Below are 57240 nucleotides of genomic sequence, written 5' to 3' on the forward strand. Positions count from 1 at the left end.
CACCATGGCCGGCCTTGAGGTCGATGCTATTGAGCCGATGGCGCCAGCGTTTACCGGTGTGGTGGTGGGGCGTGTGCTGAGCACCGAGCCGCACCCCGATGCCGATAAGTTACGCGTGGCCCGTGTCGATATTGGTCAAGCCGAGCCACTGCAAATTGTCTGTGGTGCTGCCAATGTGCGGGCTGATATTCGTGTGCCGGTGGCGACCATTGGTGCCATATTGCCCGGCGACTTTCGTATCAAAGCCGCGAAGCTGCGCGGTGTCGCCTCCAGCGGCATGTTGTGTGCTGAGCAAGAGCTGGGCATGGCAGAAAGTTCCGACGGCTTGTGGGAGCTTGCCCCCGATGCGCCCATAGGCGCCGATATTCGCGCGTATTTAGCGCTCGATGATCAGCTCATCACGCTCGGTCTAACGCCTAATCGCGGCGACTGTTTAAGCCTGCGCGGTTTGGCGCGCGAAGCCGCTGCCGTATTTGGCTTGTCCAGCACCTTGGCATTGCCGGCAACTATAGCGGCCACGGGTGATGCCAAACGCACCATGGCTATTGATGAGCCTGCTGCGTGCCCACGCTACGTTGGCCGCGTGATTCGTGGCTTGCAGCAAGTCGCCAGTCCCGCGTGGCTGGTCGATGGCCTACGCCGTTATGGCGTGCGCAGCGTCAGCCCATTGGTCGATATCACGCAATGGGTGATGCTCGAGTTGGGCCAACCCATGCATGCTTTCGATGATCAACGCCTGCAAGGTGCGGTGCGCGTTCGCCGCGCTCATGCCGACGAGTCGCTCACCTTACTCGATGGCCAAGCATTAAGTCTGCGTGACGCCACCCTCGTGATCGCCGACGATAGCGGGGCTATTGCGCTAGCCGGTGTGATGGGCGGGCAGCGCACCGCCGTGTCAGATGCCACCGTGGATGTGTTTTTGGAGGCCGCGCATTTTGATCCGCTCGCACTTGCCGGTGAAGCACGACGCTATGGCCTGCACACCGATGCATCGCACCGATTTGAGCGCGGCGTAGATGCTGAGTTGCCTCGCCATGCCATTGAGCTGGCCAGTGCCTTGATTGTTGAGATACTCGGTGGCGAGCTTGGCCCAGTAGTGGAGATGCTCAGTGATCGCCATTTGCCAACGCGCCAGGCAATTGTTTTGCGTCGCGCGCGTATCAGCCGTGTATTGGGCTTCGACATCCAAGATACGCACGTCGAGCAGTCACTTGAGCTACTCGGTATGCACGTTAGTGCGGCAGACGCTGGCTGGCTAGTGACACCACCAAGCCATCGCTTTGATATTGGCATTGAGGTCGATTTGATCGAAGAGCTTGCGCGATTGATTGGCTATAACAACCTGCCGGTTGCTCCTGCTCAAGCGGCTATTACGCTAACGCCGCGCAGTGAGTCGGCGCAAAGCCTGCGTCGTCTGAAGCGCGCATTGGTCGATCTAGGCTATCAAGAGGCCATCACTTTTAGTTTTACTGAGGCCTCGGTACAGCAGGCGTTCACGCCAGAACTAACGCCATTAACGCTCGCCAACCCGCTGTCACAAGAGTTAGCGAGCATGCGAACCAGTCTGCTGCCCGGTTTATTGATGGCGGTGCGTCATAACCTCAGTCGTCAGCAAGCGCGTGTGCGTTTATTTGAGGCCGGCATGCGCTTTTTGCCCGAAGCCGATGGCCTGCAGCAAGAGCCCATGTTATCGGGTGTGATGGCCGGTACGGCCTTGCCAATGCTCTGGAGTAACACGAAATCATCCGTCGACTTCTATGATCTGAAAGGAAATATTGAGCACTTGCTGAGTGTCGCTAGAGTCGCTACGCTGCAAATTGTGGCAGCTCAGCGTACCGGTTTTCACCCTGGCCAGTGTGCTGAGCTGCGTGACGGATCGCGATGCCTGGGGGTTTTTGGGGCGCTACATCCCAGCACGCTCGCGGCTTTTGATATCGACACGCCGGTGTTTGCCTTTGAGCTTTCACAAAGTCTCTTCGCTTTAGGCGATTTGCCGCGCTTTAGTCCGCTGTCGCGCTTTCCGCAAATGCAGCGAGATTTAGCGCTGGTGGTGCCGGAGTCGCTGCGTGCAGATGCTATTAAGCGCTGTATTGAGGCGAGTGCGGGCGATAGCTTGCAGCGTATTGATTTGTTTGATGTTTACCGAGGGGTAGGTGTTTCTGAAGACGCCTACAGCTTAGCGATTACGCTGACATGGCAGCATGCCGAGCGCACATTATTAGATGCTGAAGTGCAGGGTAGCGTAGATGCCATTTTGATGGCCTTGGCCGCACTGTCTGTGCATTTACGCTGAGCCGCTCAAATCACGCAGGAGAAGCAGCAATGGGTGCATTAACAAAAGCCGATATGGTGGATCGCTTGTTTGATGAACTGGGCTTGAATAAGCGCGAGGCAAAAGAGCTCGTGGAACAGTTTTTCGAAGAAGTAAGCCAGTCGTTGGCCGATGGTCAGTTCGTGAAGCTGTCAGGCTTTGGCAACTTTGAGTTGCGTGATAAGCGTCAACGACCGGGTCGAAATCCGAAAACGGGTGAGGAAATTCCGATCTCTGCACGCCGTGTGGTGACGTTTCGCCCGGGTCAGAAGCTTAAGCAGCGGGTAGATGAGCATGTCCATCACAGCGACTAATGCCACGCTGCCTGAGATTCCTAATAAGCGCTACCTGACTATTGGTGAGGTAAGCGAGCTATGCGATGTGAAATGTCACGTCCTGCGCTATTGGGAGCAAGAATTTCCGTCTCTGAAGCCAGTTAAGCGGCGCGGTAACCGACGTTATTATCAGCGCACAGATGTGCAACTGATTCGTCGAATCCGAGAACTTTTATACTTCCAGGGCTACACCATTCAAGGCGCGCGCAGTCAGTTGGCCGAGTCGAAAACCGGACCGCTCACATCCCCATCAACACAAGCCGTGCTTGCACCGGCAGCTAGCAAAAGCCCTGCTGAAAACGCACCATTGCAGCGCGTAATCGATGAAATGCTGAGCGATTTAGAGCAAATTGAGCAATTGTTGCGCCAAGATGCTTAAGGCAGGCTAGACATCGAAATCAAATTCAGTATGATGCGTGCTTCGTCGGGGCGTAGCGCAGCCTGGTAGCGCACTTCGCTGGGGGTGAAGTGGTCGCAGGTTCAAATCCTGCCGTCCCGACCAATACTTTTTTAAGCAGCCGCACGGCTGCTTTTTTTTGGCATTTTTTTGGCATTCCAGCTTCAGCGTGTCTATACCTTGGAGTGTACCCACACAGTCCAAGGAGGACGCCCATGTCACACACCATTACAGCCCCTCAGGCATTTATGTCGCGCTGCCAGGCTCTCTTACTAGCAGTGGCTATGTGCGCGCTGCCAGGCTTAGCTCAAGCGGCTCCGCCGGCTAAGGCAGCACCCGTAGCCACTAAACCGCAGATAGATCGTCTCAACCTAAACCGTGCTAGCCCACAAGAGCTTACCGAGAGACTGGTGGGTGTGGGGCCGAAAAAAGCGGAAGCGATTGTTGCGTGGCGCAAAGCAAACAAGGGTTTTAAAACCCCGGCTCAGCTGATGGAAGTTAAAGGAATTGGGCCGGCGCTATATGAGCGCAATAAAGCAATTTTGAGTACCCGTTAGGCGTTATTGTCTGACAATTTTGAGGCGTAGTGCATTTTATCGACCGATGAAGTGCACTTGTCAAAAGCGCGGTTATTTTCTTGGCCCACTCTGCGTGTGGTTTCGATAAATACTCGGTTGACAAATTTATCTTATTGTTTTTAAACATATTTAGCATGCTGTATATTTTTTGACCAATCTGTGTAAGTTTACGTAACTGCTGCATGAAATGCCTCTCGGTGAGTGATATCAACAGAGTTATCCACAGTTTTTGTGGACAACTCGTGAAGCCTAGTCATAGTGCGGCGATTGATCGACTGACTGTTCTGGCAGCTGAATTTTCTGTTCAGGCGAGCTATGCTGAAGCGTGATTTTTTCGTGCTTTAACTAAACGCGTGTTAAGAAGAGGGTTCAGTTTGCTCAATCGCCTATGGCTAAGTTTTTTCTTTATTACGGTGCTTTGTGTTGCTTACCAAAGCGTTATGCTTGGCGACATCGATAGCAGCAGTCGTGTGGTGGCTGCGTGGTTCGCTGCAGCGCAAGTAAGCGTTGAGATAAGCATTGGCTTGATCGGTTTAATGACGCTCTGGTTAGGCCTGTTTAAGGTCGCCGAGCACGCCGGCTTAATCCGTGTACTCGGCCGTGGCCTAACCCCGCTGTTCTCCAAGCTAATGCCTGAGGTGCCGAAAGGTCATCCGGCATTAGGCGCGATGACGATGAACTTATCTGCCAATGTATTGGGGCTTGATAACGCCGCCACGCCCTTAGGCCTGAAGGCCATGCATGAGCTACAAACGCTGAACCCTGAGCCTGAGCGCGCAACCAAAGCGCAAGCCTTATTTTTAGTGATCAATGCCTCATCGGTAACGCTTATTCCAGTCAGTGTGTTTTTGTATCGCGCACAGCAGGGCGCCGCTGACCCGGCTAGCGTGTTTCTGCCAATTTTAATGGCGACCTCGATGTCGACGGTCGTCGGCGTCACGGCATATTGTCTCAGCCAGAGAATCGCCTTGTTTAATCGCGTGGTTTTCGCTTACGCGGCGGGCTTTGCTTTATTGTTAGCGGGGCTTATTACCTGGGTGTCGCAATGGCCCGCCAGTGACATGGGCGCTAACTCTGGCGCGCTTGGTAACGGTCTACTGATCGCCGTTGTGGTGCTCTTTCTTGCCTGTGGTTTTTGGCGAAAGCAGCCCGTATATGATCAATTTATTGATGGTGCGAAAGAGGGTTTTAAAACCGCCATTGGCTTAATTCCTTACCTATTGGCGATGTTAGTCGCGATTGCAGGTTTGCGCGCCAGTGGTGCCTTAGACGCTGCATTAGCCGGTGCGGCATGGCTTGCCATGCAGCTTGGCCTGGCTACAGACTTCATTCCAGCGCTGACGACTGCCTTGATGAAGCCACTATCTGGCAGTGGTGCGCGCGCCATGATGCTCGAGACGATGCAGGCGTATGGCGTTGATAGTTTTCCTGCGCTGGTGGCTGCAACGGTACAAGGCTCGAGTGAAACCACGTTTTATGTGGTGGCGGTGTATTACGGCGTTATTGGGGTGAAGCGGGATCGAGGCGCGCTAGCGTGTGGTTTGTTGGCGGACCTGGCCGGTGTATCGACGGCGATTTATGCCTGCTACGTATTTTTCCCGCCCAGTTAAGTGCTGATATCTCGCCTCTACACAGCTGCACTGCTACCATCGCAGCTGTTTATTTGCACAACTAGGATTATTTATGCGTCGTGTGGTGTTTAACCAAAAAGGTGGTGTCGGTAAATCGAGCATTACCGTAAATCTCGCCGCTATCAGCGCGCAGCGTGGTTTAAAAACGCTGATTATTGACCTTGACCCACAATGCAACGCGACGCAGTACTTATTGGGTGAGGCCGCGGAATTTAGCCGTGATAAACCCGAGTTGTCGCCAAATATTGGTCAGTTTTTCGCACAATCATTGGCCTTTCGCGCCAAAGAGCGGCCACTCTCTGAGTTTGTGCATGCCACGGCGTTCAAGCAGCTGTATTTAATTCCATCTAATCCTGAGTTGCGAGAAATTGAGCATTTGCTCGAGAGTAAACACAAGATTTATAAGCTCTCGGCGGCACTGAAGGCACTTAGCGACACGTATGATGCGATTTATATTGATACGCCGCCGGCCTTTAACTTCTATACCTTATCGGCATTGATTGCAGCGGAGCGTTGCTTGATTCCGTTTGATTGTGATGCGTTCTCGCGTCGGGCGTTATACACCTTGCTGGAAAACGTCGATGAGACCTGCAAGGACCATAATGCGGAGCTGCAAGTAGAGGGCATTGTTATTAATCAGTTTCAGCCGCGCGCGGCGTTGCCAAAGAAGTTGGTCGCTGAGCTCAAAGCCGAGGGCCTGCCCATATTAGATCCGCCGCTATCCGCCTCTGTTATCATGCGCGAGTCTCACCAGCGCTGCCTGCCGCTGATTAGTTGCGCCCCAAAACACAAGCTAACGAGTGAGTTTGAGGCGTTATTTGATGCGCTTAACTCCGATCAAGGCGGCGTTAAGGCCTTAAAGTAAGCCAGTGTATCGAGTCGTGCTTTGCCATGATCGACAATGGGCAGCGGGTACGCCAAGCGTACATCGCGGCCTTTAGCATGGGGCTCATGGATACGTTTGGCATCGAGGTGTGCAAGCTCAGGCACAAATTGACGAATAAACGCACCGTCGGGGTCGCATTTTTTACTTTGTAAAAATGGGTTAAAAATCCGGAAATATGGTGCGGCATCATTTCCCGTTGATGCACTCCATTGCCAGCCGCCATTGTTGGCTGATAAATCGCCATCAATAAGTTGCTGCATGAAATAGCGTTCGCCAAGCCGCCAATCAATAAACAAGTCTTTGGTTAAAAACATCGCAACAATCATGCGTAAGCGATTATGCATCCAGCCGGTTTCATTAAGCTGACGCATGGCCGCATCGACAATAGGGAAGCCCGTTTGGCCGGCGCACCAGGCGGCAAAATGAGCCTCATGGGTTGACCACGGCAACCTGTCTGTATCGCGCTTAAATGCTTGGTGACGACACACGTGTGGAAAGCCGGTCAAGATATGCTTATAAAAGTCACGCCAACACAGCTCGCTAATCCATGTATCGAGGCCCTGCTGATCGGCATGATGGCGCTTGTGCTGCTCGGCGGCGACAAGGCATTGACGCGCAGACAGCACGCCGGCTGCCAAATACGGCGATAGCGTGCTTGTGCCATTGATGGCGGGGAAGTCGCGCTGATCTTTGTAACGTCGGCCATCATCCGCAATGAACTGAGCTAAGCGCTTATGCGCCTCGCGCTCGCCAACCGGCCACAGGGTGTCGAGTAATGGCTGCCTAGCGTCACGCGCCAAGCCCGGCGCACTGGCACTAAGCGCAGTACTTTGTATCGCTGGCGCCGGGCGTTTGCTTGGCGGTGGCAACAGTTGCACTTGATGCGCAGCGAGCTGTGCCAGCCAATTGCGTTTAAACGGCGTAAATACCGTATAAAAACGGCCATCACCCGTGAGCACCTGACCGGGCGTAATGATGCAACTGTCGTGAAGCCAGTGAGTGGCAATGCCTTGTGCATGCAGGCCTTGCTGCAGGTGCTTGTCGCGCGCTTGCTCATTGAGCTCATAGGCTTCGTGTGCGTACAGGGCGCTCACCTGATGTGACTGACACCACGCCACGATCTCGGGCACGAGAGTCGCGTAGTCATTGGCCTCAATCACCACAAGTGCGATGTTTAGCTCGGCGAGGCTAGTTGCCAAGGCGCGAAGCTGGCGCCATTCGAAGTCTTGGCGCACCAAGGACATATCATGCTGTCGCCATTGCCCTGGGGTGTAGGCATATAGCGCAGTGACCTGCGCCTGCGAATCATCACAGGCACGATGTAAGGCTGGATGATCAGCCAAGCGCAGATCATTTCTTAACCAAACAACACGATGCTCAGCCACTACGAGTCGACTCCATGCACGCGGCGCCATGCCAGCACCGCCTGACTCATGCTTTTCAGGTCATGCATAAAGCTGACTGCCTCGACGGTGCGACGGGTTGAGCGAAGCGCCGCGCCGCCACCCCAGATATCCACCGCCAGTGGCAGGCGAAAGCGCAACTCTTCCAGGTAGTTGACGGCATTGCTCGCCGGATACGACGCGCTAAACGAAACCGCGACAATATTCATTTTGTGACGTGATACCGCTTGGCCAACATCGCGCACTGGCATTTGTGCGCCGTAGCAGACAGCATCCACGTTATCCAAGCGCAGCATGGCCTCGACCATGAGGATGCCTAAGGTGTGCGTCTCCTCTGGCGGCGTTGTCAGCAAAATCCGTGGCGGCTTGGTGGGCTCTCGCAAGTTACCGATAGCTTGGCGGACTAAGTTTTGCACTTGTTCGGTAAACAAATGCTCTTCGTGGATCTCAAGCTGACCACGTACCCATGCGTCACCGACAATGACGTTGGCGTGTTGCAAGAAGTCGATGATGAAGCTTTGCAGGCCCATTTTAATGAGCTGGTGCGAGAGATAGTCCCGCAACTGCGCCGGATCGCGCGAACGTAAGGCCTCGAGCAGTTCAACCTCAAGGTTTTTGGGAATGTCTTTACCAATCTTACTTTGCGCGCGTAGCAAGCGCTCCAGCTCAGGTATTTCATGCGCCATGATTTTGCCGGGTCGAAAACCATGATCAATCAGGCGGCGCAACAATCGAAGCTTGGCGACTTGCTCCATCGGGTAAATTCGGTCGCCTTGGGCATCACGCTCCGGCGCTGGAAAGCCATAACGGCGCTCCCACATCCGTAGCAGTTCTTTGGATACGCCAGTTTCGCGTTCAACCGCATTAATCGGCAAGAGGACGGGTTCGTCGTCGTTGCTTGAAATCGTGCGAGTAGCTTCTGCGTTCATGTCGATCTCCTGATGCCCTGTAGGCAGTTAGTTACGATTTACTCAAAATGACTTGGCAAACATCGGTACGGCCTGAGTCGAAACCCGCTTCGCAATAGGCGTAATAAAACCGCCAAATGCGTTGAAAGGCTTGATCAAACCCTTGTTGCTCGATGGTATCTAAATGCACCTCAAACTCGTCACGCCAGCGTCGCAAGGTTTCCGCATAATCGCGGCCGAAAAAGCGCCGTGATTCAACGAGCAATGATGCTTTGGCAGCTTGCTCATCGATGGCATTGGGCGACAACAACATGCCGCCGGGGAAAATGTATTGCTGAATAAAGTCCGTGCCGGTGGCATAGCTTTCAAAGCGTTCATTAGCGATGGTGATGGCCTGAATGCCCGCCTTGCCACCGGGCTTCAGCAGTCGTTGAATTTGGCCAAAGTAAGAGGGCCAGAATTGCTGACCAACAGCCTCAATCATCTCAATGGAGGCAATGGCATCGAAGCGACCTTTGACATCGCGATAGTCTTGGAAGCGAAACTCACAGAGGCCTTCAATATCAGTGCCTTTAACACGCTCACGTGCCCATTTAAGCTGCTCTTGTGACAGCGAAATGCCCGTGATACGAACGCCACGCGTGCGGGCGGCATGCTCAGCAAAGCCCCCCCAACCACAGCCAATTTCTAGAATATGGTCGCCAGCTTGCACATTGAGCTGATCAAGCAAATGCTCATATTTAGCGGTTTGTGCTTGCTCTAGCGTCATGTCGGCACCATCAAAGAGCGCCGAGGAGTAAGTCATGCTGCGATCGAGCCAGAGCTTGTAAAAGTCATTCCCTAGGTCATAGTGCGCATGAATATTTTTCTTGCTGCCTTTACGGGTGTTGCGATTTCCTAGGAAGTGTTTGATTTTATAAAATAAAGTGCCCCAGAAATTACCGTAAAATGCTTGCGTGAGGGCATCTTCATTGGCCATGGCCAGCAGCAGCAGGGCGGCAATATCGGGAAGTTCGATTTTTTTATCGCGATAGGCCTCGGCTAGGCCGATGTCACCAGCGCGCAGAATTTGGCTGCAAGCAGACCAATCATTGATGATTAATGTGGCATTGATGCCTGGCGTTTTGCCGCCAAAATCACGACGGCTTCCGTCAGGAAATTGCACCGTCATGACGCCAACTTGCAGACGATCAAATAAAGAAATTAGCAGGCGGGCCATAGCCGGTGCGCGTGATAGGTCAATAGAATGTGAGGCAGAGGCGTTCATCGTGTGGTCTCCAGCGAAGGGGGGGATGGTTTGCGGTGAAAGGTCACGCCTTTCAACCAGAGTCGTAGCGCTTGCCAATGAATGCGCCACACCACCATCACGGTGGTCCATCCAAGCTGCATCAGCGTTGTCAGTATGTGTTGATCAGTGAGCTCGCAGGCTTTGCCACTCACGTAAGTTTTCAGGGCCAGTACATCAGCTTGCCAATAATCGATGGCGACGCGACGTGTTTGTGCACTGCCGGTGAAACGAAAACGGTACTCACCACTAACGGGATAAAACGGCGAGACGTGAAAAACTTTCTCGCTGTGCAGTGCCGTGGCATCGGTAATGACCGCCTGATCCGGTGCTTGAAGCAAATACCGATGTTGCTCGCCGAACGTGTTGCGCACCTCGCACAACACCGCGCGCAATTGACCCTGGCGATCGTGGCCATACCAGAAGCTCACAGGGTTGAAGACATAGCCAAAAATACGCGGCATGGCTTGCAAATAGATTTCGCCATCAACGGCGGTGGCACCATGTTTGGTAAACAATGTGCGAATCCATTGCTGGGCATCGACGCCGTCGCCATGATCTTTTTCATGCCAAGAAAAAAGATTCCAACGGTTGACGCTAAACAGACGTGAGGCCAGCTGCTGACGTTGCGAGAGCGGGAAGCAGATAAAGAAGCTGTTATAGACGAAGGCGTTTTGCTTCTCGCCAAGCCGTGCATGACCTACTCGACCTTTATATAGCCAAGGTTTATTCATGCCGCACGCTCTAAAGACTGATCTTCGGCATTTTGCCAGGGTGCATACACGCCGAGCAGATTGGCTACCGCTAGGCCCGATTTTAAGCCGTCTTCATGGAAGCCATAACTTGCCCACGCGCCGGCGAAGTACACGCGATCGAGGCCTTGAATGCTCGGCAGTGCTTGTTGTGCCTGATACGCCGCGCCATCAAGCAGTGGGTGCGCATAGTCAATAACCGCGAGTGTTTCTGATGCCTTGGGTGGTTCGGGCGGGTTCAGCGTGACCATCACCGCCTGATCGAAGGGCAGCGGTTGCAAGCGATTGAGCCAGTAGGTGACCGCCACTGGGAATTCGCCAGCCTGTGAAGCGCCGGCGTAATAATTCCACGCTGACCAAGCGCTTTTACGCATGGGCATCAAGTTTTCGTCGGTGTGTAAGTACGCGGTATTGGGCTGATAGCGCACCGCGGCGAGCACGGCCTTTTCTTGTGCATGGGCATCGGTGAGGAGCGCTAAGGACTGATCGGTATGACACGCCATGACGACTTGGTCGAATACGTCAACGCCATTGGCCGTAGCAATGTGCACGCCGTCGGCGTGGCGAGTGACCTGCTGCACGGGGGTGTTGAGTAGCACGTGGCCATCGTGGGCGCGGATATCGGCACATAAACGCTCGACATACACACGTGAACCACCACGAATGCTTTTCCACTGAGGCCGATCATTGATTTGCAGCAAACCATGGTTTAAACAAAATTGAATGAATGTTTTGGCAGGGAAGTCCGCCATATCATCCATCGGGCTCGACCATATCGCAGCACCCATGGGCAGCAAATACCATTCGCGGAACTCGCGGCTGTAGCCTTCGCGATCAAGCAACTGGCCAAGGCTCATGTCACCGTCTTGGACGCTGGCGAGTAAGTCGTGCGCACGCTTGTTGAAGTTAAGAATATCGCGAATCATGCGCCAAAAGCTGGGTCGAAACAGGTTTCGCTTTTGCGCAAACAACGTACCTAGGGTCGCGCCCGCCCACTCAACATTGACGTGCGGTAATTTCACGCTAAATGACATATCGCTGGCCGGCGTATCGATGCCAATATGCTTAAAGAGAGCAATCAGGTTAGGATACGTTCGGTCGTTATGGACTAAAAAGCCAGTATCTACCGGGTGGCTAATGCCATTGAGCGTCACGTCGACCGTATTGCTGTGGCCACCGGCGTAGTTGGCTGCTTCATAAACCGTCACATGATGATGCTTGGCCAACAGCCAAGCAGCGCTCAGACCCGAAATACCGGAACCAACAACCGCTATCTTGGATTTAGTCATGCGAGTGATTCCTATTTTTGTCTAGTACAAACCGTGTTGTGTCCATCATAATTACCTACGCTGTTTAATACAACTCGCAAATTAGACTCGCGAGTTCTGCCCGTGTTACAGAAAGTAAGTGAAGTTTTTTTCAATTTTTAAGGAGTGGTGTCGATGACCGCAGCATTGCAGTTGACCTCCGTAGTAAAAACATATAATTCAGGTACTTGCGCGCTTAAAGGTGTCGATTTGCGAGTTGAGCCAGGTGACTTTTTTGCCATGCTAGGGCCAAATGGTGCGGGAAAATCCACCTGTATTGGCATCATCAGCTCGTTAGTGAAGAAAACCAGTGGTCAAGTATCTGTGTTTGGCCATGACATCGATACCGACTTAAACGCCGCAAAACGCTTCCTTGGCGTTGTTCCGCAAGAGTTTAACTTTGGCCAGTTTGAGCAGGTGATTGATATTTTAGCCACACAGGCGGGTTATTATGGCTTGCCACGCAAGCGTGCCTATGAGCAAGCTGAAAAATACTTAGATCAGCTCGGTTTGTGGGACAAGCGCCATCAGCAAGCGCGCATGCTGTCGGGTGGCATGAAGCGTCGTCTTATGGTGGCTCGGGCATTAGTACATGAGCCTAAGCTGCTGATTTTAGACGAGCCAACCGCCGGTGTGGACATCGAGCTGCGACGCTCGATGTGGGAATATTTAACGCGCCTTAATCAACAAGGCACGACGATTATCCTGACCACGCACTATTTGGAAGAGGCGGAGTCGTTGTGTCGTAACATTGCCATTTTAGATAAAGGCACGGTGGTCGAAAATACGGATATGCGCTCACTGTTGGCAAAGTTGCAGCAGGAGACCTTTGTACTAGACATCAATGAGCGGGTAAGGCAATTGCCTGTCATTGAGGATTATCAGCTACGACAAACAGCAGAGCGCGCGCTAGAAGTGGATATTCGACAAGGGCAGTCACTTAATCACGTGTTTTCGGCCCTGACTGAACACGGCCTGCATGTGAGTAGCATGCGCAATAAAAGTAATCGCTTGGAGGAGTTGTTTGTGCGCTTGGTAGAAAAAAATCTCGACGCCGATGCCTCAGCGACAGGCGGTGCTGCATGAGCGTTATCTTGTCTTCAGAAAATTGGGTGGCACTGCAAACGATCGTCTTCAAAGAGGTACGTCGTTTCACACGTATTTGGGTGCAAACGCTTCTGCCACCGGCCATCACCATGACCTTGTATTTTGTCATTTTTGGCAATTTGGTTGGACGCAACATCAGTAGCATGCAGGGCTTTAGTTACATGCAGTTTATTGTGCCGGGCCTGATTATGATGGCGATTATTACCAACTCCTACGCCAATGTGGTGTCGAGCTTTTATGGTGCGAAGTTTCAGCGCAGCATCGAAGAATTATTAATTTCGCCGGTACCCCATGCGGTGATTTTGATCGGATTTGTCTTGGGTGGCGTTACTCGTGGCCTGATGGTCGGCGTCATTGTCACGCTGCTATCGTTGTTTTTTACCGACCTAACGCTGCATCACGGCTTTGTCATGCTCTACAGCGTGTTCATCACGGCGGTGTTGTTTTCGCTTGGTGGCTTTGTTAATGCGGTTTACGCGAAAAGCTTCGATGATGTCTCGATTGTGCCGACCTTTGTGCTGACGCCGCTGACCTACTTGGGTGGCGTGTTTTATTCCATGGATTTGTTGTCGCCCTTTTGGCAGCAAGTCTCCATGCTCAACCCGATTGTCTACGTGGTGAATGCCTTCCGCTATGGCGTGCTAGGTCACAGCGATGTGCCAATTTTTAGCTCATTGCTGCTGATTACTGTGATTACCATGGCGCTATTTGCTTTCGCGCTGCATCTGCTCAATCGCGGCACCGGCATGCGCGAGTAATGATCATGGATTTACACACACTCACGCAGCTGGGCCAAGCCACGGATTATCCGGACTCGCCATGTGCTGAACTATTGCAGCCCATTCCGCGGCAATTCTCGCGCCAAGCACTTGGGATTGATGACGACGCGCTACCATTTCATGGGGTAGATTTGTGGACGCATTATGAGCTGTCATGGCTCGACCCAAACGGTAAGCCATGCGTTGCCATCGGCGAGATACGCGTGCCAGCAAACTCGGCCAATATCATTGAGTCAAAATCGCTGAAGCTGTATTTCAATGGCTTGAATTTCACGCACTTTGCCAACCCGCAAGCGTTTGTGAAGCGTGTCGAAACGGATCTCTCTGTCGTTGCCGAAGCTCTCGTGACACTGACGCTGTTGCCAGCAGGGGTAGCCACTCAACTGCACGCTTTTCCGGGCGTTTGCTTGGATGACTTGCCGCTCATCACCGAAACTTATACGCCTGACCCGAGTCTGCTAAAAACCCGTGAGGGCGTGCGTGAGCAGGCGTTGTGGCACAGCCATTTATTGCGTACAAATTGCCCGGTGACAGACCAGCCGGACTGGGCCAGCGTGATCATTCATGCGGTTGGTCCTGCGCTCGACCCAGAAAGCTTATTGGCGTATTTGGTGTCATTTCGGCGCCATGCTGACTTTCACGAACAATGCGTTGAGCGAATTTTTCATGACTTGATGCAGTATGCGAAAATAGAGAAACTGACCGTGTATGCGCGCTATACCCGTCGTGGTGGGCTTGATATCAACCCGTTCCGATCAAACTTCGAAAGCCTAACCGACTCGCTGCGTATGGCGCGTCAATAAGGTATAACTATGACCACTTATCCCTTTTAATCAATAAGACCGAGAATATTTATGAGCCAATACATTTTTGGGTTTCCGTTAGAAGCCTCGCTGCAATCCACCATTGATGAGCTAATCGCTAATCAGGCCAATGGCCAGTACGCTGACTCGGCAACGTCGATTCGTTTATCTATCGGCACAACGGATGCGGTCGTGAAAGCGATGGCACTTGATGTCATTGATATTCTCAAGGCCGGCGGTGAGGGCGGCGGTGTGCTTAATGTGCTTGCGAACCTACTGAAAAGTACGATGCATGTGCTGATCAAACAAATCATGGGTAAGGTCAGCAACGCCGAACAAGATAAATTAGCGGCGTATTTGAAAAGTCGTCGTCAAGTCGTCGATGGCGTGACGAAGTTTGGCTTTGTGATGACACCGGCTTTGGGTAAGCGTTTTGAAGATATCTTGGCGCGTATTGCCAACGGTCAACTCGACGGAACCCGTCAGGACTTAACAGCGGCCATGAGTGACTTTGTTGAGTCTGCTACGTCGGCTTTTTACGATGACTTTACCAACTCATTAGAGCTTGGCTTTGTGAAAAAGAAAATGGTGTCGGTTGGTCGCTCAACGATTATTAAAGGTAGCAATTCAGCGACCTCTAAGCTTTTTATGTCAATGAGTGACACAGATTTGCAGGCCGTCTCCGCGCATTATGGCCGGATGTTTACCCAAGGTTAAACTATGCCATTTCTGTTTGCATTTCCCGCATCTAAAACACTTACCCGCGAGTTTAATGAGGTGCTAGCAGCCTTTGCCGATGGTGTGCCTAGCACGCCTCAAGCGGGTGCTGTTGTATCGTTAGCACAACGTTATGCAGATGAAATTGTCGATGCGCTGGTGCTGAACCTGATGAAAGGCTCGTCTGCATCAAGCAGTGCGCCGAAGGTGCTCGACACGGTGGCAAAGGTCATTAAAAGCACGGCGCACACGCTCGTGAAACAAGTGCTTGCGAAGATGTCGAATGCCGAGTTGCGGCCCATGACCAGCTATATTGCCAGCCGCCGTACGCAACATCCGGTGGCGGGTGTGCTGCGCGACTTCATCAGTTTTGAGCTTGAGCAGGCGGATTTTTTGCTGCTCAAACAGGCTTGGGCTGATGCGGCGGCACACGGCGATAATCACGCGGCAATGACAGATGCCATGTTGCGCTTTGCCGACCTCGCCGTGCAGGCCTTTTACCGAGAGTCTGCACAGGCAGTGACACTAGGTTTTATTGCGCGGAATGTTTTCGCGGTGGGCGATACAGCCATTTCGAAAGGCTCTAAAAGTGCCATCAAGCGTTTAATTCCGGCGTTGAAGCGCACGGAGCTGCAAGCCTTTGGCCGCTATTTTGGCGATATGCTGCTTGAGAGCGCTTAAGCCGTTTTTAGGATGAGCAGCTGATCGATAAGCAAGCCGCCCACGCCGGTGCAGGCGCATCAAACGTTTCAAAGCGCTGATCTCGTGTAAAGGGCGATTGCAGTGCTTCGGTGAGTTGCTCTAGCGGCAAGGCATCGCCTTGTTCGGCGGCATCAATGGCTTGCTGTGCTAGGTAATTGCGCAGCACATAGCAAGGATTCACGGCTTGCATGTCGTGTAAACGCTGCGCTTGATTGTGTGATGATAGCCGTTGAGCATACCGCGCTAGCCACTCGCTAGCCTGCGGCGAGTGCGCACCCCAGTCCGCGCTGCTAAGCGCTTGCAGTGGCTGCTCACTCAACCAGCGAAAGCGTTGCGCATAATCCTGCTGACTTTTTTGCAATAACGCCAGCCAGGCCGCCACCAAGTCCCGATCGCCTATCTGCACAGCTCCCAGGCCTAGCTTGGCATTCATGCATTGGTCATAGTGCTCAATAAGCTGTGGCTCGTATTGCGCTAATGCCAGTTCAATGTCCGGAATGCTGATCAACGTCGTAAACGCCTGTGCGAGTGCGTTTAGGTTCCACAGGCCCACTGACGGTTGCAGGTACCACGCATAGCGGCCGTTATGGTCGGAATGATTGCAAATTAAGTAAGGGTCGTAGGTTTCTAAAAATCCATAAGGCCCGAAGTCCAGTGTTTCACCAGCGATCGAGAAATTGTCGGTGTTCATCACGCCATGGGCGAAGCCTTGCGCTTGCCAATCGGCCATCAGCCGCGCGGTACGGGAAATAATACCTGCCAATAAGGCGAGATAGGGTTTAGCGTGGTTGGCGGCATCTGGGTAATAGCGCGCGATGCAATAGTCAGCAAGCGCGCGTATGTCGTCGTGTTGTTGGCTGTGAAAAAGCCACTCAAAATGACCAAAGCGAATATGGCAAGGTGACACACGCAACAGTGTGGCTGCCGTTTCCATACGCTCGCGGCGCACAGGATGAGCTGAGCTGACAATCGCCAATGCCCGCGTTGAGGGCACGCCCAATGCATGCAATGCTTCGCCAGCCAGGTATTCGCGAATACTGGAGCGTAAAACGGCGCGTCCATCACCTTGACGCGAGAAGGGTGTTGGGCCGCTGCCTTTTAAATGCAGATCAATTCGCGTGGCGCCAATGTGGTTACAGGCGCTGTTGGGCGCGTGTATTTCGCCAAGCAATACGCCGCGACCATCACCAAGATCTGGGTTCCAGCCCCCGAACTGATGGCCTGCATATTTCATCGCGATGGCTTCTGTGCCTGGCCATGGGGTTGCGCCAGAGAGTCCGGCAAGGGCTTCGGCGCTATGCCACCAATGGGCATCAAGTGCGAGCTCGCTGAGCAGTGAGTGGTTGAGTGTAAGCAGTTTGGGGCGTTGCAGCGGGGAGGGAACCTGCCGCCGCCAAAGTGATGGCGGCAGGGTTATGTACGTATTGTCGAAGACCATCATGCCTTAGGCAGTGACCTGAGCGGTTAACAGGCGCAGGCGCTTACGCTGCATTTTCAAGCGGTACTCGATTTCTTGGAAGCGGTTGCGGAAGTTTGCTTCTTCCCATTTTTGCAAAAGCTGGCGTTTTTTCTCGCCATACCAGGCTTCTTTCAGCTGGCTCCAGTCGGTCATTACTTGGCTGAAGTGCTCGGACTCTTGCGTCAATTTAGCGCGCCATGATTCGAGTTGTGCATGACCGACGGCAATCAACGAAAGCTTGGATTCGGCCTGCTTAAACTGCATGGTGAGCTTAGCTTTTTCGATGGCAAATTCCGGGCAGCGCTTCAGGTTGCGCGTAATGCCCACCCATGACAGAGCCAAAATGAGCCACTTGGTTGGATCAAATTGATACCAACGAATGCCGTTGCGGTAATCGTATTGAAAAATATGGTGATAGTTATGGTAGCCCTCACCGTAAGTAAACAGCGCTAAGAAACCATTATCGCGCGCGGTATTTTCGTCGGTGTAAGGTCGGCTGCCCCACATATGCGCCAAGGAATTGATGAAAAACGTGGTGTGATGGCTGTAGACCAGACGAAACAAACCGCCGAGCAGTAACACGCCCCAGACATCGCCGACCATGGCGCCAATGAGTAGCGGTAGGCCCACATTCATCGCCAGTACAATCGCCAAATAATGTTTGTGTTGGAACATCACGATGGGATCGCTCAGCAAATCCGGCGCGTTGCGGAAGTCTTCCTTGCCGGATTCGTATTTGCGCAACATCCAACCAATATGCGAAAACCAGAAGCCACGCTTCGATGAATAGGGGTCGTGGTCAACATCATCGACATGACGATGATGTGTCCGGTGCCCAGATGCCCAGACTAAAATACTGTTTTGAGTAGCCATGGCGCCAAACAGCATATAAAAAATGCGCAGCGACCAGTGTGCTTCATAAGCACGGTGCGCCCATAAACGGTGATAGCCACCAGTGATGGCCATGCCATTGAGAATACTGAGGACAATAAAGCTGACCCAAGCAGCTGTGGAGAAGTCGGCAAACCACGCATACGTTGGCAAAATAAGCAGCGCTAAAATGGGTGTCGACACCAATACGCTGGCACCAAGCCAATTAATCGGCGGCTTGGCATGGGTAGACGGTGTTGCAGATGTCATGTTGTCAGACATAGTGTTGCCTCAGTAATGACTCAGTGTATGACTGTTCACAAAGTGCGATTATAGCCCCATTGATGAGCATCAACAATTTCAAAACTATAACAGCATGTGTCCTGCCTAACGGCTGACTTTAGGCGCATTAAACGAGATGCTTGCCAAGAGTTTTGCCAGCGCGGGTAAGTGCGGCCCCATCACGGGTTTGCCAGAGGTCAGGAGTGACACGGAAATATCGCGTTCAGGGTCGGCCCAGCAAAAAATATTGGAGAAACCTAGGTGGCCAAATGCGCGGCCAGTCATGGGGCCATACAGACCGACTGGATTGCCTCCTAACATCATGCCGTGGCTGTAGCGCAGGGGAGCCAACAATGTGCCATCAAACTGTGGCTTGCCGGCCTCGAGTGTGGCACGACGAATAGTGAGCGGGTCAAAAATGCGTTGGCCATCGAGGCTGCCACCGCGTAGTAACAGCTCAAAGAATCGGCAGGCTTCATCGGCGTTGGCGTAGATATTGCCGGCAGGGCAGATGATATCCATAAAGCGCGGATCATTACTGACATTCACCACGGTTTCCAAGTCGCCGCCAAGGGCATTTTGCAAAAACCAATCGACCGCTAGTACTGGCTTGTAGCCAGTCGCATAGCCCATGGCCTCTTCACCGCGAAACTCAGGCGCTAGGCCGTAGTTGAAGTATTTCATGCCGAGTGGCTTTTGAATCGTGTCGCGCAAATACTCGCGCGCATCTTGGCCGGTTACGGCTCGAATTAGTTCGCCTAAAATATAGCCGCCAGTCACGGCGTGATAAGCGGCGCGATGACCACTGCGCGAACTCGGCTTGGCATTGAATAAAATATCAACAACTTGCTCAGTGTCGAACAGAATATCCGTATCAAAATCACCTTGAATAGTCGGTATACCCGCGCGGTGCGCCAAAATATGCGCGGTGGTCACATGGGCTTTGCCATTTGCGGCGAAGGCCGGCAGGTAGTGAGCAACGGGGGCTAATAGGTCGATTTTGTGATCTTCGGCTAGCTTATGAATAAGCATGGCCGTGACCACTTTTGATGCAGAAAACAAACACATGGGCGTGTCTGGTTGCGCTAATACTTTGCTTGCATCAGGGCTGTCATCTGGGCCATTGCCGCTAATATGGCCGAGCGAGCGATTAAACACGACATGACCCTGACGCCGAAGCGTAAAGGTAATCGCGGGCGAGATGCCGGTGCGATATAGCCCCTCGACAGCACGCCAAATAGTCTCTTTTTGTTTAGCAGACATGCCAATAGCGGCTAGATCAGCTTCCTTGCTGGGGTCAAATTGCGTGACTTCGGCTAAGCTTTTCGGGGTGCGACAGGTGTTACTGGATAATAATTTCACGGCGTTTTCTCAGGATGAATGGCGGGTGTGGCGCGCGGCGCTTTTGCTTGTTGGTTGGTTGTTTGCACCGCGCCAACTAAGCGACTGATCCAGCTCGGGCCATTGATAAATTTGTCGAGTTTGTCGACGGTGGGGCGAATGCCTGCCAAGCGATTAACATCTTCCGACATGCGAAATACGGCCAACAAAAACTCGGTGAGTGCACGACACGCAGAGACCCAGATCAAGACCGCCATGGGCGTGGCGATTAAAAAAACCGTACCGCGCAACAGTGTTTGCGCAAACGCGTCCCAGACGAATTGACCAATAACGCCCACTCCGCCAATCACCAAAAGCACATAAAAAATTGGCAGCATTTGCACGGTCAAGTAGCGCGAAAAACGCAAATCACACAGTAAGACAAGGTAGTCGCGAAACAAGCTCATTTTACTGGGCTTGGGCGTTGCTCGTGGTGATTTTGGCATGATCTTACTCACTGTCTTCAGCGCAAAGGGTTACCTGCGCCAGTAGGGCGGCTAATAGACTTTAGCGCGTTAGCAGATCGACAAAGGGCTGCGAATGCGCATGTTGCGTAATGATGTCACTGAGCGTATGGCCGGCCTGATTGCGTGCCTGCGTGTCGCGTCCGGCGGCTTTAAAATGAGACAGCAGGGTGGCAAAGTCACTGATACGCATGTGCTTATAGGCGGTGTACAGCACATAAAAGTCGGCACTTTCACCAATAGGTGGCTGCTGCGCTAAAAAGCTTGCAATGCGCTCATCTGACCAGGTTTCGTCAAATGTAGCCGGTTGTGAAACGCCCATAGTGCTCTCCCGAAGGCTGTTAAAAACAAAGTGGTAATAATAGAGTTTAGTCGTTGACACGCCGCCATGTCAGAAGTAATTCATCCTTCTGTGCCCACAGCTGCTGTGTCCATTGCGTAAATTCTGCGCGAAATGCGGGATTGTTTTCAAAGCTGCCCTGGCAAAAGTGCGCCGGAATCTCGCGCAAGGTCACATCAACCACAATTCGCCGTACACGGCCACAGCAAAAGTCCCAGAAGCTCGGCACACCGCCCGGATAGGCAATGGTCAAATCGAGCACGGTATCCATTTGTGAGCCCAGCGCATTGAGCACAAAAGCGGCACCGGCAGATTTCGGCGGCAATAGCTGTTGATAGGGCGTTTCGCAGGCGGCCATTTTGGCCGGCGTGGCGCGGGTGCCCTCCAAGTAGCTCATGACGCTGACCGGATAGCCTTTGTATTTTTCGCAGGCGCGTCGTGTCGTTTCCAAGTCTTTGCCGCGTAAATGTGGCTTCTTGGCAATCAATTCACGGCTAAAGCGCTTCATAAACGGGTAGTCAAGGGTGTAGACAGCAAGTCCAATCACCGGCACATATAGAAGATCTTGCTTGATAAAAATCTTAAGCGGCGGAATGCGACGGTTCAGCACATGAAAAGCGGTGAGAATATCCATCCAGCATTGATGATTTGAGACAACAAAGTACCAGCGGTCGCGGTGTAAGTTTTGCAGGCCACGTACATCCCAAGTTAAGTCAGGCAGTAACTTAAATATCAGTGAATTGGTGCTTGTCCACGCTTCTTGCACGGCGGCAATGGCGCGGCGCACGCGCGGGCTGATGACCGGAAAAATCAGCGACAGCAGCTTTAACGGACTCATCAGCAAAATCACAACAGAGGCCATCAAAATCGATAGCACTAACAAAGTGCCTACCAGTAGACCAAGTAGTGGGGCGGGTAACAAAGACAGCATAGCGTTGAGCTCTGACGGGCACTCGCGCAAGTATCTCGCGCCCTACGACCTTCGTGCAATGCCCAGAGATGTCATCCGATGAGCGTTCTGGTCATTGGCAGTGTCTGACGTGCGTACTAGCATGCTGACCGCTTAGTCACTCATCTTATTAGAGGTAATGTTATGTCCGGTCCACTCGCGGGTCTGAAAGTGCTCGATTTCTCGGCCTTGTTGCCAGGCCCGTTTGCCACCTTAATGCTCGCCGATATGGGCGCAGATGTGTTGCGTGTGGAGTCGCCATCGCGACCTGATATGGTGCGCATGCTGCCGCCGATTGCCAGCGATGGAAATTCTGCGGCGCACGGCTATTTGAATCGTTCCAAGCGCTCCATTGGCATCGATATGAAGTCGCCGGCCGGCCTCGATGTAGTGAAGCGCTTGGTGGCTGAATACGACATTGTCGTTGAGCAATTTCGCCCGGGTGTTATGGATCGTTTGGGCGTGGGCTATGACGCATTAAAAGCCATTAACCCGAAAATTATCTATGTCTCCATTACTGGCTATGGCCAAACCGGGCCGTATAAAGATCGCGCCGGTCATGACATGAATTATTTGGCGATTGCTGGCGTGCTCGGCTACAACGGCCGCAAAGCCTCAGGCCCAGCACCCATGGCCGTGCAGGTGGCCGATATCGCTGGTGGTTCATGCCATGCCGTGATTGGCCTATTGGCCGCGGTTATTCATCGCCAAGCCACGGGTGTGGGCCAGCATGTGGATATTTCCATGACCGATGCCGCCTTTAGTTTGCACGCACTCACCGCGCCGGGCGCACTCAACGGCGGCGAACAGCCTGGCCTAGAAAACACGCAGCTCAATGGCGGTAGTTTCTATGATTGCTACGAAACTGCCGATGCTCGCTACTTCTCAGTCGGTGGTTTGGAGCCGCAGTTCTTCATGCAGTTTTGCGCTGCAATAGGCCGTCCCGAGCTCGCGCCATTGGGCATGAATATGTTGCAGCCCGAGGTGGTCGCGCAGCTCAAAGCCGATATTCAAATCGAAATGAAGAAAAAAACTTACGCCGAATGGTCCGCGATCTTTGCCGCGCTAGACTCTTGCACGGAGCCGGTATTGAGCTTTGCCGAGTCCACTGAGCATCCGCATGTGGTGGCGCGTGAGCTCTTGATCGATGTGCCCATGCCCAATGGCCAAACACAGCGCCAATTAGCCTCGCCGATTAAGTTTTCCGAGACCAAGGCCAGCTATGCCTATACAGGCGCCACGCTTGGTGAACACACGGAGGCGGTGATGGCGGCTGTTGGTTTTAGCGCCGATGAGATCAAGCAGGCCAAGTCATCGGGTGCGGTGGCTTAACGCGCACACAAAAGATGCCAAGGATGGCGTCGTTTAGTGGTGAGATTGAGAAAGCAGATGGTGCCCCGAGCCGGCATTGCCAAAATCAAGCGTGGCGAGGCTTTCAGCTAATTTGGTGTAAAAAATGCGTAGTAAAATCGGTGTAACAGGGCCATTGCCAGATGTGATGGGTTTGTACCAGTATTTTCGTACACAGGGTGTCTGCATATCAGAGCAAGTCGCTGCTGAATGGATTTTGATGGTGCGGACAGGTTCACGAGCAGTAATGGTGTAACTAGAGGCGTTACCTTGGTGTAATCAGCTGGTGTAAAAGATGCATTGACCAGTAAGGTAATATTCACTAAGTCACTGATAATTCTTGAACTCTCAAAATATCAATAGAAATGGCGGGCTTTCTTTAAGTAATTGATATTAAAGAAAAAATTAATTGATGGTGCCCCGAGCCGGAATCGAACCGGCACGACCTTGCGGTCGAGAGATTTTAAGTCTCTTGTGTCTACCGATTTCACCATCGGGGCGGTCGAGAATTACGAAGATAATGGAGGCTGAGGTCGGAATCGAACCGGCGTACACGGAGTTGCAGTCCGCTGCATGACCACTCTGCCACCCAGCCTAATATCTTGCGCCCTCTCGGGAGGCCGCATAATAGCTAGGGCACCTAGTAGCGTCAACTGCTAGTGTGGCGATCAACAATTATCTGCGTGATATTCGAACAGATAGCCTTGCTAACCATCGTTTTAATAAAACACCTACAGAGACTGACTGTTGAGCAACGTTTGCATGCAGTAGACTGCAAGCCAATGTTCCAACAGGTGTTCATCGCATGATGACTGCGTTAGCCCATTCAGAATCGTCGGTCGACTGGCCTCAGTCGCCATCTATTACGCGCCTTCCGTACAGCTTTGCCAAGCGCAATGGCTTGGTGCTGCACATCGAGAGCGATGACAACTGGTGCTTATTGGCACGCCCCGACTGGAAGCTTAGCTCATTAGCTGAAGCGCGGCGTTTATTGGGCCGTCCAGTGTATTGCCGCCCGGTCTCAGAAAATCAGTTCAATGAAGCGTTGTCGCGTAGCTATCAGGGCGATGCCGGTGATTCCATGCAGGCCGCCGAGGGCATTAGCGATCATATTGATCTGGAAAGTTTGGCCGATCTCGTGCCAGAGACCGAAGACTTGATGGAGCAGGAGGATGACGCGCCGATCATTCGCCTGATTAACGCGATTTTGCAAGAAGCGGTGCGCGAAAATGCCTCGGATATTCATATTGAAACCTTTGAGCGGCGTTTGTCGGTGCGTCTGCGCATCGATGGCGTGTTACGCGAGATTTTGCAGCCTCGTCGTGAATTAGCCCCGCTATTGGTGTCGCGTATTAAGGTCATGGCGCGTTTAGACATTGCTGAGAAGCGCGTGCCGCAAGATGGCCGTATTTCTGTGCGTCTCGCCGGTCGCGAAGTCGATGTGCGGGTCTCAACCATGCCATCGAGCGCTGGTGAGCGCGTGGTGCTGCGTTTGCTTGACAAACAAGCCGGTCGCTTGAATTTATCGAGCTTAGGGCTTGCAGAGAAAGACCACGTTAACCTGCAGACGCTGATTGCCAAGCCGCATGGCATTTTGCTGGTTACTGGGCCAACGGGCTCCGGTAAAACCACTTCGCTGTATGCCTCGCTGACCGAGCTCAATGACCATAGCCGTAATATTCTCACGGTAGAAGACCCGATTGAGTATCAGCTCGATGGCATTGGCCAGACCCAAGTCAACACCAAGGTCGAAATGACTTTTGCGCGCGGCTTACGTGCGATTTTACGGCAAGACCCCGATGTGGTGATGGTCGGCGAGATTCGTGACCGCGAAACCGCTGAGATTGCTGTACAAGCCTCGTTAACGGGTCACTTAGTGCTCTCAACCTTGCACACCAACTCGGCGGTAGGTGCGGTGACGCGCTTGGTTGATATGGGCGTTGAGCCATTTCTGCTGTCATCGTCGCTGATTGGTGTAGTGGCGCAGCGCTTGGTGCGCGTGCTATGTACAAATTGCCGCGAAGCGCATGTCGCCGATAACGCGGAATGCGCGCTTTTGGGTGTCGATAGCAGCCAGGCGCCGACCATTTATCGCTCCACGGGTTGCGCACAATGTAATCAACGCGGCTATAAAGGTCGTACCGGCATCTACGAAGTTGTGCCCATCAATGATACGCTGCGTCGGATGATTCACGAGCGCGGCCTCGAACAAGAACTCGAAGCAGAAGCTCGCGCCCATGGCCCGAGTATTCGCCAAGATGGCATGGTCAAAGTGCTGTCTGGCATCACATCATTAGATGAGGTGCTGCGCGTAACCAGAGAAGACTAATTTATGGCGGCATTTGATTACGTAGGGGTTGATCCGCAGGGAAAACGCCGCAAAGGGGTAATCGATGCCGACAGTCTGCGCCACGCTCGCTCGCTGTTGCGGGAGCGTCAGCTGGTGCCCATCTCAGTCAATAGCGCCAGTGAAAAGCCCGCTGCTCAGCAATCTGGCGCTACCTTCACATTATTTAAGCCCGGCTTAAGTGCTCAAGACTTAGCGCTTATTACTCGTCAGCTGTCGACACTGGTGCAAGCGGGTCTGACCCTTGATGACTCCTTACGCTCGGTTGCTCAGCAGTCAGAAAAATCCACGGTGAAGCGGCTGTTGACTGCGGTACGCGCTAAGGTTGTTGAAGGCTTCACCTTGGCGCAAAGCTTGGCTGAGTTTCCGCAAGCATTTCCCTCTCTTTATCGCGCCACGGTGGCGGCCGGCGAGCGTGCAGGGCATCTCGACTTGGTGCTAAACCGCCTCGCTGACTACACCGAGTCACGCTATGAAACGCGCCGGAAAGTGCAGGGCGCTTTAATTTACCCGATTATTTTGACGGTGCTCTCGCTGCTGATTGTCGTGGGTTTGCTGACTTATGTGGTGCCCGATATCGTCAAGGTGTTTGACAACCAAGGCCAGGCGCTGCCCGTTATTACGCAGATTCTCATTGCAACCAGCGACTTCCTGCGCGAGTCATTGGGCACGCTGGTGCTGGTGGTTTTGGTCATTGGCTTTATTGTCTATCGCGTGCTGCAAAAGCCGGCGATGCGCTTTCGTTGGCATGCCTTCATGCTGCGTGTGCCGGTTGCCGGCAAGCTGGTGCGTGACTCGCAAGCGGCGCGATTTGTCAGCACATTGGCGATTTTGACGCGCAGTGGCGTGCCCTTGGTTGATGCCCTGCGCATTGCCGCAGAAGTGGTCGATAATCTGCCAATGCGCGAGGCTGTATCTCAGGCTGCCGATCGTGTCACCGAGGGCGGGCGCTTGGCGCCGGCCATTGAGCAGTCAAAGCTGTTTCCGCCCATGATGACCAATATGGTCGCCAGCGGCGAGGCCAGCGGCGAGCTGGATGATATGCTGATGCGTACAGGGCAAATGCAGGAGCGTGCATTAACCGGCAGTATCAGCACGTTGGTGGGTTTGTTTGAACCCATAATGTTGTTGATGATGGCCGGCGTGGTGCTGGTCATTGTCTTAGCCATTATGCTGCCAATCGTGCAGATGAATAACTTAGTGAACTAGTGGAGTAACCATGCGAGCTCGTCGAGTATCCGCGCAAGCGGGCTTTACCCTTATTGAAGTGATGGTTGTCGTCGCCATTATTGGTATTTTAGCGTTGATCATTGTGCCCAATGTGGTCGGCAAAGATGACCAAGCGCGCGTCACCTCAACCAAGGCCAGCCTCAGTGCCGTGGCCAATGCCTTAGAGCTCTATAAGCTCGATAATTACCGTTACCCAAGCAGCGAAGCCGGTCTTGATGCACTGGTTAATCGCTCGCCCGAAGCGCGGGTATTCCCCGATGGTGGCTATTTACGTCGCCCGCCAGTTGATTCCTGGGAAAACCCGGTGCAATACATCTCCCCCGGAAGCGATGGTAAGCCTTACGACTTGTACTCCTTAGGCGCCGATAACGCCGAAGGCGGCGAAGGCTACGCTGCGGATATTTATTTCGAATGATGCTGAGGCCGCGCCAATCACAAACTGGCTTTACCTTAATCGAGGTATTGCTAGTTATCGTCTTAATGGCGGTGCTGATGGGTGTGGCAGTCGTTAGTTTAAACCCGTCTGATCCCTCGCGTCGCATACAGCAAGAGCGCGAGCGAATACAGGCGAAAATTGGCTACGCACGACTGTTAGCCGAAACCGATCAAATTGAAGTCGGGCTTCAGCTCAACAGTGCCGGGTACCGTTTTTTACGGTTTGATAAAACCCGTCAGCAATGGTTTGTCATTGATACCGATCCAGCGCTCAAGCCACAGCAGACCCTTGGTATCGGCTACACATGGCGTGATGCCGGTGTGGCGCAAAGTATCGCCAGCCGTGAGCCAGTCGAAGGTGCTGTCATACCGGATATGCTGCTGTTGTCGAGCGGTGAGGCAACTCCTGGCGTACTCAGTATTCGTTCGCAAGATGACCCGAGCGTGGTACCCGTAGAGCTACAAATCAATGACCTTGGTGATACGCGACTGCCCGAAGATGAAGACACCGAGGGCGTGCGCCGTGCGTATTAAAACCGCGCGTAGTGGCCGTGGTTTCACGCTCATCGAAGTGTTGGTGGCGATGGCTATTTTTGGCGTGGTGGCCTTAACGCTGCTCACGCAAACGCGAGAGCAAACGCGGCAAGCCGCCAGTCTTGAAGATCGTTTATTGGCGCATTGGGTGGCGACTAATACCATGGCCGACCTGCAAAGTGCCGGGCAGCTACCTGAGCTGGGTAAAATTGAAACCAATACCGTCATGGCGGGGCGGGACTGGCTGATTATTATGACCGCAGCCACCACACCGAGCCCGGATGTGCGCAGCATGGAAGTGCAAGTCAGCAGCTACGATCCGGTGACGGGCGATAACGGCTCGCCATTGGTCAATGTGGTGGGCTTTATTGGGCAGTTTAATAATGGCTAGACCTGTGCGGCGATCGCGAGGCTTCACGCTTATCGAGCTACTTGTTGCCATTACCATCATGGCCTTACTCAGTGTCGGCGCTTTTAATTTCTTAAGTGGTACGAGTCGTACCGCCGATCGTTTAAATGCACGTCAGGCTGACTTATTAGCCATTGAGCGCATGCAGTCTGTGATTGCTAATGACTTGGCGCAGTGGGTTGATCGACCCATTCGTGATGAGCTTGGCGACGCACTGCCACCGTTTGTGTTATCGCCCGATGGCGCACTGGAGTTCACGCGCCGTGGCTTGAGTAATCCGCTCGATAAGCCTCGCTCCGATATGTTGCGTGTGCGTTATGAGCTTCGTGGCAAACAGCTATGGCGTTTGACCTGGCTAACCCTCGACCGTCTGCCGGGCTTAAAGCCGGTGGAATCACCGATTGGTCCCGAACTCGAGCGACTTCGCTGGCGTGCACGCGGCAGCAATGTGAGCCGCATTGAAGAGGTGTGGCCGCCAACGAGCTCCGGTGCAACCGGCATCAGTGGCGCGGTCTTAAACCAGGGTGCTCCGGCGGTGTTAAATCTTGAGTTTGATGCACCACCGTATGGCGAAATTCGTCGCATTTATCTTCTGCCAGATAACGACAATGCCACCGGTTAAGCGCTCCAACCGCGAGCGCGGTGTTGCGCTTTTAACCATGCTCTTGATTGCGGCCCTGGCCACAGTTTTAGTGACGACGATAATTGAGCGCCAGTCGCGTGTGCAGCGTGAGTTGGCCGGCGAGCTGCAGCTCGATCAAGTCGCGCAGTACAACCAGGGTGCCGCTCTATTTGCCATGGCGGCGTTACGTGAGGATGGTCGACAAGGCATGTTGGTCGACCATCCGGGCGAGGGCTGGGCGCAACCCTTTCCACCATTTCCGGTGCCGGGCGGTTTAATTTTGCCTGCTTTAAGCGATGCTCAGGCGCGTTTCAACCTCAACAGCTTGGTGCGTGCAGGCAGCACCAATGAAGCCGCGCTATTTTTCATGCGGCGCCTATTGAGCCAGTTACTACTGCCCACCGAGCTAGCCGATAGTTTGGTGGATTGGCTCGATGCCGACTCGCAGCCGTTTTCTGCCGCTGGCGCAGAGGATGACTTTTACCTACGCCTTGATGTGCCATATCGCGCCGCAAATAGGCCACTGAGTACTTACGACGAGCTGCGCCTAGTCCGTGGCTTTACCGGCGATACGCTGCGCGCTTTATCGCCATTTGTCACGGTCTTGCCCGCTGCCGCGAGCAAAATGAACGTTAACTTTATTGCGCCGCCTATCCTGGAGGCACTGGTGCCGGGTTTAGCGCCGGCCTCTGCTGTTGAGCTGCTGAAAACGCGCCCAACAGAAGGCTGGAAAACACTAGCGGAGTTCCTCAATAACCCGGTTTTTAATGGGGTTAGTCAGGAAGTCCGTGCTGCTTTAGGTGCCTTGCTTGATGTGCGCTCGCGCTATTTTGAACTGTATACTCGGGTACGTTTTGGCGATCGTGAACGGTTACAATGGACGCTGATTGCACGCCGCACATCGCGCCTGCTTGATGTCATAGCCGTTGAGCGCAACCCATCATGGGTACCCGACATCGAGCCTCCGCCCAACAGCGACGATGAGCCCTTAGAAGAACAAGAGGAAGTCCAGTAATGGAAAGGCTATTTTTACGATTGCCCGCGAGCAATAGCAACGACATAGCGGCAGTGTCTTATGCTGATGGGCAGTGGACCCGGCAAGGTACCTGGCAAAGTATTGAGGCGCTAGCCAATGAATTGCTAGCCGATCGCGATGTGCCGGTGGTATTGATAACGCCTGTTGGCCAAGATATTTCCTTGCTGATTGAAGCCAGTGCGCGCCAACGTAAAGAGGCGGGCGTGAACCTAGTCGCACTCGCCGAGGAGCAGCTTGGCGAAGACTATGAGCGCCTGCAATGGACGCTGCAGAGCATTGATGAGTATCAAGTACTCGCGCGCGGCATTAGCCAGCATTATATGCAGCAATGGCTAGCATTGTTTCATGAGCATGCTATTCGTCCAGTTGCCGCGATTGCAGAAACGTCATTGTTGCCAACGGATCCCGAGCATTGGCTTTGGTATCCCGTGGCCGGCGAGGTGTTTATTCAAGCCGCGCCGGGTGAGGCCGCCTTAATTGCTTCCGCTGATGCGCCGTTTGTTATTGAGCAATTATTGGCCACGCACAAAAGCTCCGCGCCCGTGCGTCTGCGCTACCCGCAAGGCGCTAGTTTGCCGACATTGCCCGAGCGCATCAGCCCAACACCAGCCGCGTGGCAAGACTGGGCGGATTTACTCAAGCAGCATGCCCATACGCGATGGCCAGGTCATAGCCAAAATTGGCTAACCGGCGCACTAGCGCCACAGTCGCAATACCCATGGGCGCCGCGCTGGAAATGGGCGGCAGCTATGCTGGTATTGGCCTCCGTGTTGATGATTGCCGTGGATCGCTTCAGTGCTTATCAGCTCAGCAGCGAGGCGCGCATGGCGCGCACAGAGGCCGAGCAGTTATACAAACAATACTTCCCCGATGAGCGTCGCATGAGTAATTTGTCGCGGCAGTTTGCGGCACGTCAAAGCGCAGGCAATGCGCTCGCGCCTGAAATTGTGCTGCAATTGGTCGCGCAGACATCGCCCTCGATTGATTGGCAAATCAAGCAGTTTGATTACCGCGATAACGCCCCGGTGCGTGTTGATGTTTCAGGCGGCGTGCTCGATGAAATCAATGCTTGGTCGCAAGCGCTGGAGTCGCAAGGCGTGTCAGTGAAGATTGAAAATTCACGCTTAGATAATGGCGTGGCGCAGGCCACGTTGTTGATTGCCAGTACTGGGGGTAAGCGCTAATGGCTGAGTTCTCGCAACGTCTTTCGACTTTGGTCGCGCCAGCACAGGATTACTGGCAGGGTATGCCCGCTAAAGATCGCCGCGCGCTATCGTGGCTGGCGGTTATTATCATCCCGGTGGCGGTGATTTGGGGTGGTATTTTGCCGGCTAAACAGGCACTAGAGTCGGCTGCTGTGGCTCGCCATGAGGCGGTGTCATTGGCTGCCACCATTCGCCGTGATGGACCTCGCCTGCGCGGTGGCTCCAGTGCGCGGGTGCCGGCTAATGAGCTTGCTCAACGGGTGCAAGCGCTGGCAGCGAGCCAGACCATTGCGCTTGATCGTTTAGAGTCGGATCCTGCCGGTGTGCGTATTGCAATTAACAACGCCAGTGTGACCCAGCTGACCTTGTTTTTGCAGCAATGCCGCGCGCAAGGTATATCCGTTAAAGAGGTTGTCATCAATCGTGGCAGCGATAACAGTAGCCAAGTACGCGTGCGATTAAGCGTGTAATTTGGCGGATGAGATGAAAAAAAAGCGGCCTAGAAGGCCGCTTTTTTTGTCTTACATGTTGGGATAGTTCGGGCCGCCGCCACCTTCTGGTACCACCCAGTTGATGTTTTGTGAGGGGTCTTTGATATCACAGGTTTTGCAATGTACGCAGTTTTGCGCATTGATTTGGAACAGTTGCTCACCGGCCTTTTCAACAATTTCATAGACGCCAGCTGGGCAATAGCGCTGCGCAGGCTCAGCATAGAGCTTGAGGTTTTTCTTCAGCGGAATGCTGGGATCACCCAAGGTCAAATGCACAGGCTGATCTTCTTCGTGGTTCGTGTTTGAAATAAACACAGAAGACAGCTTGTCGAAGCTGATTTTGCCATCGGGCTTGGGGTAGGCAATGGGCTGATGGAACGATGCCAAATCCAGTGTTTTGTAGTCTGGTGTGGTGTCGTGGATGTTAAACGGCAGTTTGCCATTGAACAGATTTTGCTCGACAAAGTTGTAAGCCGCGCCCATCAGCGTGCCCATGCGATGCATGGCGGCGCCAAAGTTGCGTGATTTGTACAGTTCTTCATACAGCCAAGAAGCTTCAAATTTTGTCACGTATTCAGTGACTTCATCGCCACCGGTGCGACCGGCTTTGAGAGCCTCAAACAAACCTTCTGCGGCAAGCATGCCGGACTTCATGGCCGTGTGGCTGCCTTTGATTTTCGAAAAGTTCAAGAAGCCGGCGTCGTCGCCAATCAGCAAACCACCGGGGAAAGTCAGTTTGGGTAAGGAGTTCAACCCACCTTTTACCACCGCGCGAGCGCCATAGGAAATGCGCTTGCCGCCTTCAAGATACTGTTTCAGCACCGGATGATGCTTCAGACGCTGCATTTCATCGAAAGGTGAGACGTACGGGTTGCTGTACGACAGGTCGGTGATTAACCCCAGTGAGACTTGGTTGTCTTCAGCGTGATACATCCACCAGCCACCAGTTGAGCCGGATTCGCTCAAGGGCCAGCCAGCGCCGTGCAACACCAAGCCAGCTTCATGTTTGGCGGGATCGATTTCCCACAACTCTTTAATGCCCAAACCATAGTGTTGCGGATCGGCGTCTTGGTCGAGCTTGTAATGGCTAATGAGCATTTTGCCCAAATGACCGCGGCAGCCTTCGGCAAACAAGGTGTATTTGGCTAGCAGCTCATAACCGGGTGTGTAAGAGCCTTTTTGCTCACCATTTTTGCCAACGCCCATATCGCCAGTGGCGATGCCTTTCACGGCGCCTTTGTCATCGTAAAGAATTTCAGCAGCGGCAAAGCCAGGGAACAAGTTCACTTCTAAGGCTTCGGCTTTTTCGGCTAACCAACGCACCACATTACCGAGGCTAACGATGTAGTTGCCATCGTTGTGCATGGGTTTGGGAATGGCCCAGTGCGGTGTCAAGATAGCTTTTTCTGGGCTGACTAAAAAGTGTACTTCGTCACGGGTGACGGCGGTGTTGAGCGGTGCGCCTTCAGCTTTCCAGTCAGGAAATAATTCGTCCATAGCGCGCGGTTCAATAACAGCACCCGATAGAATATGGGCGCCGAACTCGGAGCCTTTTTCCACCACACAAACGGATATTTCGTGGCCGCTCTCAATGCTGAGTTGGCGTAAACGAATGGCGGCAGATAGACCAGCAGGACCACCACCGACGATAACGACATCAAAATCCATCGCTTCTCTTTCCACGATGTTCTCCTTGCAATGAACCCTAAACGGGAAAATAAACTGTGAGCTGTAGACTTAACTCACCTAAATAAACATGACTAGTATAAAAGCCGAGCGAAATCAGGCCAAGTAATTGCCACACAAATACCGCGGTTTTGTCTGATTTCTGTGTAATCAATGCATTAAATAGGGGCATTTATGAGCAATAACGACACACAGTCGAGTCGCAGTGAAGTCCTCGCCAACCCATTGGCCATTGCCGATCAAATCGGGACGGCGCGCGGCGAGAAGGCCTTGCCGCCCATTCATCTGTGGGATCCGCCATTTTGCGGTGATATCGATATGGAAATTCGCCGTAATGGCGATTGGTTTTATCAAGGCTCGCGAATTCAACGCCCCGCGCTGGTGCGGTTATTTAGCACGGTGCTGCGGCGCGAAGCCGATGATGCCTATTATTTGGTGACGCCGGTGGAAAAAGTGCGCATTCGTGTGCAGGATGCGCCGCTCTTTGCTACCGCGTTAACGGTCATTAATGATGGTGAGTATTTACAATTTACTACCCATACCGATGATGTCGTGGTGGCCAGTGCCGAGCATCCGATCATCATTGTGCATGGCGAGGAGGGGCCGGTGCCCTATGTGCATGTGCGCGACCGGTTAACCGCGATGATTAGCCGCCCGGTGTATTACGAGCTGGTCGCCATGGGCCATGAAGTTAATGATGCCGGCACGCGTACCTTAGCGGTGACGAGTGCCGGCATGACATTTAACTTGGGCGAGTTTTAATGGCGACTAAGCGGCAATAATCAAGCGTAGCGCGGTCAGCTGCATGGTGACGTCGGCTAAGGCCTGTGCGCCAGCGGCAACTCGTTCACGCTGTTGGGTGATTTCAGCTTCGCGCACTGAGGGATTAATCTCTGCCAGCGCAAGCAAGCGCTTCAGCTCCGTTTCCTCCAGCGCCTGCCAGGTTGCCAGCGCCTGCTCACGATGCGCCGCCAGAGCGCCCTCGGCTGCTTGATTGGCGCCTTTAATGAGCAATTCAGCTTCAGGGCGGTGCGCCTTAATAACACTGCGCGCGAGCTTGGCATCGGGCACATCGAGCTGCTTGGCCAAGTTGGGTGCACTCACTTGTGCGGCTAGGTTGCGCCCATGCACATCAGCTAGCACGCGTAATGGCTCATGGCCAAGCGCGCGATCTAAGGCCAAATCACGGCGCGCCAGCACGCTGGGCTGATACCAAGCCTCGAGCAGAAGAGTGCCGGCTTTGACGGATTTATTGCGTAAAACCGCGACTTGCACCATGCCCTGTGTGTGCGTGCTCATCCAGTCGAGCACGCCTTGCACCATCGGGTGCTCCCACGTCAGGAAATGCCAGTCCTCATGCGCGAGGGCTAGATCACGGTCAGCACACACGGTCATGCCTTCGGGGTCGAGGCCGGGAAAGGCATCAATTAGCTGATGCTCACCGGGCTGCAAAATCCACGTGCGCGGCTGACCCTGATCATCGACATGAACACCGAAAGCCTCCCACGCCGCGAGCATGAGCTCATCTAAACGTGTGTCTTGATCTTGCTCAGTTAGCGCGTTAACCAACGGCTGCGCAATGTCTTGACGGCAGGATTGCAACTCCAAAAGCCGGTCACGACCGCTAGCTAAATCCGCCTCAAGCAGCTCGCGTTCACCAATGGCTTCATGGATTAAGCCGTCAAGATCAGCCTCAGCGCTGCTTGGTCGTAACAAGGGCTTAAGCTCGGCAATATAGGCTTCATGCACGCTTTGCGCTGTTGGCGAGCAGCGCGCAAAAACATTCAGCGCTTCGTCATACCAACGGTACAGGCGCGCCTGAGCGGAGTTTTTGAGCAATGGCACATGCAAATTAATGGTTTGTGTTTGCCCAATACGGTCAAGCCGACCAATGCGCTGCTCAAGCTGATCGGGGTTATCGGGCATATCAAAGAGCACCAAATGATGGGCAAATTGAAAGTTTCGTCCTTCCGAGCCAATTTCTGAGCACAACAAGATCTGCGCGCCCATGTCGGGCTCAGCAAAATACGCCGCGGCACGATCACGCTCAAGCAGATTCATTGCCTCATGAAACACGGCTGTGCGAATGCCTTCGCGCAAGCGCAAATGCGTCTCTAGCGCCTCTGCAATGGCTGCGGTACGAGTGATCAGCAAGCATTTATCGCGGCGATGACTTTTCAGCCAGTCGGTTAGCCAAGCGATACGCGGGTCGTGCGCTAAGAAGCTTTCTTCGTCGACACGTGTTTCTGGCCAGATGGCACCTTTGGCGAGCCACGGCGCATAGCATTCCGGTGCATCAAGCCAAACCGGCTGGCTATCGCGCGCGGGAAAACCGCCCACGGCGGTGCGGGTATTGCGAAACAATACGCGCCCCAAACCATAGCGATCGAGGAGGGCGTTAAGGGCCTGTTGGCGACCTGCCTCGGCGCTTAAATCGAGAGCTAAATCAGCCAGTTGTTGGCCAAGTAATGCCGTTTGTGTGGCGCTTAGTTGATTATCCAACAGAGCATCGGCGAGAGCGCGGGTTTCATCCCACTGCTCATGGGCGCTCATAAACTCATCGAGCGATGGGTAGCGCGCCGGATCGAGCAATTGCAAGCGCGCAAAATGACTTTCCACGCCGAGCTGCTCAGGCGTTGCCGTGAGTAGCAGCAGGCTTGGCACGGCCGCAGCCAGTGCAGCAACAGTGTCGTATTCAATGCTGCTGTGCTCGGGTGACCAGGCCAAATGATGTGCCTCATCAACCACGAGCATATCCCACGGGGCGGCTAGGGCTTGCACGTGAAGTAGCGGGTGATCGGTGAGCAGCGACAGCGGCGCGATGATTAATTGCTCACTGGCAAATGGATTTTCGCCGGTCTCCGCCATCGCCGCACAGCGCTCCAGGTCAAACAGGCTAAATGCCAAATTAAAGCGTCGACGCATCTCCACAAGCCATTGATGCACCAGGCTGTCGGGCAGCAAGATAAGCACACGCTCGGCACGGCCTTGCACGCGCTGTGCATGAATAATCAGTCCGGCTTCGATGGTTTTACCAAGCCCCACTTCATCAGCTAATAACACGCGCGGACTGAGGCGGTTGGCCACGGTATTGGCCACCGAGAGTTGGTGAGGAATCAATCCAACGCGCGCGCCAGCCAAGCCTCGAACGGGGCTGCGAGCTTGCTGTAGGCGCTCGCGCAGCGCTGCTTGGCGTAAGGCAAACCAGGCGCGTGAATCGACTTGCGCGGCCAGTAAGCGTTCGCGCGGGCGAGATAAGTGCAATTGCGCCGATAAACGCGCTTCCATTAAGCGTTTGGTGTTGCCGTCTGCATCAATGACATCGTAGCTCAGCAGGCCATCTTGACCAATGACCTGCTCAACGGTCCAGCGCTGCTCATCGCTGTCGTTGATGCTGTCGCCAACCATAAATTGAATGCGCGTGAGCGGGGCGTTTTGGCGTGCATAGACCCGAGTATCGTCGGCGCACGGGAAAAATACCGTCATGGCACGGGCATCTAAATCCACCACAATGCCAAGACCTAATTCTGGCTCAGTATCAGAAATCCAACGTTGACCTACAACTAAATCATTTTGTTTCATGCAGTTAGACGCTTCTCGTTAAGTTTTCATGAGGAATAAATTGTGCAGGCACAGTGAAATGCATGGCGCGCCCATCGCCAGGATGCGCAAAGCCAAGCTCGGCGGCATGCAAGCACAGGCGCTGACTTTGCGCTTGCCAATGGGCATTGGCGTAGAGCTGATCACCCACAATGGCATAACCCAATGTGCATAAATGCAGACGTAGTTGATGGGTTCGGCCCGTAATAGGTTCCAGCGACAGGAGGCTGGTATCGGCATAGCGTTGGATGCACTGCCAATGTGTAACGGCCGGCTTTCCATTAATAGAATCAATGACTTGCCTTGGCTTGTTGCCAGGGTCATAACGCATAGGCCACGCCATAGTGCCGTGATCGTCGGTAACCACGCCAGCCACCAATGCGAGATAGCGCTTACTAATGAGACGGTCTTGAAACTGGATGCCGAGCGCACGCCGTGCCGCCCGATGGCGACCAAAGACCATGACGCCAGATGTGTCACGATCGAGGCGATGAACAGCAAATATATTGGGGTCTTGCAGTTGCAGGCGGGTTAAGACGCTATCGGCTTTGTCGGCGCCTAAGCCAGGCACGGCGTGCAAACCAGCAGGTTTATCGACCACAACGCAGTCTGAGTCGACATACAATAGCGTCAGCCCAGGGCAGGTCATCGAGGTATCGGACGAGGTGGGCATTATCATGGCGTTGGATTATACGCAGGTTATGCGTGGCTCGCAGCGAATATTCAAATTGCCTGCTGTTTTTCCGTGATTAGCCGCTACTATGAGCCCAAATTAGGCGCTAAATCGAGAGGCACATCAGTGCGTATAATTTATATTATGTTAAATGAGCTATCACGCTTGCCGCGCGTAGTGTGCTGTTTAGGTCTTATCTGGGCACCTAGCGCAGCCGCCGCATTAACCCTAACGCCAAGCGACTTTCCACTCAGCAATCCCTTCATGGCAACAATTGCTGGCACGCCGAGTGCCTTGCAACCCACGCAGTTGCCTGATGATCGCTTTATTGATCAGGATGACTATGCGTTATCGCAAACACCCGATCGACATTTGCCGAAGAGCTTTTGGGCTGTGCGAAAATTGCATTATCGGCTAGCGCGCCAACCTCAGGCCGCGCCGCTGATATTTTTGATTGCCGGCACCGGCGCAAATTACAAAGCTGATACCCTCGATTTTCTCAAAAAAGTCTTTTACCACCGCGGCTATCACGTTGTGCAGCTCTCATCGCCAAGCAGTTATGACTTCATGGCAAGCGCATCACGTACGGCAACGCCGGGCATCAGCGCGGATGATGCTGATGACTTGATGGCTGTCATGGCGCGTATTTTGGTCGATAACCCTAGTCTCGACTTCACACGCATTGACCTCGCTGGCTACAGTTTAGGCGCCTTACATGCGGCGTTTATCGCCGCCGCCGATGCGCAGAATCCACAGTTTTATTTTCAGCATGTGGCCTTACTGAATCCGCCGGTTAGTGTTTTAACGTCGACTCAGCAGCTTGACCGATTAGTACAGGTCAGCTTGCCCAATGCCACAGGTAAAGACGGCTTTTTCGAGCTGATTTTTGAGAAATTATCGCGATTTTTTCATGAAAAAGGCGATATTGAACTCAGCGCAGCGGTGTTATACGACTTTCAACGCTCATCTGAAGCCTTAAATAATGAAGAAATGGCGATGCTTATTGGCAGCGTGTTTCGTTTTGCTGCTGCCGATATCGTTTTTACCAGTGATGTGGTGAATCGGCGCGGCCAAATTGTGCCCATCGATGCGGATTTGGGCGAATCTGCGAGCCTAACGCCCTACTTTCGTCGTTCATTGTTTTGTGACTTTTCTTGCTATGTCACGCGCCAATTACTGCCTCACTGGCAAGCCATCCACGCAAATGCATCGCTTGTTCAGCTCGATGCCGCTACCAGCCTGCATGCCATCGCGCCCTTTTTACGATCGGCAGATTATGTCTCTGTCATCACCAACGCAGATGACTTAATTCTGACAGCCAATGATTACGCTTTTCTACAGGACACGTTTGGCGACCGACTAACTGTTTATGATCATGGCGGTCATTTAGGTAATATTAAATATGTGCCGTATGTGGAAAAAATGTTGAGTATTTACAATGATTAATGGCTCATTTAGGCAGGTATTTTTAAGCCTCATTTGCTCATTGCTGATGTCGATTGCCTCGGCTAATGAAGGTAATGAGACCCTATCGAAAATGCCCACGAGTCCACTCGATACACTCGACTTCTCAAACAATACTAATCCCGTTGTTTTTGAACGCTCAAGCTTGCAGGCGCTTGCCATAAACGACCCGTGGGAAGCCATGAATCGACGTATCTATCATTTTAATCAGCGCGCCGATGAGTACGTTTTATTGCCGATGGTCAAAGGCTATCGTTTTCTATTGCCATCGTTTATTCGCACAGGAATACATAATGTATTCAGTAATTTAAGTGATGTCTCTAATTTATTAAATAGTATTTTACAACTCAAACCGGCGCGTGCAGCGCACACTACCGGGCGCTTATTGCTCAACACAACGGTTGGTCTTGCAGGGATTTTTGATCCAGCCAGTGCGCTGGGGTTGACTCAGCAACGCGAAGACTTTGGTCAAACTTTAGGGTTTTACGGTGTGCAAGCGGGGCCTTATGTGATGTTGCCCTTGCTTGGTCCATCGAACATGCGCGATGCCGGTGGGCGCGCCATTGATATCAGTGCCGGAACACAAATCAACTACATCAATAATGCCGATATCAAAGCCAAATATCCGGCGTTATTTGGCGTGGAAGTGGTCGATGAGCGAGCCAATACGGCGTACGCCTATGGCTCGCTCAATACGCCATTTGAGTATGAAAAATTACGCTATGTCTTTCAGAAGTCACGCGAATTGCAGATCAGCGATTAATTAATCAGCTTTCAATGCGCGCAGGCCATTCCACGTAAAATTCAGCATCAGTTCAACCACGTGCTGGCGCGGAATGTGCGGGCGCTTCATCCACCATTTAGCCATTTGCTCGCCAGCGCCTGAGACAGCATGCGCAAAGCCTTCACGCGTATCGACGTCATAGCCCGATACAACCGCCGTGAGTAGCTGCGTAATTTTTTCGACCGTTTGAAAGCGCAAGCGCGTGGCTTCTTCTGAGGCGCTGCCGGCAATCGCGGCGCCACCACCAAAGAGAATATGCCACGACGCACGATTTTCTTCGACAAAGGTGAAGTAGCCCTCAATACCGGCATGTAGCCTGCCCTCTAGGCTTGAGGGGTCTTTGGCGGCATCAACAATGTGTTGATCAAGCGAGGCGCGTGCACGGCGCAGACAAGCTAAGTAAATGCCGTCTTTAGAACCAAAATGGTTATAGACAATGGGGCGCGTCACGCCGGCAGCGGCGGCAATATCTTCCATTGATGTGCCTTGATAACCATTTTCAATAAATAGCTCCAAGGCAACATTTAACAGCTGCGCTTCGCGCTTGGCGCGTGGCATACGGCGTGATTTCGGTTTGCTAGGTGCCTCAGGGCGCTGAGCAGATAATACGTCGGAATCGGTTAACGACATTCAGGAGTTACTCATCTGTAGTTTGGCGTAGTATACACACGTCAATCAGTCTGCGACAGCGTCACAAACCAGTTCAGTTTGCGACGTAGACGCACTACATCGCCAATGATAATAAGTGTCGGCGCTGGCAATGGTTGTTCGGCGAGGAGCTGCTCGATTGTTGCTAACGTGCCCACCACTACCTGTTGCTCAGGCTGCGTACCTTTCGAGATCATCGCCACCGGCGTTGTCGGCGCTAAGCCATGGGCCTGCAGCTCTGCGCGAATCGGCGGCAGGCTCACCAGACCCATGTACAACACCAGCGTTTGATTGGGGTGCACTAACTCAGCCCACGGCAAATCTGGCGTGCCATTTTTCAGATGCCCTGTGACAAAGCGCACTGACTGCGCGTAGTCTCGATGCGTGAGTGGGATGCCAGCATAGGCTGCACAGCCGCTAGCGGCGGTAATACCAGGCACCACTTGAAAGCTAATGCCGGCTTCGCTGAGCTCATCGATTTCCTCGCCACCGCGGCCAAAGATAAACGGATCGCCGCCTTTTAAACGACACACGCGCTTGCCTTCTTGCGCCAAGCGAACCAGCAAGGCGTTGATGCCCTCTTGCGGTAAGGCGTGGTCAGCGCGAGCTTTGCCGACATAGATACGCTCGGCATCGCGGCGACATAAATCCAAAATCGGAGCCGATACCAGCCGATCGTAGACCACCACATCAGCCTGCTGCATTAATCGGAGGGCTTTGAAGGTCAGTAAGTCGGGGTCGCCAGGGCCTGCGCCCACAAGATACACCTCGCCTGCCCCGCGCTGGTCAGGATGGGAGATGGCCTGTTCAATGGCGGCGCGCGCTTCCTCAACGCGGCCAGAAAACACCAGCTCGGGCATCGCGCCATCGAGTTGGGTTTCCCAAAATAAACGCCGCGCGGAGACATCTGGAAAACGAGCTTTGGCTTGGCCGCGAAACTCGCCTAAAAGCGCCGCCAATCGCCCATAGGCAGCGGGAATCAGCGACTCAATTTTGCCGCGTAATATGCGTGCGAGTACGGGCGAGACACCATTGCTGGAAATACCAATCAGCAAGGGTGAGCGATCAACGATGGCCGGGAAAATGACCGTGCACAGCGCCGGTGCATCAACGACATTCACCGGAATGCTCAGTGCTTGGGCGTCGGCGGAGACCTGTGCATTGAGCGTCAGATTATCGGTGGCTGAGACCACCAAGACATTGCCGATGACATCGCCGCTGGCGTAGCCACGCAGGCTAACGTGGCCACCGTGGGCCTCAATGGCGTCGCGAAGTGCCGGCAAAATATCGTAAGTGACCACATGAATACGCGCGCCGGCCCGCAATAATAACGATGCTTTGCGCTGGGCAATATCGCCGCCGCCCACTAATAAACAGGGTTTATCTTTCAGGCGAAAACCCAGCGGTAAGGTATCCATTAGGCCGTGGCTGTCAGGTGCGTTAAGCCGCCCATATAGGGTTGTAATACGGTTGGGATACGAATGTTGCCATTAGCCTCTTGATAATTTTCAAGCACTGCCACCAAGGTTCGGCCCACGGCTAAGCCGGAGCCATTGAGCGTGTGTAGCAAGTCTGGCTTGCCGGTCTCAGGATGGCGATAACGTGCCTGCAAGCGGCGCGCTTGGAAGCTGGCGAAGTTTGAGCAGGAGGAAATTTCACGATAAGCCTGCTGGCCAGGCAGCCACACTTCGAGGTCATAGGTTTTGCAAGCCGAGAAGCCCATATCGCCGCCGCAAAGCAGCATGGTGCGATACGGCAATTCGAGCGCCTGCAAAATCGCCTCGGCATGACTCACCAAGGACTCCAGGGTGGCATCGCTGTCTTCGGGACGAACAAACTGCACCAACTCAACCTTTTCGAATTGGTGTTGGCGAATCATGCCGCGCGTATCGCGGCCATAAGCGCCTGCCTCACTACGAAAACATGGCGTGTGGGCAACATAACGCTTGGGTAGCTGATCGGCTGGAATGATGTCATCGCGATGTAAATTGGTTACCGGCACTTCGGCCGTTGGAATCAAATACAGTTCGCGTTCGCCGTGCAGCTTAAATAAATCATCGGCAAATTTGGGCAGTTGACCGGTGCCCTGAAGGCTCTCGGCATTGACCAAATACGGCACATACACCTCGTGATAGCCATGTGCGTCGGTGTGCGTGTCGAGCATAAATTGCGTTAAGGCGCGATGGAGTCGAGCCAACGAGCCATTGAGCACGGTAAAGCGCGCGCCGCTGAGCTTGCTGGCGCGTTCGAAATCCATGCCCAAGTTGGCGCCCAGAGCGACATGATCTTGCACGTCAAAATCAACCGTTGCAGGTGTGCCCCAGCGCCGAATCTCAACGTTGTCGTCTTCACCTTTGCCGGCTGGCACACTGTCGTGCGGCATATTTGGCAGGCCTAATGCCATGTGCTGCCATGACGCTTGCACGTGACTTAAGGCCTGCTCCGCCTCGGCCAAAGCCGCATTAATCGCGGTCATTTCGCGTTGCAGGTCATCGGTATTTTCACCACTGCGCTTGGCTTGACCAAAACGTTTCGAGCCGGCATTACGCTCGGCTTGCAGGCGCTCTGCATCGAGCTGAAGTTGCCGACGCTGCTGCTCAATAGCCTCCAGATCAGCGCGCGCCAACACCACATGGCGCTTGGCTAAGGCATCGGCAACAGCGGCTAAATCATTACGCAATAGTTTCGGGTCCAGCATGGCAGCATCCTGTTAATACATTAATCAATGGGGTCGTCTTTGCCGCGTGTCCATTCGCTGGCAGCGTTCAGTTCACTGAGGCGCGTAAGTTTAGCCTGAATTTTCTGCTCTAAGCCGCGATTAACCGGGCGATAGAATATTTGTCCCTGTAAGGCTTCGGGCACATAGCGCTCACCGGCAACAAACGCATCGGGAAAATCATGCGCATAATGATAATCGAGACCGTGACCTTGTTGCTTCATTAATGCCGTTGGCGCGTTGCGTAAATGTTTCGGCACGGGTAATGAACCGTGGTTAATCACGGCGGCTTTAGCGGTTCTCCAGGCATTGTAGAGGGCATTGCTTTTCGCCGCGATGGCCAGATACGTCACGGCTTGCGCCAACGCTAACTCGCCTTCGGGTTGGCCTAGCCGCTCCAGTGCTTGCCAGGCCTCAAGCGCCAGGGTTTGCGCGCGTGGGTCAGCTAGGCCAATGTCTTCGCTGGCCATGCGCACCACGCGGCGGGCAATATAAAGTGGGTCACAGCCGCCATCAATCATGCGTGCCAACCAATACAGCGCGCCTTGCGGGTCGGAGCCGCGCACCGACTTATGCAGCGCCGAAATTTGGTCATAAAAGTCATCGCCATGTTTGTCGAAACGGCGCGCGCTGCCCTGTAGCAGATCATTGAGGCCATGCGCGTCTAGCAGGCCATGGTTGTCGGCTAAGTCGGCGGCGATGTCGAGCAGGTTCAGCGTGCGTCGGGCATCGCCATCGGCGGCATGCGCGATGGCGTGTTTTTGCTCAGCCGTGAGCGCCAGTGTGCGGCTAGCTAGCCCATCGCGATGGCTCAATGCCTGCTCGATAAGTTGCAGTAAGTCATCGTGGCTGAGGCTTTTCAGCACATAGACTCGGGCGCGCGAAAGCAAGGCTTTATTGAGCTCGAACGACGGATTTTCGGTGGTCGCGCCAATGAAAATCAGCGTGCCATCTTCAACGTGCGGCAAAAAAGCATCTTGTTGTGATTTATTAAAACGATGAACTTCGTCAACAAAGAGTACGGTGCGCTGGCCTTGCTGCTTGTAAAACTGTGCTTCATCAATGGCCGCGCGAATTTCTTTGACACCCGAGAGCACCGCCGAAATGGCTATGAGGCGCGCATCGCAGGCATTACACATGAGTCGCGCTAGGGTGGTCTTGCCAACACCGGGCGGCCCCCACAGGATCATCGAGTGCAGCTGACCGTGCTCAATGGCCTCACGCAAGGGTCGCCCGCGTGCCAGTACATGGGTTTGACCAATATAATCAGCAAGCGACTGCGGCCGAAGCCGAGCCGCTAAGGGTGCGAATGACGGCTCATCGATCACGTTTATTCACGAATAATGTCGGTGCCAGCGGGCGGCGTGAAGCTGAACTGCTCATCACGCAAGGTGATATTGCGCTGCGGTTTAAAAAACGCCACTTCTGTGCGCTGATTGCCAGCATCAAGCAGCGTCATTGCATGGGGAAGATCGCCTTTAAATGACAAATTCAGCTCGGTGAATAAGCTGTCTTTGGCGCGTGGCGTGAGGTGATACGTGGTCATAGCGCCGCGCTGGCTGTCACGCACACGAAACTGCTCGGCCAACTGGCTGGCATCACCAGTAAATAATAGCGCCGGCGTTTCACCCCAGGCCTCGCCTAGTGGCCGCACCAGAAGTTGCTGTAAATCTGGGTCATAAATAAATACCGAGGTGCCATCGGCGACAATCAGCTGGCTAAACGGCTGCTTCACTTCCCACCGAAATTGCCCCGGTTTGCGCGCCTGTAATGTGCCGGTGAGCACTTTGTCGGGCGCGCCACGACTCTGCGTGGTTTGCGTAAATGATGTGCTCAAGGTTTTCATCGCGGCTAAACGCGCCGCTAAGGCTGCACTGGCGGCTTGTTCTTGCGCTGGCGTGTAGGCCGCTTGCCGCGCTTGCTCGGGCGTCGCCACTTTGATGGCGATGGGCGGCTTTGCAGTTGGTGGCGCCGGTGCCGCTATGGCACTCATGGCGGCAAGACCGAAAGCCACTGCGGTTAAACGTGTGAACGCTGTCATATCCCTTCCTTCTCGCCCAGTATCGGCGACTTATTCGCGATGAGGTACGATGATTTCGCGCGTGCCATTGCTCTGCATGGCCGACACCACCCCGGCGTTCTCCATGGCCTCAACCAAGCGCGCGGCGCGGTTATAGCCAATTTTGAACTTTCGTTGCACAAACGAAATGGATGGCCGTCGCGTTTCCAGCACAAAGGCCACGGCTTCATCGTAAAGCGCATCTTGCTCGGGATCGCCACCGACATCATCGAAGCCGCCAAAACCGCCTTTACCACCGCCCTCACCCTCAGAGCCGCCGTCTAAAATGGCATCGATGTAGTCGGGCTCGCCGCGAGCGCGCCAGTCTCCACAAACGCGGTGCACCTCATCGTCGCTGACAAAGGCGCCGTGAACACGCTCAGTTAAGCTGGTGCCGGGCGGCAAAAACAGCATATCGCCATGACCCAGGAGCATTTCCGCGCCACCTTGGTCGAGAATGGTGCGCGAGTCGATACGTGAAGACACCTGAAAGGCAATTCGTGTCGGTACGTTGGCCTTGATCAAGCCAGTAATGACATCGACCGAGGGTCGCTGCGTCGCCAAGATCAAATGAATGCCCGCCGCCCGAGCTTTCTGTGCAATACGCGCAATCAACTCTTCGACCTTTTTGCCGACAATCATAATCATGTCGGCAAACTCGTCGATAATCACCACAATAAATGGCAATTTACCGAGATCTGGCGCTTCTTCCTCGAAAACATTGTCGCCGGCTTTCCACAGCGGATCCTTAATTGGCTCGCCAGCGGCAATGGCATCGCTGACTTTCTTGTTATAGCCATCGAGATTACGCACGCCGAGCTTAGACATCAGCTTGTAGCGCCGCTCCATCTCGGCAACACACCAGCGCAAGGCATTGGCGGCGTCTTTCATGTCGGTGACCACCGGCGTGAGCAGATGCGGGATTTTGTCGTAGACCGACAGCTCGAGCATTTTCGGGTCAATCATGATCAGGCGCAGCTCATCGGGCGTGGCCTTAAAGAGCATGGATAAAATCATGGCATTGACGCCAACAGACTTACCCGAGCCGGTGGTGCCGGCCACGAGCAAGTGCGGCATGCGCGCAAGGTCAGCGACAATCGGGTTGCCAGCAATGTCTTTACCCAAGGCCAGGGTCAGTGCGCTGGCTTTGGCCTCGTAGACGCTTGAGGTCAAAATCTCTGAGAGCCGCACCATTTCGCGATCTTGGTTGGGCACTTCAATGCCGACCACCGATTTACCAGGAATTACCTCCACCACACGAACCGAAATCATTGCCATGGCGCGCGCTAAATCTTTGGCAATATTGGTGATGCGCGCGACCTTTACGCCAGCCGCCGGTTGAATCTCAAAGCGCGTGATCACCGGGCCCGGCTGCACGGCAACCACGGTGGCGTCGACATTGAACTCTTTCAGCTTAATTTCCAGCAAGCGCGACATGCTTTCTAGCGCCTCGGCACTAAAGCCTTTGCCGTGTTGTGACTCGGCGGGGTCAAGCAAATCCATGGTGGGTAGGCTGCCCTCGCCCGGCGGCGCCGCAAATAGCGGTCGTTGCGTGGGGATTTTTTTAGCAGGCGTCACATGCGCGGCGGGCGTAATAGCGATATCCGAGCGCACACGCGGGGTGACATTAGCCACAGCTTGTGTTTCAGGCGTGTTGCGGGCAGCAACCACAGGAGGTCGCGCAAGGCTTGGCGTGGTAGTCGCAGGCGGTCGTAGGCGCTGCCAGATATGCCGAGCCAGTGCGCTCAGGCATTGCGCGAGATAGCACAGCCCTCGGCCCAGCAGCTCGCTGGCGCGGGTCCATGAGAACCCCGATGCCACGGTAAAGGTCACCAAAAACACGACCAATAAAATCAGCGTGCTACCAAGCAGGCCAGTGGCATGCCACATGCTAGCGCCCAAGGCTTGCCCAATCACACCACCAGAGGCGTTATTCAGGCCGTAATCGGGCGCAATAAAGTGAATATGACCCAGCGCAGTTAAGGCTAAAAGCGCCACCATCCAAGCAACAAACTGTGGCAAACCAACCAGTGCTTGCGATGGTCGACGCCATAAAATGGCCACGCGCCAGCACATCAAAGCCGGAATGGCATAGGCCAACGGGCCCAGCAAAAAGCCTAAGTAGTCGGCCAAATGCGCACCGGCGCTGCCAGCAGCATTGCGCAACGGTGCTTCGCCAATATGCGTCCACGCGCTGTCTTCGGGCGAACGCGTAAGCAAGGCCAAAAACACAAAGGCGGCCAACACGGACCAACCAATGGTTTTGACGTCGCGCCGCTGCCAGACGCGCGCGGCCATTTGACGAAGAGGTGTAGCGACGGTTGCCGTCGGCTTTGTGGTGTTATCAGGCAATGTAGGTTCCCATGAAGCGCACACGCTGTATAAGTAATGCGACATTGTAACCACACCACACCAAGATGCCATGCTTGCTATACTGAGCGTTGAATTTTTCCACAGTCTATTTTTGGAGTCCGCATGGCCCGTATTCACCATCGTTTAATCATTCTCGGCTCAGGCCCTGCCGGCTATTCGGCGGCCGTGTATGCGGCACGCGCCAACCTTAATCCGGTGGTAATTACCGGCATGCAAGCTGGTGGGCAGCTGACCACCACCACCGAAGTAGATAACTGGCCGGGCGATGTGGAGGGCTTAACCGGTCCGGTGCTGATGGACCGTATGCAGCGTCACGCCGAGCGCTTTGGCACGCAGGTGTTGTTTGATCACATCAATAAAGTCGAGCTAAACAGCCGGCCATTTGTGCTCACCGGCGATAGCGGCGAGTACAGCTGCGATGCGCTGATCATTGCTACCGGCGCATCAGCGCAGTATTTAGGCCTGGCCTCTGAAACGGCATTTATGGGGCGCGGTATCAGCGCCTGTGCAACCTGCGATGGCTTTTTCTATCGAGGCCAACGCGTGATGGTCGTTGGCGGTGGCAATACCGCGGTGGAAGAGGCGCTGTATTTGTCCAATATCGCTGAGCACGTCACGCTGGTGCATCGTCGCGATAAAGTGAAGTCTGAGAAGATCTTGCAAGATCATCTGTTTGAAAAAGAAAAGGCTGGGAAAATCTCGATTATTTGGAATCATGCCCTCGATGAGGTGCTGGGTGACGAAAGCGGTGTCACGGGCGCACGCTTGGTGTCTGCCAATACCCCCGACGACCGTGATGGCATCGCTCAAGAAGTCGCTGTTGCCGGCATTTTTATTGCCATTGGTCATAAGCCCAACTCCGATATTTTTGCCGGTCAGGTCGACATGAATAATGGCTATATTCGCGTGCGTAGCGGTATTGAAGGCAATGCCACGGCGACCAATGTGCCGGGCGTTTTTGCCGCCGGCGATATTGCCGATCATGTCTATCGTCAGGCCATCACCTCGGCCGGCGCGGGCTGCATGGCGGCACTCGATGCCGAAAAATACCTCGATGCGCTTGGCCATTAAGTAGCCGATGACCACTCAGCTGCCATGGCTTAGCGGCGATAGTGCATTTCCAGCACCGGAGACGGCGCTGGATTATCCCGATGGCTTATTGGCAGCCGGTGGTGATACCTCCCCGGCGCGCTTACAGGCAGCCTATCGTGCCGGTATATTTCCGTGGTCATCGGCCGGTGAGCCGCTATTGTGGTGGTCGCCAGATCCTCGGTGCGTCATTTCCCCGGCGGCCTTTGTGCCCAGCAGAAGCTTACAAAAAGTGCGCCGCCAACACGCTTGGCATGTTACTTGTAACGCCGCATTCGATGAGGTTATTGCTGCTTGTGCCGCGCCACGTGCGTATGCCGATGAGACCTGGATTACCGCAGAGATTCGCGCTGGTTATTGCCAGTTACACGCTTTAGGCTGGGCGCAAAGCATCGAGGTTTGGTATGACAACACACTGATTGGCGGCCTCTATGGCGTCACCGTTGGCCAGATGTTTTGTGGCGAATCGATGTTTAGTGTGCGCCGTGATGCATCAAAACTAGCCTTTTGGGCCTTGATGTCGTTGATGCGCGCATGGCACGTTCAGTGGGTCGATTGTCAGCTTGAAAACGATCATCTCATCAGCTTAGGGGCAACGATCATGTCGCGTCGTGACTATTTGGCCTATCTTGCGACGCAGCCTCATGCGCCGGCACTGCCCTGGTCTGAGGCAGCCGCTATTTGGCAGGCCGACGGCTTCAACGGAGCGGCACCGGCATGACGAGCGGCGCCAACATCACGTTTTTCACAACGGCTGCGCACTCCTGCAGCTACTTGGCCGATCGCGAAGCGGTGACGCTATTTGCCGACCCAGATGCCGAGATGACCTCGCATACCTACAGCCAGCTTTCTGATCTTGGCTTTCGGCGCAGCGGAAACTATGTCTATCGGCCGCAATGCCAGGGCTGCCAAGCCTGCATTTCGGTGCGTATTCCTGTCGCGCAGTTTCGCCCGCGCCGAGAGCAGCGCCGCTGTTGGCAGCGCAATCAAGACCTCAGCGTGCAGGTCGTGCCGGTAACGTGGTCTGAGGAACACTATGCGCTCTATGCGCGCTATATCAGCAGCCGTCACCGAGATGGCGATATGTATCCGCCAAGCCCGCGCCAGTACCGTGAGTTTCTCACCAGCGACTGGTCAGATACCGAGCTCGTGGAATACCGGCTCGATGGCCGCTTGGTGGCGATTGCGGTAACAGACACCCTCGCCGATGGCCTGTCGGCGGTTTACACATTTTATGACCCTGACATGAGCCCGCGTAGCCTTGGCAGTTTTGCTATTCTTTGGCAGATTCAGGCCTGCCGCGATAAAGACCTGCGTTATTTATATTTGGGTTATTGGGTGCGCCATGCCCCGCGGATGCGCTACAAAACGCAATTTCGCCCATTGGAGCTGCTCATTGAAAATGAATGGTTGCTAGCGCGCTGAGCTTTTTTCGGGCACAATGCGCGCGTTTTCGAAGCGACTGAGTTTCTATTCAGCGCCTTACATCCCATAGCCCCTGAGGCCTTTGCTGCATGTCGAAAGAAGATCAATTAGAGTTTGACGGTGTCGTTGTCGATACCCTTCCCAACACCATGTTTCGCGTAAAGCTGGAAAATGGCCACATTGTTACGGCCCATATTTCTGGCAAAATGCGCAAGCATTACATTCGTATTTTGACCGGTGACCAGGTGAAAGTAGAGATGACACCTTACGATTTAAGTAAGGGCCGCATCACTTACCGCGTGCGTTAAGCACTCGCCGGTAACTCGCCTATTTTGTAGCGCGTGCACCATAAAAAAGGTCGGCTAATGCCGACCTTTTTTATGGTTAATACCCGTGATTATTCCCAAATCACGGATTCGCGACGTGCCACCCATGTATCGGCATGACCAATATAATTATCTTCAATGACGTTGCGTTTGATTTTCATCGTTGGTGTTAGGTAGCCATTTTCAATGGTCCACTGATCCTTCACCACCACGATGTAATCGAGGCGTTCGTGATCTTCAAGCGTGGCATTCACGGATTTAAGCAACTCATTAAACTCGCGCGTTAAGGTCTCACGCGTTAGCTCACCATTTTTGATCTCTTTTTCCGCGTCTAAAGACAGCATAAACAATGCAAATGGCTGAGGCTGTGTTGGTCCGGTAACACAAATGACTTCGACTTTTTGGTGCACGTTGAGTTTTTGCTCAATCGGTACCGGTGCCACGTATTTGCCTTTCGACGTTTTGAAGAGCTCTTTAACGCGACCGGTGATTTTTAAGCGACCTTCCGCATCGATTTCACCACGATCACCTGTTTTTAAGTAGCCATCATCTGTCATGTCTTCGGCGGTTTTATCAGGTGCCTGGTAATAGCCCATCATTTGGCCCGGGCTTTTTACCTGCACTTCGCCATTTTCAGCAATGCGCTGTTCAACGCCGGGGTTGGCGTGGCCAACATATCCAACGCGCACCTCGCCTGGGCGTGAGCCGTGCGAGTAACCGAAGTTTTCCGTCATGCCGTAGACATCAAGCAGCTCGAGGCCTAGGCCGCGATACCACTGCATGATATTGGGAGGCAGCGGCGCTGATGCGGTAATAGCTAAACGGACTTTGTCGAGACCCAGTTGCTTTAAAACCTTGCCTTTAACCAAACGGTTGAGCAATGGAATATTGAATAAAATACGCTGCTTGGCGGGCGGCAGTTTTTCATTAATAGCTAAATAAAACTTGGTCCATAAACGTGGCACCGAGAAGAAAATAGTCGGCTGGGCACGTTGCAAATCGCGCTGGAAGGTCTCAAGACCATCGGCAAAAAACACGCGGAAGCCAAAATACAGCGAAGCGGTTTCAACCACGGCGCGTTCGGCTACGTGTGCCAATGGCAGATAGGACAGCATGCGGTCATCGCGATTAACTTTGTAGGTATCACGCAGCGCGTTGGCGACTGAGCACATGGTGCCGAAGCTGTGCATGACACCTTTTGGACGACCCGTGGAGCCTGAGGTATAAACGATCGTGGCCATGGCGCCTTCAGCCGGTAGCGTGAGGTCTTCGTCGCTAATCGGCGCTGTGTTGGCGATGATGTCGTCGTATTGCGGAACATCGCTGCGTGGCGACAAAGGCAAGCTCAGCATGGGCAAGCTAGGCAGATGCGGCTCGATGTCTTTCCAGCCGTCGGCAATGCCATCCATTTTGCCCAGAATCACGGCCTTACAGCCGGCATGGTCAAGGATATAAGCCGCAGACTCGCCATTTAGCGTGGGGTATAGCGGCACGGTGACATGGCCGGCCAACCAAACGGCCACATCGGCAATAATCCAATGCGCACTGTTACGACCAAGTAAGCCTACCGAGGCGCCCTCGCCCAAATTAAGTGCACGCAGATGACTTGCTAGGCGGCGCGCATGATCAGCTGCCTGGCCCCAGGTAATGTCATAAGACGAACCGTCAGCATTGGGTTGTGTCAGGTAAACAGCATTGGGGGAAGTTTCAGCCCAGTGCAGCAAGCAGTGCACTAAAGTTGAGCGAGAGGCATAACGGCTCATAAATTATCCTTTTAGCAATGTTTCTATTGTTATAAGTGTCAGAGTATTTATACCAGATTTGCATCGATTGGCGGGATATCGCAACGTAATTTCCACGATTATTGTGCCCGGATATGCTGCCGGTACTGCCCTGGCGCTAAACCATGCATACGCTTAAATGCTTGGCCAAAGGCCGTCTCGGAAGCATAGCCAGTCATGTCGGCAATGCGGCAAACTGGCTGATCACTATGGCGCAATTGCCATGCCGCAAGTCGCATGCGGTGCTCATGTAAATAGCGTTGCGGTGGCTTACCCATGATGCGCTGGAAACGATCAGCAAAGGCCGAGCGAGATAAATGCGCGAGCGCTGCCATCGCTGGCACCGTCCATTCGCGTTCTGGCTCGCGGTGAACGGCACTGAGCACGGTCGCTAAGGCGGGGTCTTTCAAGGCGCGCAGCCAGCTACTGTTATCCGCGGAAATGTGCTCAATGTAGACGCGCAAACACTCCATAAACCAAATATCGCCGAGCCTGTTGAGGATACTTTGCTGACCCGGACGTTGCTGGCTGATCTCGTGTTGTAGAAAAAGAATGCCAATGCGCAGCCATTCGGGCGGCTCTTGGCCTTGGCCGGCGACGAGAAATGCCGCAGGTAAAGCAGACATCAGTGGCTGGCCCAGCTCGGTATCGTAATCGCTGGCGGCTGTAAGCACCATCGCTGTGGCGTCGCCCTGACCGATGTCATAGGGCGCGTGTCGGCGCTCGCTAAGCGAATGGCCGATATTTTCACTGGTTGCGGAGCTATGGGAGCTATCCGATAACGTATGCACTTGGCCCGCCGGCAGTACCATCAAGTCACCGGCTTTTAAGGTGTAGAGCTGTTCGGCCGTGTGCAAATACACGTCACCAAACAGCACGGCATGAAAAATAGCGCGACCCGGCAAGGCCACCCGAGCAGACCACCGCTGATTGCCTTGAAGAAACACGTAACCCGCACCTTTTAAGTGAAGATCATCGAAAACCACGCTTAAAAAGTCTTCCATAAGGCATTAGTCGGCGTTTTGAGATAGATATCCGGTGATTTAAGCCTGCCACAAACCATTACATTGCACAATGATAGGGTCACAAGGCCATAAGAGCCTGATGGCAACGCGAGGAAAACCACGATGACGACCACCACAGCAGACACCAACTGGAGCGATGGTAAGCGCTATATGTGGCTATTAAGCCCCATGCTGCCAGTGCTTGGCATGTTGATTTTATTAGCCTATGAAATGACCGGCATTCAGGCGTTTTTATGGGGCGGACCAGCCCTGATTTTTATTATCATCCCGACACTCGACCGGCTCATTGGCACCGATAATAACAACCCGCCCGAGACCATGGTCAACGCCCTAGAGTCCGACAGCTATTATCGATTTATCGTCTACGCCTACATACCAAGTCAGTTCATTGTCACGGTCTGGGGCGCAGTGATTGCCGTGACCGCGGATTTATCGGCGTTTGGCTATATTGGCTTGGTGCTCTCGGTGGGCGCGATTAATGGGATCGCCATCAACACAGCCCATGAGCTTTCGCACAAGCGCGATGAATTCGGCCGTTGGATGGCAAAACTGACGTTAGCGCCGGTTGCTTACGGCCATTTCTACGCCGAACACGTGCGCGGCCATCACAAAAATGTCGCCACGCCCGATGATCCCGCGAGTTCACGCATGGGCGAGACTTTCTGGGCTTTTTTACCACGCACGATGATTGGCAGCGTGAAATCAGCGTGGAAAATTGAGGGCGAGCGCCTGGGTCGTCAAAACAAGTCTGTCTGGAGTCTGAGCAACGACAACTTGCAGGCGTGGGCACTGACGGTGGTATTTTTCGGTGCCATTACCGCCGTATTGGGTTGGTATGCACTGCCCTTTTTAGCACTGCAAGCCTTTTATGGTGCGTCGTTGCTAGAGGTCATTAATTATATTGAGCATTACGGCCTGCTTCGCCAAAAAGGCGCGGATGGCCGCTTTGAGCGCTGCAAGCCCGAGCATTCGTGGAATAGCAATCACATTGTCACCAACTTGTTTTTGTATCAGCTGCAACGCCACAGCGATCACCATGCGCACCCCACGCGCAGCTTTCAGGCGCTGCGTCATTTTGAGGAAAGCCCACAGCTGCCTTCGGGTTATGCCTCGATGCTGATTCCGGCCTACATCCCCTTTCTGTGGTTTCGCCAAATGGATCCGCTGGTCGCCAAGCATTACAAGGGGGATTTAAGCCGCGCCAATATTCAGCCGGGTAAGCGCGAGCAGATTTTGCGCTCAGCATTGAATCGTCAGCAAGCAGAGCACGCTAGCGATGGTTCGGCTGAGCGTGCGCCATTAACACCGGTAGCGGCTACCGCAGCGGCGATGTGTTATCGCTGCAGCGACTGCGGCTACACCTATGATGAACGCGAGGGCTGTCCCAAAGAGGGATTCCCGGCAGGCACGGCCTGGGCCAGCATTCCTAATGACTGGGCTTGTCCCGATTGCGCGGTGCGCGAAAAGGCCGACTTTGTGCCGGTCGCTTAAGCATTGCTGATAAAAAAGCCGCTCAGTGAAGCGGCTTTTTTGTACGTGGATTTGCCGAACTGTTGATGTTAGCGCTTCGGTTTTTACCTCACTTTCAGGCGTTCACTAAAGCCCGAGTGCGCGCAAATCGAGCTGGCCATGGCGCATGCCGGGGCACCAGACATAGGCGCCATTGACCGGCTTTGTGAAGCCAAATAAGCCATCGATGATGCCATCGTGCGCCCCACTCATGCGCGTCAGCAGCACCTCATAGGCCTCTAAGGAGTGACCAAACGCGGTGAACACCAGGCCGGCGCGATTACCTGCCGACCATGGCATGGAGCGGCGCAGCACATGCGCCTCAGGCGTTGGTGCCTCTTGCTCAGTGCGCTTCACGTGCGCGCTTTCCGGGGCGTCATCGAACTCCTCATTGCTGATGCGATGGCGCCCAACGGTGTTGTCTTGTTCGGCATCGGTCATGGCATCGAAGGTCTTAAAGTCATGTAGCCATTGCTGCACGGCCACATAGCTGCTGCCCACCAAGGCATCGGCAGCCGGTGCCATGACGCTCGCCACCGCCACGGCCTCCTCGCCTTCGGCATTTTCTGTGCCGTCTTCATAGCCTGTGAGATCTCGCCCCGTGTCGTATTTAAACGCTTCAATGCTGTGCTGGCGGCTAAATGCCGGCGCCACAAGCTCAACCCAGTGGCGCTCCACGTGCAACAGCTCCCCGCGTGATGAGCCGCGTAACCACAGCCATAACGCAATCGGCTGGCAAGGAATATCCACCAAGCTGCCATCGATGCGTGGCCCCGCGAGCAAGCCCGGAATATGCTGCCCCAACGCCTCCACCACACTCAAACCAATGCCGACGACCACGCGCTCGCCATCGGCCTGTGCGGCAATGGCTTGCAAGGTGACCTCCAGCGCCGTGCGATCGCTGAGTTGAAAGCTGATGTAGCGCGCGTGATCGGGGACAACGGCCAAAATGCCTGTTTGCGGGGTGTTCATGGCAACTCCTTAAAGCGTGATACGGTGATCCTAGCAAATCGTGGCCATAAAAAAGCCGCTACAACGAGCGGCTTTTTTACGCGACGCCAATTAACCGGCGAGCTTGGCTTTAAGCTCTAGGCGACGGCGATGCAAGACCGGCTCAGTATAGCCATTGGGCTGCACACAGCCTTCAAATACCAGCTCTGCGGCGGCCTGATACGCCACGCTATTGGCAAAATCAGGAGCCATTGGCGTATACAGTGGATCGCCAGCATTTTGCTGATCCACCACCGCTGCCATGCGCTCCATGGCCTCAGTCACTTGCGCTTTCGTGCAAATGCCATGACGCAGCCAGTTCGCCACGTGTTGGCTGGAAATACGCAGCGTGGCACGGTCTTCCATCAGGCCAATATTGTTGATGTCTGGCACTTTCGAGCAGCCCACGCCTTGGTCAATCCAGCGCACCACATAGCCCAAAATGCCCTGACAGTTATTATCGAGCTCGTTTTTGATCTCCTCCGCCGACCAGCTGGGATTGCTCGCCACCGGATAGGTCAAGATGTCATCGAGCTTGGCGTGCTCACGCGACTTCAGCTGCGCTTGCACGTCTTGCACCAAGACTTGGTGGTAATGCGTGGCGTGCAGCGTGGCGCCGGTGGGTGAAGGGACCCAAGCGGTATTGGCGCCGGCTTTCGGATGGCCAATTTTCTGCTCGAGCATGGCTTTCATCAGGTCGGGCATGGCCCACATGCCTTTGCCAATTTGCGCCTTGCCTTGCAGGCCGCAACGCAGACCCACATCGACGTTCCAGTTCTCGTAGGCATTAATCCATGGCAACTTTTTCATGTCGGCTTTGCGCTCCATGGCGCCGGCCTCCATGGAAGTGTGCATCTCATCACCGGTGCGATCTAAGAAGCCGGTGTTGATGAAAATGACCCGCTCTTGAGCGGCGCGAATGCACTCTTTCAGGTTCACCGTGGTCCGGCGTTCCTCATCCATAATGCCCATTTTCAATGTGTTAGGCGCTAAACCGAAAGCATCTTCAACACGGGCAAAAATCTCGCTCGCAAACGCCACCTCTTCGGGGCCATGCATTTTCGGCTTCACGATATACATCGAACCGGTGCGCGAATTGCTCACACGGTTTTTCTTTTGCAGGTCGTGCATAGTGGCCAGCACGGTGACCAAGCAATCCATGATGCCCTCGGGCACGTCTTCGCCCTTTAAGCGCACCGCGGGGTTGGTCATCAAATGGCCAACATTGCGCACCAAGAGCAGCGCGCGGCCATGCAAGGTCAGCTCGCCACCCGTTGGCGTGGTGAATATGCGGTCGCTATTGAGTGTGCGTGTCAGTGTTTTGCCGCCCTTTTGAAAGGACTCCGTCAAGTCGCCTTTCATCAGGCCGAGCCAGTTGCTGTAGACCTCGACTTTGTCTTCGGCATCCACCGCCGCCACAGAGTCTTCGCAATCTTGAATCGCGGTAATGGCCGACTCGAGGTTCACATCTTTAATACCGGCGGCATCGGTTTTGCCAATGGCGCTGTCGCGATCGAATTGAATTTCAGCGTGCAGATTATTGTTTTTTAACAAGACGCTGCTGGGATTGGCGGCATCGCCGGTGTAGCCGACGAATTTTTCAGGCTGTGCTAAGGCGACGGTCGAGCCATTGTTCAAGGTCACGTGCAACTGACCATCGACCACGGCATAGCCGGTGCTGTCGGCATGTGAGCCTGAGGCTAACGGGGCGGCTTGGTCTAAGAATTGGCGGGCAAAGGCAATGACTTTATTGCCACGGATGGGGTTATAGCCGCCGCCACGCGTGGC

51 protein-coding genes, 3 tRNA genes and 3 pseudogenes (2 of these 57 cut by a window edge) are annotated in these 57240 nt (G+C 53.9%); 30 read left to right on the plus strand and 27 right to left on the minus strand.

Features of this window, described 5'->3' with window-relative positions; genetic code table 11:
• The 7 genes from pheT to DFR26_RS09650 form a co-directional block, all read left to right on the plus strand.
• Positions 1 to 2293, plus strand: the 3' portion of a protein-coding gene (gene pheT, locus DFR26_RS09620; RefSeq protein ID WP_116208755.1) for a phenylalanine--tRNA ligase subunit beta. Its footprint begins 74 nt before the window's first position; 2293 of the gene's 2367 nt are visible here — the last part of the coding sequence; its start codon lies beyond the left edge, outside the window; it ends in the stop codon at positions 2291 to 2293.
• Positions 2294 to 2322: 29 nt separating this feature from the next.
• Entirely contained in the window at positions 2323 to 2625 is a 303-nt protein-coding gene (ihfA, locus tag DFR26_RS09625) for an integration host factor subunit alpha (RefSeq protein ID WP_116208756.1), read from the plus strand.
• The gene (locus DFR26_RS11365) at positions 2600 to 3025 is read left to right on the plus strand and encodes a MerR family transcriptional regulator (protein WP_425453364.1); all 426 of its coding nucleotides are present in this window, start codon (positions 2600 to 2602) and stop codon (positions 3023 to 3025) included. The genes ihfA and DFR26_RS11365 overlap by 26 nt, the downstream gene beginning before the upstream one ends.
• 46 nt (positions 3026 to 3071) lie before the next feature.
• Positions 3072 to 3148, plus strand: a tRNA-Pro gene (locus tag DFR26_RS09635).
• 179 nt (positions 3149 to 3327) lie between these two features.
• Positions 3328 to 3600 carry a ComEA family DNA-binding protein gene (locus DFR26_RS11370; protein WP_425453368.1) on the plus strand — a complete coding sequence of 91 codons (273 nt, stop codon included), beginning with the start codon at positions 3328 to 3330 and terminating at the stop codon, positions 3598 to 3600.
• Positions 3601 to 3995: 395 nt separating this feature from the next.
• Positions 3996 to 5231: a nucleoside recognition domain-containing protein gene (locus DFR26_RS09645; RefSeq protein ID WP_116208759.1), complete on the plus strand. Its 1236-nt coding sequence runs from the start codon at positions 3996 to 3998 to the stop codon at positions 5229 to 5231.
• A gap of 73 nt (positions 5232 to 5304) precedes the next feature.
• On the plus strand, positions 5305 to 6117 hold the full coding sequence (locus tag DFR26_RS09650; protein ID WP_116208760.1) for a ParA family protein: 813 nt from the start codon (positions 5305 to 5307) through the stop codon (positions 6115 to 6117).
• Here the strand turns inward: DFR26_RS09650 and phrB are convergent.
• From phrB to DFR26_RS09675, 5 genes are read right to left on the minus strand one after another with little or no spacing between them, the layout of a single operon-like run.
• Positions 6090 to 7553, minus strand: a complete 1464-nt coding sequence (phrB, locus tag DFR26_RS09655; RefSeq protein ID WP_116208761.1) for a deoxyribodipyrimidine photo-lyase — start codon at positions 7551 to 7553, stop codon at positions 6090 to 6092. The genes DFR26_RS09650 and phrB overlap by 28 nt on opposite strands.
• Positions 7523 to 8470 carry a MerR family transcriptional regulator gene (locus tag DFR26_RS09660; protein WP_116208762.1) on the minus strand — a complete coding sequence of 316 codons (948 nt, stop codon included), beginning with the start codon at positions 8468 to 8470 and terminating at the stop codon, positions 7523 to 7525. Before DFR26_RS09660 ends, phrB begins: the two co-directional genes overlap by 31 nt.
• A gap of 31 nt (positions 8471 to 8501) precedes the next feature.
• Complete coding sequence (locus DFR26_RS09665; protein ID WP_116208763.1) at positions 8502 to 9716, minus strand: SAM-dependent methyltransferase; 1215 nt, start codon at positions 9714 to 9716, stop codon at positions 8502 to 8504.
• Complete coding sequence (locus DFR26_RS09670) at positions 9713 to 10468, minus strand: DUF1365 domain-containing protein (RefSeq protein ID WP_116208764.1); 756 nt, start codon at positions 10466 to 10468, stop codon at positions 9713 to 9715. Before DFR26_RS09670 ends, DFR26_RS09665 begins: the two co-directional genes overlap by 4 nt.
• A complete protein-coding gene (locus tag DFR26_RS09675; protein ID WP_116208765.1) occupies positions 10465 to 11775 on the minus strand; it encodes an NAD(P)/FAD-dependent oxidoreductase in 1311 nt (436 codons plus the stop codon). The genes DFR26_RS09670 and DFR26_RS09675 overlap by 4 nt, the downstream gene beginning before the upstream one ends.
• Before the next feature lie 153 nt (positions 11776 to 11928).
• On the opposite strand from DFR26_RS09675, the gene DFR26_RS09680 reads away from it, so the two are divergent.
• Genes DFR26_RS09680 through DFR26_RS09700 form a run of 5 tightly spaced genes read left to right on the plus strand, consistent with a single transcriptional unit; the run spans position 11929 to position 15880 of the window.
• Entirely contained in the window at positions 11929 to 12879 is a 951-nt protein-coding gene (locus DFR26_RS09680) for an ABC transporter ATP-binding protein (protein WP_116208766.1), read from the plus strand.
• Positions 12876 to 13658 (plus strand): ABC transporter permease, encoded by a 783-nt coding sequence (locus DFR26_RS09685; RefSeq protein ID WP_116208767.1) that lies wholly within the window; start codon positions 12876 to 12878, stop codon positions 13656 to 13658. Before DFR26_RS09680 ends, DFR26_RS09685 begins: the two co-directional genes overlap by 4 nt.
• 5 nt (positions 13659 to 13663) lie before the next feature.
• Positions 13664 to 14482 (plus strand): NADPH-dependent 7-cyano-7-deazaguanine reductase QueF, encoded by an 819-nt coding sequence (gene queF, locus DFR26_RS09690; protein ID WP_116208943.1) that lies wholly within the window; start codon positions 13664 to 13666, stop codon positions 14480 to 14482.
• A 51-nt stretch (positions 14483 to 14533) separates the two neighbouring features.
• The gene (locus DFR26_RS09695) at positions 14534 to 15199 is read left to right on the plus strand and encodes a hypothetical protein (protein WP_116208768.1); all 666 of its coding nucleotides are present in this window, start codon (positions 14534 to 14536) and stop codon (positions 15197 to 15199) included.
• A gap of 3 nt (positions 15200 to 15202) precedes the next feature.
• Complete coding sequence (locus DFR26_RS09700) at positions 15203 to 15880, plus strand: hypothetical protein (RefSeq protein WP_116208769.1); 678 nt, start codon at positions 15203 to 15205, stop codon at positions 15878 to 15880.
• A 7-nt stretch (positions 15881 to 15887) separates the two neighbouring features.
• On the opposite strand, the gene DFR26_RS09705 is transcribed toward DFR26_RS09700, so the two are convergent.
• The 6 genes from DFR26_RS09705 to DFR26_RS09730 form a co-directional block, all read right to left on the minus strand.
• Positions 15888 to 17342: a protein adenylyltransferase SelO gene (locus DFR26_RS09705; protein WP_116208770.1), complete on the minus strand. Its 1455-nt coding sequence runs from the start codon at positions 17340 to 17342 to the stop codon at positions 15888 to 15890.
• Positions 17343 to 17345: 3 nt separating this feature from the next.
• Positions 17346 to 18500 (minus strand): acyl-CoA desaturase, encoded by a 1155-nt coding sequence (locus tag DFR26_RS09710; protein WP_220375767.1) that lies wholly within the window; start codon positions 18498 to 18500, stop codon positions 17346 to 17348.
• 117 nt (positions 18501 to 18617) lie between these two features.
• Positions 18618 to 19874: a serine hydrolase domain-containing protein gene (locus DFR26_RS09715; RefSeq protein ID WP_116208772.1), complete on the minus strand. Its 1257-nt coding sequence runs from the start codon at positions 19872 to 19874 to the stop codon at positions 18618 to 18620.
• Complete coding sequence (locus DFR26_RS09720; RefSeq protein ID WP_116208773.1) at positions 19871 to 20338, minus strand: DUF4282 domain-containing protein; 468 nt, start codon at positions 20336 to 20338, stop codon at positions 19871 to 19873. The genes DFR26_RS09715 and DFR26_RS09720 overlap by 4 nt, the downstream gene beginning before the upstream one ends.
• Positions 20339 to 20399: 61 nt before the next feature.
• On the minus strand, positions 20400 to 20678 hold the full coding sequence (locus tag DFR26_RS09725; protein ID WP_116208774.1) for a PA4642 family protein: 279 nt from the start codon (positions 20676 to 20678) through the stop codon (positions 20400 to 20402).
• 46 nt (positions 20679 to 20724) lie between these two features.
• Positions 20725 to 21627, minus strand: coding sequence for an acyltransferase (locus tag DFR26_RS09730; RefSeq protein WP_116208775.1), 903 nt, complete (start codon positions 21625 to 21627; stop codon positions 20725 to 20727).
• 162 nt (positions 21628 to 21789) lie between these two features.
• Here DFR26_RS09730 and DFR26_RS09735 point away from each other — a divergent pair.
• Positions 21790 to 22896, plus strand: a pseudogene (locus DFR26_RS09735) (CaiB/BaiF CoA transferase family protein); the annotation flags it as partial.
• A 512-nt stretch (positions 22897 to 23408) separates the two neighbouring features.
• Here the strand turns inward: DFR26_RS09735 and DFR26_RS09740 are convergent.
• Positions 23409 to 23495, minus strand: a tRNA-Leu gene (locus tag DFR26_RS09740).
• Positions 23496 to 23516: 21 nt separating this feature from the next.
• A tRNA-Cys gene (locus DFR26_RS09745) sits at positions 23517 to 23590 on the minus strand.
• 213 nt (positions 23591 to 23803) lie between these two features.
• Between DFR26_RS09745 and gspE the strand changes: the two genes are divergently transcribed.
• The 9 genes from gspE to gspM are packed head-to-tail and all read left to right on the plus strand — an operon-like array spanning position 23804 to position 31283.
• A complete protein-coding gene (gspE, locus tag DFR26_RS09750) occupies positions 23804 to 25324 on the plus strand; it encodes a type II secretion system ATPase GspE (RefSeq protein ID WP_116208944.1) in 1521 nt (506 codons plus the stop codon).
• 3 nt (positions 25325 to 25327) lie between these two features.
• On the plus strand, positions 25328 to 26551 hold the full coding sequence (gene gspF / locus DFR26_RS09755; protein ID WP_116208777.1) for a type II secretion system inner membrane protein GspF: 1224 nt from the start codon (positions 25328 to 25330) through the stop codon (positions 26549 to 26551).
• 10 nt (positions 26552 to 26561) lie between these two features.
• Positions 26562 to 26987, plus strand: a complete 426-nt coding sequence (gspG, locus tag DFR26_RS09760) for a type II secretion system major pseudopilin GspG (RefSeq protein ID WP_116208778.1) — start codon at positions 26562 to 26564, stop codon at positions 26985 to 26987.
• Positions 26984 to 27541 (plus strand): type II secretion system minor pseudopilin GspH, encoded by a 558-nt coding sequence (gene gspH, locus DFR26_RS09765; RefSeq protein ID WP_116208779.1) that lies wholly within the window; start codon positions 26984 to 26986, stop codon positions 27539 to 27541. The genes gspG and gspH overlap by 4 nt, the downstream gene beginning before the upstream one ends.
• Positions 27531 to 27932, plus strand: coding sequence for a type II secretion system minor pseudopilin GspI (gspI, locus tag DFR26_RS09770; protein ID WP_181899046.1), 402 nt, complete (start codon positions 27531 to 27533; stop codon positions 27930 to 27932). The genes gspH and gspI overlap by 11 nt, the downstream gene beginning before the upstream one ends.
• Before the next feature lie 4 nt (positions 27933 to 27936).
• Positions 27937 to 28572 (plus strand): type II secretion system minor pseudopilin GspJ, encoded by a 636-nt coding sequence (gspJ, locus tag DFR26_RS09775; protein ID WP_181899047.1) that lies wholly within the window; start codon positions 27937 to 27939, stop codon positions 28570 to 28572.
• Positions 28559 to 29587 carry a type II secretion system minor pseudopilin GspK gene (gene gspK, locus DFR26_RS09780; RefSeq protein ID WP_181899048.1) on the plus strand — a complete coding sequence of 343 codons (1029 nt, stop codon included), beginning with the start codon at positions 28559 to 28561 and terminating at the stop codon, positions 29585 to 29587. The genes gspJ and gspK overlap by 14 nt, the downstream gene beginning before the upstream one ends.
• Positions 29587 to 30792 carry a type II secretion system protein GspL gene (gene gspL, locus DFR26_RS09785; RefSeq protein ID WP_116208783.1) on the plus strand — a complete coding sequence of 402 codons (1206 nt, stop codon included), beginning with the start codon at positions 29587 to 29589 and terminating at the stop codon, positions 30790 to 30792. Before gspK ends, gspL begins: the two co-directional genes overlap by 1 nt.
• Positions 30792 to 31283, plus strand: a complete 492-nt coding sequence (gene gspM / locus DFR26_RS09790; protein WP_116208784.1) for a type II secretion system protein GspM — start codon at positions 30792 to 30794, stop codon at positions 31281 to 31283. The genes gspL and gspM overlap by 1 nt, the downstream gene beginning before the upstream one ends.
• A gap of 51 nt (positions 31284 to 31334) precedes the next feature.
• Here the strand turns inward: gspM and DFR26_RS09795 are convergent, their stop codons facing one another.
• Positions 31335 to 32972: an electron transfer flavoprotein-ubiquinone oxidoreductase gene (locus DFR26_RS09795; protein WP_116208785.1), complete on the minus strand. Its 1638-nt coding sequence runs from the start codon at positions 32970 to 32972 to the stop codon at positions 31335 to 31337.
• Positions 32973 to 33164: 192 nt separating this feature from the next.
• Here DFR26_RS09795 and DFR26_RS09800 point away from each other — a divergent pair, with 192 nt between their 5' ends.
• The gene (locus DFR26_RS09800) at positions 33165 to 33752 is read left to right on the plus strand and encodes a DUF1285 domain-containing protein (RefSeq protein WP_116208786.1); all 588 of its coding nucleotides are present in this window, start codon (positions 33165 to 33167) and stop codon (positions 33750 to 33752) included.
• Positions 33753 to 33758: 6 nt separating this feature from the next.
• On the opposite strand, the gene rapA is transcribed toward DFR26_RS09800, so the two are convergent.
• Both rapA and DFR26_RS09810 read right to left on the minus strand, forming a co-directional pair.
• On the minus strand, positions 33759 to 36572 hold the full coding sequence (rapA, locus tag DFR26_RS09805) for an RNA polymerase-associated protein RapA (RefSeq protein ID WP_116208787.1): 2814 nt from the start codon (positions 36570 to 36572) through the stop codon (positions 33759 to 33761).
• A gap of 4 nt (positions 36573 to 36576) precedes the next feature.
• On the minus strand, positions 36577 to 37263 hold the full coding sequence (locus DFR26_RS09810; RefSeq protein ID WP_220375768.1) for an RluA family pseudouridine synthase: 687 nt from the start codon (positions 37261 to 37263) through the stop codon (positions 36577 to 36579).
• A gap of 264 nt (positions 37264 to 37527) precedes the next feature.
• Between DFR26_RS09810 and DFR26_RS09815 the strand changes: the two genes are divergently transcribed.
• Both DFR26_RS09815 and DFR26_RS09820 read left to right on the plus strand, forming a co-directional pair.
• Positions 37528 to 38709 carry a hypothetical protein gene (locus tag DFR26_RS09815; RefSeq protein WP_245953058.1) on the plus strand — a complete coding sequence of 394 codons (1182 nt, stop codon included), beginning with the start codon at positions 37528 to 37530 and terminating at the stop codon, positions 38707 to 38709.
• On the plus strand, positions 38702 to 39490 hold the full coding sequence (locus tag DFR26_RS09820) for an MlaA family lipoprotein (protein WP_116208788.1): 789 nt from the start codon (positions 38702 to 38704) through the stop codon (positions 39488 to 39490). The genes DFR26_RS09815 and DFR26_RS09820 overlap by 8 nt, the downstream gene beginning before the upstream one ends.
• Here the strand turns inward: DFR26_RS09820 and DFR26_RS09825 are convergent, their stop codons facing one another.
• The 7 genes and pseudogenes from DFR26_RS09825 to DFR26_RS11250 form a co-directional block, all read right to left on the minus strand.
• Positions 39491 to 40141, minus strand: coding sequence for a TetR/AcrR family transcriptional regulator (locus tag DFR26_RS09825; protein ID WP_116208789.1), 651 nt, complete (start codon positions 40139 to 40141; stop codon positions 39491 to 39493).
• A 41-nt stretch (positions 40142 to 40182) separates the two neighbouring features.
• On the minus strand, positions 40183 to 41577 hold the full coding sequence (gene cysG / locus DFR26_RS09830) for a siroheme synthase CysG (protein WP_116208790.1): 1395 nt from the start codon (positions 41575 to 41577) through the stop codon (positions 40183 to 40185).
• Entirely contained in the window at positions 41577 to 42857 is a 1281-nt protein-coding gene (gene serS / locus DFR26_RS09835; protein ID WP_116208791.1) for a serine--tRNA ligase, read from the minus strand. The genes cysG and serS overlap by 1 nt, the downstream gene beginning before the upstream one ends.
• A 20-nt stretch (positions 42858 to 42877) precedes the next feature.
• Entirely contained in the window at positions 42878 to 44203 is a 1326-nt protein-coding gene (locus DFR26_RS09840) for a replication-associated recombination protein A (protein WP_245953059.1), read from the minus strand.
• Between the two features lie 2 nt (positions 44204 to 44205).
• Complete coding sequence (gene lolA / locus DFR26_RS09845; protein ID WP_116208793.1) at positions 44206 to 44916, minus strand: outer membrane lipoprotein periplasmic chaperone LolA; 711 nt, start codon at positions 44914 to 44916, stop codon at positions 44206 to 44208.
• Positions 44917 to 44946: 30 nt separating this feature from the next.
• Positions 44947 to 46449 (minus strand): annotated as a pseudogene (locus DFR26_RS11245) (DNA translocase FtsK); the annotation flags it as partial.
• Positions 46450 to 46728: 279 nt separating this feature from the next.
• Positions 46729 to 47427: pseudogene (locus DFR26_RS11250) on the minus strand (DNA translocase FtsK 4TM domain-containing protein); the annotation flags it as partial.
• Here DFR26_RS11250 and trxB point away from each other — a divergent pair.
• The 4 genes from trxB to infA all read left to right on the plus strand — a co-directional run bounded on the left by trxB (position 47410) and on the right by infA (position 50129).
• The gene (gene trxB, locus DFR26_RS09855; protein WP_116208947.1) at positions 47410 to 48378 is read left to right on the plus strand and encodes a thioredoxin-disulfide reductase; all 969 of its coding nucleotides are present in this window, start codon (positions 47410 to 47412) and stop codon (positions 48376 to 48378) included. The pseudogene DFR26_RS11250 and the gene trxB sit on opposite strands and share 18 nt — an antisense overlap.
• Before the next feature lie 7 nt (positions 48379 to 48385).
• Positions 48386 to 49117 carry a leucyl/phenylalanyl-tRNA--protein transferase gene (gene aat, locus DFR26_RS09860; protein ID WP_116208795.1) on the plus strand — a complete coding sequence of 244 codons (732 nt, stop codon included), beginning with the start codon at positions 48386 to 48388 and terminating at the stop codon, positions 49115 to 49117.
• A complete protein-coding gene (locus tag DFR26_RS09865) occupies positions 49114 to 49821 on the plus strand; it encodes an arginyltransferase (RefSeq protein WP_116208796.1) in 708 nt (235 codons plus the stop codon). The genes aat and DFR26_RS09865 overlap by 4 nt, the downstream gene beginning before the upstream one ends.
• A gap of 89 nt (positions 49822 to 49910) precedes the next feature.
• Complete coding sequence (gene infA / locus DFR26_RS09870; RefSeq protein ID WP_116208797.1) at positions 49911 to 50129, plus strand: translation initiation factor IF-1; 219 nt, start codon at positions 49911 to 49913, stop codon at positions 50127 to 50129.
• Between the two features lie 89 nt (positions 50130 to 50218).
• Here the strand turns inward: infA and DFR26_RS09875 are convergent, their stop codons facing one another.
• Positions 50219 to 51910, minus strand: a complete 1692-nt coding sequence (locus DFR26_RS09875; protein ID WP_116208798.1) for an AMP-binding protein — start codon at positions 51908 to 51910, stop codon at positions 50219 to 50221.
• Between the two features lie 98 nt (positions 51911 to 52008).
• Complete coding sequence (locus DFR26_RS09880; protein ID WP_116208799.1) at positions 52009 to 52932, minus strand: AraC family transcriptional regulator; 924 nt, start codon at positions 52930 to 52932, stop codon at positions 52009 to 52011.
• A gap of 123 nt (positions 52933 to 53055) precedes the next feature.
• On the opposite strand from DFR26_RS09880, the gene DFR26_RS09885 reads away from it, so the two are divergent.
• Entirely contained in the window at positions 53056 to 54444 is a 1389-nt protein-coding gene (locus DFR26_RS09885; RefSeq protein ID WP_116208800.1) for a fatty acid desaturase, read from the plus strand.
• Between the two features lie 105 nt (positions 54445 to 54549).
• On the opposite strand, the gene DFR26_RS09890 is transcribed toward DFR26_RS09885, so the two are convergent.
• A complete protein-coding gene (locus DFR26_RS09890; protein ID WP_116208801.1) occupies positions 54550 to 55434 on the minus strand; it encodes a Dyp-type peroxidase in 885 nt (294 codons plus the stop codon).
• Between the two features lie 90 nt (positions 55435 to 55524).
• Positions 55525 to 57240 carry the 3' portion of a malate synthase G gene (locus DFR26_RS09895; RefSeq protein ID WP_116208802.1) on the minus strand. It continues 456 nt past the right edge of the window, so the window shows 1716 of its 2172 coding nt (coding positions 457–2172); its start codon lies off the right edge, out of view; it ends in the stop codon at positions 55525 to 55527.

It is taken from the genome of Paraperlucidibaca baekdonensis, from assembly GCF_003387535.1.
Taxonomy (GTDB): domain Bacteria; phylum Pseudomonadota; class Gammaproteobacteria; order Pseudomonadales; family Moraxellaceae; genus Perlucidibaca; species Perlucidibaca baekdonensis.

Excerpts from the sequence above, each read along its gene's own strand:
- DFR26_RS09800 (WP_116208786.1), top strand. The coding sequence starts at position 33,165 with ATGAGCAATAACGACACACAGTCGAGTCGCAGTGAAGTCCTCGCCAAC.
- DFR26_RS09720 (WP_116208773.1), bottom strand. The coding sequence starts at position 20,338 with ATGCCAAAATCACCACGAGCAACGCCCAAGCCCAGTAAAATGAGCTTG.
- DFR26_RS11370 (WP_425453368.1), top strand. The coding sequence starts at position 3,328 with ATGTGCGCGCTGCCAGGCTTAGCTCAAGCGGCTCCGCCGGCTAAGGCA.
- DFR26_RS11365 (WP_425453364.1), top strand. The coding sequence starts at position 2,600 with ATGAGCATGTCCATCACAGCGACTAATGCCACGCTGCCTGAGATTCCT.
- lolA (WP_116208793.1), bottom strand. The coding sequence starts at position 44,916 with ATGACAGCGTTCACACGTTTAACCGCAGTGGCTTTCGGTCTTGCCGCC.
- gspF (WP_116208777.1), top strand. The coding sequence starts at position 25,328 with ATGGCGGCATTTGATTACGTAGGGGTTGATCCGCAGGGAAAACGCCGC.
- gspL (WP_116208783.1), top strand. The coding sequence starts at position 29,587 with ATGGAAAGGCTATTTTTACGATTGCCCGCGAGCAATAGCAACGACATA.
- DFR26_RS09675 (WP_116208765.1), bottom strand. The coding sequence starts at position 11,775 with ATGACTAAATCCAAGATAGCGGTTGTTGGTTCCGGTATTTCGGGTCTG.
- ihfA (WP_116208756.1), top strand. The coding sequence starts at position 2,323 with ATGGGTGCATTAACAAAAGCCGATATGGTGGATCGCTTGTTTGATGAA.
- trxB (WP_116208947.1), top strand. The coding sequence starts at position 47,410 with ATGGCCCGTATTCACCATCGTTTAATCATTCTCGGCTCAGGCCCTGCC.
- gspK (WP_181899048.1), top strand. The coding sequence starts at position 28,559 with ATGCCACCGGTTAAGCGCTCCAACCGCGAGCGCGGTGTTGCGCTTTTA.
- serS (WP_116208791.1), bottom strand. The coding sequence starts at position 42,857 with ATGCTGGACCCGAAACTATTGCGTAATGATTTAGCCGCTGTTGCCGAT.
- DFR26_RS09890 (WP_116208801.1), bottom strand. The coding sequence starts at position 55,434 with ATGAACACCCCGCAAACAGGCATTTTGGCCGTTGTCCCCGATCACGCG.
- DFR26_RS09695 (WP_116208768.1), top strand. The coding sequence starts at position 14,534 with ATGAGCCAATACATTTTTGGGTTTCCGTTAGAAGCCTCGCTGCAATCC.
- aat (WP_116208795.1), top strand. The coding sequence starts at position 48,386 with ATGACCACTCAGCTGCCATGGCTTAGCGGCGATAGTGCATTTCCAGCA.
- DFR26_RS09710 (WP_220375767.1), bottom strand. The coding sequence starts at position 18,500 with ATGACATCTGCAACACCGTCTACCCATGCCAAGCCGCCGATTAATTGG.
- DFR26_RS09820 (WP_116208788.1), top strand. The coding sequence starts at position 38,702 with ATGATTAATGGCTCATTTAGGCAGGTATTTTTAAGCCTCATTTGCTCA.
- gspG (WP_116208778.1), top strand. The coding sequence starts at position 26,562 with ATGCGAGCTCGTCGAGTATCCGCGCAAGCGGGCTTTACCCTTATTGAA.
- DFR26_RS09660 (WP_116208762.1), bottom strand. The coding sequence starts at position 8,470 with ATGAACGCAGAAGCTACTCGCACGATTTCAAGCAACGACGACGAACCC.
- DFR26_RS09825 (WP_116208789.1), bottom strand. The coding sequence starts at position 40,141 with ATGTCGTTAACCGATTCCGACGTATTATCTGCTCAGCGCCCTGAGGCA.
- DFR26_RS09810 (WP_220375768.1), bottom strand. The coding sequence starts at position 37,263 with ATGCCCACCTCGTCCGATACCTCGATGACCTGCCCTGGGCTGACGCTA.
- DFR26_RS09865 (WP_116208796.1), top strand. The coding sequence starts at position 49,114 with ATGACGAGCGGCGCCAACATCACGTTTTTCACAACGGCTGCGCACTCC.
- DFR26_RS09680 (WP_116208766.1), top strand. The coding sequence starts at position 11,929 with ATGACCGCAGCATTGCAGTTGACCTCCGTAGTAAAAACATATAATTCA.
- DFR26_RS09705 (WP_116208770.1), bottom strand. The coding sequence starts at position 17,342 with ATGATGGTCTTCGACAATACGTACATAACCCTGCCGCCATCACTTTGG.
- DFR26_RS09875 (WP_116208798.1), bottom strand. The coding sequence starts at position 51,910 with ATGAGCCGTTATGCCTCTCGCTCAACTTTAGTGCACTGCTTGCTGCAC.
- gspE (WP_116208944.1), top strand. The coding sequence starts at position 23,804 with ATGACTGCGTTAGCCCATTCAGAATCGTCGGTCGACTGGCCTCAGTCG.
- DFR26_RS09730 (WP_116208775.1), bottom strand. The coding sequence starts at position 21,627 with ATGCTGTCTTTGTTACCCGCCCCACTACTTGGTCTACTGGTAGGCACT.
- DFR26_RS09685 (WP_116208767.1), top strand. The coding sequence starts at position 12,876 with ATGAGCGTTATCTTGTCTTCAGAAAATTGGGTGGCACTGCAAACGATC.
- gspM (WP_116208784.1), top strand. The coding sequence starts at position 30,792 with ATGGCTGAGTTCTCGCAACGTCTTTCGACTTTGGTCGCGCCAGCACAG.
- queF (WP_116208943.1), top strand. The coding sequence starts at position 13,664 with ATGGATTTACACACACTCACGCAGCTGGGCCAAGCCACGGATTATCCG.
- DFR26_RS09795 (WP_116208785.1), bottom strand. The coding sequence starts at position 32,972 with ATGGATTTTGATGTCGTTATCGTCGGTGGTGGTCCTGCTGGTCTATCT.
- rapA (WP_116208787.1), bottom strand. The coding sequence starts at position 36,572 with ATGAAACAAAATGATTTAGTTGTAGGTCAACGTTGGATTTCTGATACT.
- infA (WP_116208797.1), top strand. The coding sequence starts at position 49,911 with ATGTCGAAAGAAGATCAATTAGAGTTTGACGGTGTCGTTGTCGATACC.
- DFR26_RS09725 (WP_116208774.1), bottom strand. The coding sequence starts at position 20,678 with ATGGGCGTTTCACAACCGGCTACATTTGACGAAACCTGGTCAGATGAG.
- phrB (WP_116208761.1), bottom strand. The coding sequence starts at position 7,553 with ATGGCGCCGCGTGCATGGAGTCGACTCGTAGTGGCTGAGCATCGTGTT.
- DFR26_RS09885 (WP_116208800.1), top strand. The coding sequence starts at position 53,056 with ATGACGACCACCACAGCAGACACCAACTGGAGCGATGGTAAGCGCTAT.
- DFR26_RS09650 (WP_116208760.1), top strand. The coding sequence starts at position 5,305 with ATGCGTCGTGTGGTGTTTAACCAAAAAGGTGGTGTCGGTAAATCGAGC.
- DFR26_RS09665 (WP_116208763.1), bottom strand. The coding sequence starts at position 9,716 with ATGAACGCCTCTGCCTCACATTCTATTGACCTATCACGCGCACCGGCT.
- DFR26_RS09880 (WP_116208799.1), bottom strand. The coding sequence starts at position 52,932 with ATGGAAGACTTTTTAAGCGTGGTTTTCGATGATCTTCACTTAAAAGGT.
- DFR26_RS09815 (WP_245953058.1), top strand. The coding sequence starts at position 37,528 with ATGGCAACAATTGCTGGCACGCCGAGTGCCTTGCAACCCACGCAGTTG.
- DFR26_RS09670 (WP_116208764.1), bottom strand. The coding sequence starts at position 10,468 with ATGAATAAACCTTGGCTATATAAAGGTCGAGTAGGTCATGCACGGCTT.
- cysG (WP_116208790.1), bottom strand. The coding sequence starts at position 41,577 with ATGGATACCTTACCGCTGGGTTTTCGCCTGAAAGATAAACCCTGTTTA.
- DFR26_RS09700 (WP_116208769.1), top strand. The coding sequence starts at position 15,203 with ATGCCATTTCTGTTTGCATTTCCCGCATCTAAAACACTTACCCGCGAG.
- gspH (WP_116208779.1), top strand. The coding sequence starts at position 26,984 with ATGATGCTGAGGCCGCGCCAATCACAAACTGGCTTTACCTTAATCGAG.